Below are 55,930 nucleotides of genomic sequence, written 5' to 3'. Positions count from 1 at the left end.
GGTTGTTCGGCTTGACCGACAGCGGCAGATCGGTGACCTTGCCCTGCTTGAGGAACTTCGGCGACCAGCCCGCGAACGGACCGAACAACAGATAGGACCGGCCGTTGATCACCCGGGTGTCCAGGTGCGGCACCGACATGGGCGGGGCGCCGAGCGGGGGCGCGCCGTACACCTTGGCCTGGTGCGCCGCCGCGAGTTCGGGATTGTCGGTGCGCAGCCACTGGCCACCGACGGGGAACCCGCCGAAGCCCTTGGCCTCCGGGATACCGGCCTTCTGCAGCAGGGGCAGCGCGCCACCGCCGGCGCCGACGAAGACGAACTTGGCGTTGATCTTGTACTTCTCGCGGGTACGCCGGTTGATGTAGCTGATGGTCCAGGTGCCGTCGGACTCCTTGCGCAGGTTGCGCACCTGGTGGCCGAACAGGGTCGTCATGCCCTGGGCGGCGCCGTACCCGATGAGCTGGCGCGACAGCGAGCCGAAATCCACGTCGGTGCCGGACTGGGTCCAGTTCAGCGCGACCGGTTCGGAGAAGTCCCGCTTGGCCGCCATCAACGGCAACCGGCGGGCGAACTCGTCGGCGTCGTCGATGAACTCCATGGAGGCGAACAGCGGGTTGCCGACCAGGGCCTCCCGGCGGGCCTTGAGGTAGCCGACGTTGGCCGCGCCGTGCACGAAGCTGACATGCGGGATCGGATTGAGGAAGTTGCGCACGTCGGGCAGTACGCCGTTCTCCACGGCGTAGGCCCAGAACTGGCGGGAGACCTGGAATTGCTCGTTGACGGTGACGGCCTTGGCGATATCGACGGTGCCGTCGGCCTTCTGCGGCGTGTAGTTCAGCTCGCAGAGCGCCGAGTGCCCGGTGCCCGCGTTGTTCCACGGGTCACTGCTCTCGGCAGCGGCGCCGTCGAGGCGTTCGATCAGCGTGATCGACCAACTCGGCTCGACCAGTCGCAGCAGCGCGCCGAGGGTGGCGCTCATGATTCCCGCACCGACGAGCACGACGTCGGTCTTGGCTACCTTGGGGTCAGACACCGTTGGCTGGTCCTTCGTGTCGCATGGCCCGCCGCAGGTGGTACGCGACGGTTCTTCTGGTTCTCAGGTTATCGCGACGGGTCTGCCGGGTAACGGGCCGTGCCGGGTGCTTTCGGTCACCTGTGCGGATAGGCGTGCGGATAGGCGTGCGAATAGGGTGAAGCCGTGACGGCATCGCAGAGCCATTCGCATGCGCAGTGGCAGCCCGACGTCCTACCCGGCTACCGGGCACTGACTCTGGCGCTGGGGGCCGACCCGGATGGCGAAGGCGACCTGGTGGCCACCCTGGTGCACCGGGAGCGGGACAACCCACGTGCCCGGGCCGTGCTGGTGGTGCACGGCTTCACCGACTACTTCTTCCACACCGAACTCGCCGACCGCTTCGCCGCCCGCGGGTTCGACGTCTACGCATTGGACCTGCCCAAATGCGGTCGGTCCCGGCTGGACGGGCAGACCCCGCACTTCACCACCGACCTGGCCCGCTACGACACCGCGCTGCAGGCCGCGCTGGGGCATGTCGATGCCGCCGAGGTGCTGGTCTACGGCCATTCGGCCGGTGGACTCATCGTGACGCTGTGGCTGGACCGGCTGCGCCGTCGCGGGGCCGACGGGCGCATCACGGGTCTGGTGCTCAACAGCCCGTGGTTCGATCTGCACGGACCGGCGATCCTGCGCAGCGCGCCGACCTCGGCAGCCCTGATCGCCCTGGCCCGGCTGCGCAAGATGCAGGTGATCCGCAGGCCCGTCGCCGAAGGCGGCTACGGCAGCACCCTGCATCGCGACTACGCGGGGGAATTCGACTACGACCTGGAGTGGAAACCGCTGGGCGGGTTCCCGGTGACGTTCGGCTGGATCAACGCCATCCGGCGGGCGCAGGCGCGTTTGCACCGCGGGCTGGACGTCGGGGTGCCCTCGCTGATCCTGCGGTCGGGGCACAGCGTCGCCGAGTCCTCCGACCCGGACGTCATCCAGCGGGGGGACGCGGTGCTCGATGTCGCCCAGATCGCCCGCTGGGCCGGCTGTGTCGGCAGCCGCGTCACCGTGGTACCGATCACCGATGCCAAGCACGACGTGTTCCTGTCCCTGGCCGAGCCGCGGGCCGCCGCCTACCGGGAGCTCGACGCCTGGTTGGATTGGTACTTGAGTAACCAGAATCGGTCGTTCACAACACAATCCGGATAGGGCGCCATCGCGTGCAGCATTACGACCTGACCATCATCGGTACCGGCTCGGGCAACAGCATCCCCGACCCCGGCTATGACGCCCGCTACGGCGATATGCGCATCGCGCTCTGCGAGCAGGGCACCTTCGGCGGCACGTGCCTCAACGTCGGCTGCATACCGACGAAGATGTTCGTCTACGCGGCCGAGGTCGCCCACACGGTACGGACGTCGGCACGCTACGGGATCGATGCGCATATCGACGAGGTCCGCTGGCCCGATATCGTCGACCGGGTCTTCGGCCGTATCGACCCGATCGCAGCCGGCGGCGAGGCCTACAAACGGGGGCTGTCCAATATCGACGTCTACGACAGCCACACCCGGTTCACCGGCGTGCAGCACGGCCGCTATCTGTTGCGTACCGAGGCCGGTGACGAGTTCAGCTCGGATCAGGTGGTCATCGCGGCGGGATCGCGTGCCTCGGTGCCGCCGGCGATCCACGACTGCGGCGTGGCCTACCACACCAGCGACACCATCATGCGGATCGAGGAACTCCCCGAGCATCTGGTGATCGTCGGCGGCGGTTTCGTGGCCGCCGAGTTCGCGCACGTGTTCTCCGCACTCGGGGTGCGGGTGACCGTCGTGGTGCGCGGGCCGGGAATGCTCACGCACTGCGATGAGACGATCTGCCATCGCTTCACCGATCTGGCGAAACAGAAGTGGGATCTGCGCACTCACGTCAACGTGACCGGAGCGCGCACCGAGGCGGGGCGCACGGTGCTCGAACTCGACGACGGGTCCGAGATCGACACCGATGTGTTGCTGGTCGCCACCGGCCGGATCCCGAACGGGGATCTGCTGGACGCGCAGACGGCCGGGGTGGCCGTCGAGGACGGCAGCGTGGTGGTCGACGAGTACCAGCGCACCACCGCGCGCGGCGTTTTCGCCCTCGGCGACGTGTCATCGGCGTTTCAGCTCAAACACGTGGCCAATCACGAAATGCGCGTGACCCGGCACAACCTGCTCCAGGACTGGGACGACACCGCGGCGATGGTGGCCAGCGATCACCGGTTCGTGCCCTCGGCGGTGTTCACCGATCCGCAGATTGCCGTGGTCGGCCTCACCGAAGCCGAGGCGCGAGACGCCGGTCTGGACATCGTGGTCAAGGTGCAGGGCTACGGGGACACCGCGTACGGCTGGGCCATGGAGGACACCGTCGGTGTCGCCAAACTGATCGGCGAGCGTGGCACCGGCCGAATCCTGGGTGCGCACATCCTGGGGTATCAGGCCTCCTCGATCATCCAGCCCTTGATCCAGGCGATGAGCCTCGGCCAGACCGCCGAAGAGGTTGCCACCAAGCAGTATTGGATCCATCCGGCCCTGCCGGAGGTGATCGAGAACGCGCTGCTGGGCCTGCTCTGACCCCGACCGAGGTGGTCAGGCTCCCGGCACGGCCTCCCAGCGTTCCTCGATCCGGCCGAAACGCCAGATCCCGAGGGAGACCAGCCAGGTCACCACGAACAGCCCGACGATGACGAAGCCGACGAATTCCAGGTCGGCCGAACCGACGGCGGCCAGCGGGCCCGACGTGATCCCCAGCCGGTCGACGAGCAGACCGGTCAGCACGATCACGCCGATGACCAGTGCGACGAAGACCGAGAGCACGGTGACGGTGAGGTTGTAGTACACCTTGCGGATCGGCTTGAGCAGCGCCCAGCCGTAGGCGCGGGCCATGAAGATCCCGTCCAGGCTGTCGAACAGGCTCATCCCCGCGGCGAACAGCACCGGCAGCACCAGGACGGCATACCAGGGCAGAGTGAACGCCGCCGCCCCGGCCGCCAGCACCAGCAGCGCCACCTGGGTGGCGGTGTCGAATCCCAGACCCATCAACAACCCGACCGGGTACAGGTGCCACGGCTTGCTGACCCGGTCCATCACCCTGCCGAGCAACCGCGCCAGGAAGCCGCGGCGGTGCAACTGCCGCTCGAGTTCGGTCTCGTCGAGCGCACCGCTGCGCATGGCCCGGAAGACCTTGGCGATACCGACCACCGCCGCCAGATTGGTCAGCCCGATCAGGATCAGGAAGGTGCCCGCGACCACCGAGCCGATCAGGCCCAAGGTCTGCAGCATCGCCGAGCTCTCGTCCTGGACCGGGCCGACGACGGCGCGCACGCCGAGCGCCAGCAGGAACGCCAGGCCGAACACCACACTGGAATGCCCGAGCGAGAACCAGAACCCGGACGACAAGGTCCGGGTTCCCTCACCCACCAGCTTGCGCGTGGTGTTGTCGATCACCGCGATGTGGTCGGCGTCGAAGGCGTGCCGCACCCCGAGCAGGTACGCCGTCAGCCCGAGCCCGACCCCGAACACACCGGCCGAGCCCAACGTGATGTGCTGGGGTGCCACCCCGAAAATGAGCACGCCCCAGCCGAATACGTGGAGCGCGAGGACCACACCGCCGAGAGTGGCGATCGAGATCACGTCGGGGCGATCGAAGCGCGAGGCCATCAACGGAGCGTAGGACGCCCGGGCACACCTGTCCAGATGAACAGATGATCAGGAATGCCGGGCGCCGATCCAGTGCAGCAGATCGTGCACCACATCGTCGTCGAGCCGGTAGGTCACCATCCGGCCGACCCGGGTGCTGGTGACCCAGCCCTGATCGCGCAACACTCGAAGGGCTTGCGACACCGCATTCTCCGAACGGCCCAGTGCCGCGGCGAGATCGCTGACGCAGATGCCGGGAGCCCGGTGCAGCGACAGCAGGATCTCGAGGCGATGCTGATCGGAGAGCAGATCGAAGCGCCGGGCCCAGCCACCGGTGTCGACATCGGACAGCGCGGCGGATGCGCGCTGCACGACGGCGGGGTCCCCGGTATCGGTCACCCGATGAATCGTAGTGAACGTCAGTCCAGGAAACCGTGCAGCAGCGCGGTCGAGCCGGCGATATGGGCCGCCATCGCCGCCCCGGCGCCCTCGGCGTCCCCGGCCAGGATCGCCATCACGATGGACTCGTGCTGTTCGTCGGAGTGCGCGATATTGCGCGACAACAGCGGGATCTGGTCCAGCAGGGCATTGATCCGCATCCGGTTCTGGGCCACCAGCGGTACCAGCGACGGTGATCCCGCGGCCTCGGCGATCGCCAGATGCAGTCGGGAATCGAGCCTGCGGTAGTCGTCGGGGTCGGCGCCGCGCACGTCGCGCAGGCGGGACCAGAGTCTCTCCCTGTCGACGGCGGTCAGGCTGCGCCCCGCCGCCATCCGCGCCGCGCCGACCTCCAGGATCTCCCGCAGCCGCACCGCGTCGTCGATCTCCTCCCGGGTGATCCCCGGCCGCTCGGCGCCGGTGGGCAGGACGGGCATCTCGGTGGCCAGGAAGGTGCCGCCGTAACGCCCGCGCTTGGAGACCAGATAGCCGGCGTCGGCCAGGGACTTGATGGCCTCGCGGACGGTGTCCCTGCTGACCCCGAGCCGCGCTGCCAGTTCCCGCTCCGGCGGCAGGGATTCCCCCGGCGCCAGCACACCGAGCCGGATGGTCTCCAGCAGCCGCCCGACGGTGTCCTCGAAGGCGTTGCCCAGCCGGACCGGGCGCAGCAGTGAGGATGCCGCCGCCTCCGCGGCGGGGCGCTCACGTGCGGGCAGTGGATCCGGCATCGGATCGGACATCGGATCGGACACGGACATCTGTCGAAACTTACTGTGCCGGCTCAGAGCGGAGTGACGTAGTGGCCACTGATGCCACCGTCGACCAGGAAGGTCGATCCGGTGATGAACGAGGCGTCGTCGCTGGCGAGGAACGCGACCGCGGCCGCCAGCTCCTCGGGCTCGGCGAACCTGCCCACCGGCACGTGCACCAGCCGGCGCGCGGCGCGCTCGGGGTCCTTGGCGAACAGCTCCTGCAGCAGCGGCGTGTTCACCGGTCCCGGGCACAGGGCGTTGACCCGGATGCCCTGGCGGGCGAACTGCACCCCGAGTTCGCGTGACATGGCCAGCACCCCACCCTTGGACGCGGTGTAGGAGATCTGTGAGGTGGCCGAACCCATCACCGCGACGAACGACGCGGTGTTGATGATCGAGCCCTTCTGGGCGGGCACCATATGGCGCAGGGCCGCCCGGCAGCACAGATACACGCTCTTGAGGTTGATGTCCTGCACCCGCTGCCAGGCCGGCAGCTCGGTGTTCTCGATCAGATCATCGTCGGGTGGGCTGATCCCGGCGTTGTTGAAGGCGATGTCGACTCCCCCGTGCACCTCGAAGGCGGTGTCGAACAGCCGATCCACCGCGGCTTCGTCCGAGACGTCGACCTGCACGAACGTGACGTTCAGCTCATCGGCGACGGCCTGCCCGGTGACCGGGTCGATATCACCGATGACGACGACGGCGCCTTCGGCCTGCATCCGCTTGGCCGTCGCCAATCCGATACCGCTCGCACCCCCGGTGATGACGGCGACCTTGTCCTTCAGTCGCTGGGTCAGATCCATCTGGCACTCCTCTGCTGGCTCAACTGTCCGCTTCACTCACGGCGAAGAAGACATTCTTGGTCTCGGTGAAGGACAGCGGCGCGTCGGGGCCCAGCTCGCGACCCAGGCCGGACTGTTTGAAGCCGCCGAACGGGGTGGTGTAGCGCACCGACGAGTGCGAGTTGACGCTGAGGTTGCCCGCCTCCACCGCGCGCGACACCCGCAGGGCCCGCGACACGTTGTCGGTCCAGATCGACCCGGACAGCCCGTAGGAGGTGGCGTTGGCGAGGGCGATCGCATCGGCCTCGTCCTCGAACGGCAGCACCGTCACCACCGGCCCGAAGATTTCCTCGGTCACCGTGCGGTGGGTGCGCTCCGGGGTGAGCACGGTGGGCGCGAACCAGTACCCGGCGCCCGCAGGGGCCGATCCGCGGAAGGCCACCGGCGCGTCATCGGGAACATAGGCGGACACCGACTCCCAGTGCGGTCTGGACACCAACGGTCCCATCTCGGTGGTGCGGACGGTCGGGTCGCCGACCACCACACCCTTGACGGCGGGTTCGAGGAGTTCCATGAACCGGTCGTAGACGTTGCGCTGCACCAGGATCCGGCTGCGAGCGCAGCAGTCCTGACCGGCGTTGTCGAACACACCGTAGGGTGCCGTGGCGGCGGCGCGCTCCAGATCACAGTCGTCGAAGATGATGTTGGCGCTCTTGCCGCCCAGCTCCAGCGTGACCCGTTTGATCTGTGCGGCCGCCCCCGCCATCACCCGGGTGCCGACCCGGGTGGAACCGGTGAACACCACCTTGCGCACCTCGGGGTGGGTGACGAATCGCTCCCCCACCACCGTTCCCGCGCCGGGCAGCACCTGGAAAAGCCCGGATGGCAACCCTGACTCAAGGGCCAGCTGACCGAGCCGGATCGAGGTGAGCGGCGTCCATTCGGCCGGTTTGAGCACGACCGCGTTCCCGGCGGCCAGCGCCGGGGCGAACCCCCAGGCCGCGATGGTCATCGGGAAGTTCCACGGGGTGATCACCCCGACCACACCGAGGGGCTCGTGGAAGGTCACGTCCAGGCCTCCGGCGACCGGAATCTGCTTGCCGGACAGGCGTTCCGGACTGGCCGCGTAGTAGGTCAGCACATCGCGCACATGGCCGGCCTCCCACTCGGCCTGGCCGATCGGATGCCCGGAGTTGGCGACCTCCAGCGCCGCGAGTTCGTCGATATGGGCGTCCACGGTCGCGGCGAAGGCGCGCAATCCCGCGGCCCGTTCCGCGGGCGCCAGCCGGGCCCAGCGACGCTGCGCCGACACCGCGCGTGCCACCGCGTCATCGACCGCGCCGACGTCGAGCAGATCGACGGTACGCAGCACCTCCTCGGTGGCCGGGTTGACGACCTCGGTGACGCTCATGAAACCCTTTCCGACGCATAACTGGTGGCGGCCTGCACCAGGCCGGCGAACAGGCGCAGGTCGTCGAGCCGTTCCTCGGGATGCCACTGCACCGCGACGACGAACTGCTCACCGGGCAGCTCGACCGCTTCGATCACCCCGTCGGCGGTCTCCTGAGCGCTGATGATCAACCCGTCACCGAGCCGGTCGATGGCCTGGTGGTGATAGCACTGGGCGTGCGAGGACTCGCCGATGAGGGCGGCCAGCCGGGTTCCGGGAACCGTGTGCACGGCGGAGGTGGAGAACACCGCGTTGCCCTGCTGGTGGCGGGTGTGGCCGAGCACATCGGGCAGGTGCTGGTGCAGGGTGCCGCCGAGGGCCACGTTGAGCACCTGGGCGCCGCGGCAGATGCCGAGCACCGGCATACCGCGGCGCAGGGCGACCGCCAGCAGCGCGAACTCCCACTCGTCGCGCGGACCGGCCGGCTCGTCGGTGGCCGGATGCCGTTGCTGGCCATAGCTTTGCGGGTCGACGTCGCGACCACCGGTGATGATCAGTCCGTCGACACCGTCGAGCACCCGCTCGGCCACCGCGGCGCCGGCCGGCTGCGGCGGCAGCAGCATCGCCGTCCCGCCGCCGAGGTTGACGCCCTCGATGTAGATCGCCGGCAGGAAACTGGCCTGCACATCCCACACCCCCGTCTGCGCCTGCTGCAGATAGGTGGTCAGCCCGATGACGGGTCTCATTCCGGCGTCAGAGCCGCTCAAAGCCGCGTCTCCTTTCCCAATCCGTGACGGCGCCGTTGAAGGCCGTCAGTTCGACACGCGCATTGTTGAGGTAGTGGTCGACGACGTCGTCGCCGAAGGCCGCCCGGGCCACCGCCGATCCCGCGAACAGATCGGCCGCCTCGGCCAAGGTGGTGGGCAGGCGTGGGGCCCCACCGCTGTAGGCATTACCGGTACATGCCGGTTCCAGTTCCAGGCCCTGCTCGATACCGTGCAACCCGCCGGCGATCAGGGCGGCGACGGCCAGGTACTGATTCACGTCGCCGCCGGGCGCGCGGCATTCCATCCGCATCCCGTGACCGTGCCCGACCACCCGCAGCGCGCAGGTGCGGTTGTCCATACCCCAGGCCACCGCGGTGGGCGCGAAGCTGCCGTCGACGAAACGCTTGTAGGAGTTGATGTTCGGCGCGTAGAACAACGTCAGCTCACGCAGGGTCGCCAGCTGGCCGGCCACGAAGCTGCGGAACATCGCCGACATGCCGTCGGGGTCGGCGTCGTCGGCGAATACCGCGGTGCCGTCGGCCCCCCGGAACGACAGGTGGATGTGGCAGCTGTTGCCTTCGCGCTCATCGTATTTCGCCATGAACGTCAGCGACTTGCCGTGCTGGTCGGCGATCTCCTTGGCGCCGTTCTTGTAGATCGTGTGGTTGTCGCAGGTGACCAGCGCGTCGGCGTAGCGGAACGCGATCTCCTGCTGGCCGAGATTGCATTCCCCTTTCACCCCCTCGCAGTACATCCCGGCGCCTTCCATCCCGCGCCGGATATCGCGCAGCAGCGGCTCCATCCGGGTCGAGGCCAGCATCGCGTAGTCGACGTTGTAGTCGGTCGCCGGCGTCAGCCCGCGATAATCGGCCGCCCAGGCGGCCCGGTAGCTGTCGTCGAACACCATGAATTCCAGTTCGGTGCCGACGAAGGCCGCCAGCCCCCGGTCGGCGAGCCGGTCGAGCTGCCCGCGCAGGATGGTGCGCGGCGCCTGGACCACGGGACGACCGTCGGGCCCACCAGAACCCCACGACAGATCGGCCATCACCAAGGCGGTGCCGGGCAGCCAGGGCAGCAGTCGCAGGGTGCTGAAATCGGCCGTCATGACCATATCGCCGTAGCCGGTCTCCCAGCTGGAGATGGCGTACCCGTCGACGGTGTTCATGTCCACGTCGACGGCAAGCAGGTAGTTGCAACATTCGGCGCCGTGGGCGGCGACGTCCTCGACGAACAACCGGGCCGACACCCGTTTGCCGGTGAGGCGGCCCTGCATGTCGGTGAACGCGACGATGACGGTGTCGATCTCACCGTCGGCGACGAGACGTTCGAGTTCGATCTGCGTCAGCATGACGTCCTCTCTACGACGAGAAGTCAACCATTACCGCCATGTGAGTAGCGCAGGGCAGCATCATTCACCTACAGATTTACACATCTGTCACGCCAAAGGTAGGACAGCAGACCAATAGCGGCCTATTCTCCCCCTAGATCAAGGGGCCTGCCCCGAAAGACGACGTTGAGGAGAACACCGTGCCCGAAGGCCACGAACTGCTCGATGAGGACGAGAGGCATCTCGCCAGCCTGGGTTACGCCCAGGAACTGCACCGGTCGTGGTCGGGATTCTCCAACTTCGCCATCTCGTTCTCGATCATCTCCATCCTGGCCGGCTGCTTCACCTCGTTCGGGCTCGGCTGGAACAACGGTGGACCGGCGGCCATCGCCTGGGGCTGGCCGATCATCTCGGTCTTCATCCTGATGATCGGGCTGTGTATGTCCGAGTTGGTCTCGGCATTCCCGACATCCGGTGGAATCTATTGGTGGGCAGCCAAACTCGGTGGCCCCAAGGCCGGTTACTACACCGGCTGGCTCAATCTCGTCGGCCTGATCGCCATCCTGGCGTCGGTGGCGTACGGCAGCGCCACCTTCCTCGACCTGACCTTGAGCACCTTCAGCGAGACATGGGCCTCCGGATACAGCCTGACCAGGGTCTTCGTCATGTTCCTGGTGATTCTGGTGATCGTCGCGACCATCAACATCTTCTCCTCGCACCTGCTGGCCGTGATCAACAACATCTCGGTGTGGTGGCATGTCGCGGGCGCGGTGATCGTCATCGCGATCCTGTGGCTGATCCCCACCCGGCACGCCAGCCTCTCCACCGTGTTCGCCACCACGGTCAACAACACCGGCTTCTTCGGCGGGTCGACCTCGGGGCTGGGGTTCCTGTTCTTCGTGCTGCCGATGTCGGCGATCCTCACGCAGTACACGATCACCGGATACGACGCGTCGGCCCACCTGTCCGAGGAGACCAAGAGCGCGGCCGACGGTGCCGCCAAAGGCATCTGGCGCTCGATCTTCTACTCCGCCATCGGCGGCTGGATCCTGTTGCTCACCTTCCTTTTCGCGGTCCAGGACGTCGACGGGGTGACGGCGGGCGGCGGCGCGGTCGCCACCATCTTCACCCAGGCCATGGATTCGAAGTGGGTCGGCATCGTGCTGCTGATCTCCACGGCGGGCCAGCTGTTCTGCACCACCGCCTGCCAGACCAGCGCATCGCGGATGCTGTTCGCGTTCAGCCGCGACCGTGCGGTGCCCGGCCACCAGCTGTGGTCCAAGGTCAACGCCAAGCGGGTACCGGCCAACGCGGTCATCGTCACCGCTGTGATCGCCGCGATCATCACGCTGCCCGCGCTGGTCAAGGTCGACATCAACGGCGCACCGGTCCCGGTTGCGTTCTTCGCCGTGGTGTCCATCGGTGTGGTCGGGCTCTACCTGTGCTTCGCGGTGCCGATCTACTACCGCTGGAAGGCCGGCGACGACTTCCCGCTGGGCAAATGGAACCTGCGCGGTCACCACAAGTGGATGGCGCCGCTGGCGCTGGCCGAGATCGTCGTCACCTCGATCATCGCGATGTTCCCGACCTCGATCGGCGGCGCACCCTGGGATCCCAGTTTCGAGTTGAAGTTCGTCAACTACACCCCGATCCTGGTGGGCGTCGTCCTGCTGCTGCTCGCGATCTATTGGCAACTGTCGGTGCGGCATTGGTTCACCGGACCGGTCAAGCAGGTCGACCTCAGCGGCGAGGCCCTGGTCGACGACGGGGTCTGACCGGCCCGCCTACGGATCATTCCCCTACCACGTGCTGGTGCGCATCACGATCTCGGCGGCGACCTGGGCGGTGGACTCGCCCGCGTTCCGCCGGCTGACCAGCTCCACCTGCCGGTACTCACCGTAGACGTAGCGCTGGCTGGCCTGTGCCACCGCACGCGCGGCCGGATTGCTCACCAGCACAGTGGTGTTCAGTTCCACCGGCGGACAGTGTTCGTTACGGACGACGCCGGACTGATCGGCGACCCGTGGATGTCCCCGGTCGATCACCACCAGCCCGATGAACCGATCCAGCCGCGTCGCCGCCAGTTCCCAGGCCAGTTCGCCGCCGAACCGATCGCCCACCAGCAGACCCCAGCGCACCCCGAGGGCATCGAGCACCCCCACCACCGCTTTGGCCGTCAACTGAGGGTCGGGATAGATGACGATCGTCCGGAGCGAGGCGGTATGCAGGCGCTGGCACACGGCGTCGTAGGCGCGGGCACCGGGCGCAGCGGCGCCGAGCAGCACCACCACCCCGCCCTTGTCGGGGCCCGCCACCTCGACAGCGACAGGCACCCCGTCGACGGTCACCATGGTCGAGGGCATTGCGTCACGCTAGGACATGTACGGGTCCGGCGCGGCCGTTTTAGCCGGTCTGGCACCGGCCGTCAGCGCTGCCCGATGCGGGCGGCCTGTTTGCCGGTCACGTGCAGGAAGGTCTGCGGCAAGGTGCCCTTGGCCGTGATGGCTGGGTCGGGCGTCGGAAAGCCGACCGCGAAAACCGCCATCCCGTCCACGTTTTCGAACGAGGAGTACACGCTGGTGCGCTCGCCGCTGAGCTGCATGGTCTGCTCGAAGACGAGCGCGCCCGGCCGCTCGGTGGTCAGACCGGTGGTGGTCATCGGTATTCCCGGCGACGACCGGTCGAAGAAGGTTTCGTAGTGCGCGCATCGCTGCGCCGTCGCCGCGATCGCATCCAGATCGAGTGGCCGGCTCAGCACGGTGACGAGCATGCGGACACCGTCGTAGCTGACGGTGTACTTGGCCGCACTACCCGGGCCGCGTTCGGCCGTCGCGGCGATCACCCGGGTGAAACCGTCACTGCACCCTTGCGGGGTGGACAGCATCGCCGGCGGTCCGCCAGTGCCGTCAGGTTCGCCGGGTCGTTCGACTATCCGGTCATAGCGCACTCCGGGTGCGAAGTCCGCCGACGTGAGCAGTACCGCCTCCAGCCGTGCGCCCGGCCAGGTGGCGGTCCCCGTCACGACGTGGGCGCATCCACTGTGGATGAGCGCGATCAGCATCGCCGGGACCAGCAGGCGTGCGATCATCGGCTCAGATTAACCACTGGTGAGCGCGCTGGCGATGACCGCGCGCCGCGGCGGACCGCCGAGCAGACCCAGAACTGCCTCGAGGTCGATATGCGCGGCCAGCGCATCTGCCATCACGTCCAGCTGGGCGTCGCGCCGGGCCTGCACGTCGGTGTCCGCGGCCACGACGAATCCGGTGCGACCCGCCGCGGCGGCGGCTTCGGTGAGCCAGGCCCGGCGCTCATCGTCGTTGTCCAGCAGGCCATGCCAGTGGGTCCCGAACACCGCGCCGCGGCGGATCCCCACCCCGAGCCAGTCCTGCTCACCGGACCGGCGCACCTGCCCGTGGTGAATCTCGTACCCGTGCAGCGGAGTCTCCCAGTGCCGCAACGTCTTCGCAGGATCGAACACGATATCGGCGTCCAGCAGTCCGAGGCCTTCGACCGTCCCGGACCGCGACTCGACGGGGTCGTCGATCCGGCGGCACAGCATCTGGAATCCGCCGCACACGCCCAGCACCGGCCGGCCGGCCGCGGCATGCCCCACCACCGCGGCGGCCAGTCCACGCTCCCGCAGCCACGCCAGGTCCGATACCGTGGCCTTACTGCCCGGCAGGACCACCACGTCGGCGTCGCCGATATCGCCGGGGTCGGCGACCCAGCGCACCAGCACACCGGGTTCACACGCCAGCGCTTCGACATCGGTGGAGTTGGAGATGCGCGGTAACCGGACCGCGGCCACCCGCAGCCATTCGGACCCGCGCGGTGGCACCGGCTCACCGAGGGTCGCGCCGGCGGTCACCGACAGCGAATCCTCGGTGTCCATCCACAGCGAGTCGAGGTGCGGGATCACGCCGTAGGTGGGCCGTCCGGTCAGCGCCTCGAGCTGGTCCAGTCCAGGGGCCAGCAACGCGGGGTCGCCGCGGAACTTGTTGACCAGGAACCCACTGATCAATTTCTGGTCCTCGGGTTCGAGCACCGCCACCGTACCGAACAGGTGCGCCAGCAGGCCCCCGCGATCGATATCGCCGACCAGCAGCACCGCGAGCCCGGCCGCACGCGCCAGGCCCATATTCGCCAGATCACTGGCGCGCAGGTTGATCTCGGCAGGCGAACCCGCACCCTCGCAGATGACGGCGTCGAATTCGGCTCGCAGTGAGGCCAATTCGTCGGCGACCACACCGGCGAGCTCGCTGCGGCGGGTGAAGTAATCGCCGGCAGCCATGGTGCCGGCGACCTGGCCGCGCACCACCAGTTGGGAGGTCCGGTCGCTGCCGGGCTTGAGCAGGATCGGGTTGAACCGGATGCTGGGCGCCAGGCCTGCGGCACGGGCCTGCATCGCCTGAGCCCGGCCGATCTCGCCGCCCTCGACCGTGACGGCGGAGTTGTTGCTCATGTTCTGCGCCTTGAACGGGGCCACCCGTATCCCGTGGCGGGTCAGCAGTCGGCACAGGCCGGCGACGACCATCGATTTACCGGCGTCGGAGGTGGTCCCGGCGACCAGCAGTGCACTCACACCAGGGTGAGAATGTCGGCGCCGTCCGCGGTGACCACCAGAGTGTGCTCGAACTGCGCGGTCCACTTGCGGTCCCTGGTGGCCACCGTCCAGCCGTCATCCCAGATCTCGTAGTCCAGCGCACCGAGGTTGATCATCGGCTCGATGGTGAACGTCATACCGGGCTCGATCACCGTCTCGACGGCCGGCTGGTCATAGTGCAGCACCACCAGACCGTTGTGGAACGTGGTGCCGATCCCATGTCCGGTGAAATCGCGAACGACGTTGTAGCCGAAGCGGTTCGCGTAGGCCTCGATGACGCGGCCGACCACCGAGAGCTGGCGGCCGGGTTTGACCGCCTTGATGGCCCGCATGGTCGCCTCGTGCGTGCGCTCCACCAGCAGCCGGTGTTCCTCGGACACGTCACCCGCCAGGAAGGTGGCGTTGGTGTCCCCGTGCACCCCGTCGATATAGGCGGTGACGTCGATATTGACGATGTCACCGTCCTCGATGACGGTGGAATCCGGGATGCCATGGCAGATCACCTCGTTCAGGGAGGTGCAGCAGGACTTCGGGAATCCCTTGTAGCCCAGCGTGGACGGATAGGCGCCGTGGTCGATCATGTACTCGTGGGCCACCCGGTCCAGGTGATCGGTGGTGACGCCGGGGGCGACCGCCTTCCCGGCCTCGGCGAGCGCACCCGCGGCGATTCGGCCGGCCACCCGCATCTTCTCGATCACCTCGGGCGTCTGCACCCAGGGTTCGTGGCCCTCGACGGCGGTCGGCTTCCACGCGTACTCCGGGCGCGGGATCGACTTGGGCACCGGAAGGGTCGGGGACAACTCGCCGGACCGAAGGGGCGCGCGAACAGGCATGGCGGTCAGCCTACCGAGATCGCGACCGACACCGGGGTCAGGCCGGACACCCCGGGTAGAAGCGGACTCTCCGCTCGCGGTAATGGTGTTACCGTACGGCGGTGAACGACGAGCACATCCTGCACCGGCTCGACTACGTCGAGGTCGAGTCGACCGGGGACCGGCTCGTGATGGAGATGGACAACCGTCCCGATCTGGCGAATGTGCGCGGCGCGCTGCAGGGCGGCCTGGTGGCCACCCTCATCGACATCGCCGCGGGCATCCTCGCCGGGCGGCATACCGGCGTCGGTCACGACGTCACCACCGCCGATCTGAACATCCATTTCCTGGCGCCGGTCATGGGCAGGGCACGTGCCGAGGCGACGATCGTGCGGGCGGGCCGACGGCTCATCGTCACCGCCGTGGATGTCACCGATCTCGACCGCAACCGGCTGGCGGCCAGGGCCACCCTGACGTTCGCGGTGCTCGAGCCGCGCTAGGTGCGGCGCCGCAACCGCGGCGGCGACCACGAGCGCCGCGGTCCGCGGATATCCACCGAACCGCAGACCACCTTGCCGGTGAAGACGATATGCGGCGTACCTTCGGCCGGCGCATCCCGGCGGTGATCGTTGGCACTGCCCACCACCACCTCCACATCGTCGATCGAGGCGCTGGCACCGTCGGGCAGCCGGATGTCGAGTCCGCCGAACTTGAGGTCGAGCTCGACCACGATCATCGGACCGGCGAAGCGCGCCCGGGTCAGGTCCAGATCCACCGAACCCATCCGCCGGTGCAGGGCCAGCCGGGTGGGCACCACCCACTCCCCCTGCCGCTTGAGCGAACCCATCACACCGCGCAGTTCCACCCGGTCGGCGGCCGAGGTGACGATGGCGCCGGGCCCGGGCAGGTCACCGACGAGGGCGTCCAGATCCGTGTGCAGCCGGGCCTGGGAGACCAGCGCCGAGCGCTCCTCGAACTCGCCGATATCGATCAGCCCGAGCGCCACCGCATTGTGCAGCCGCCGCAGCGTGCCGTTGCGGTCCGCATCGGACACCCGCATGGTCGCGTAATCGTCAATACCTGTCATCGCCCCTGCATCCTCCAGCAGTCAGGCTACTGCGCGGGCGGCGCGAGATCAGGCCAGGTAGTCCGGCGGCAGGCCTTTGAGCATGTCCCGGCACATCCGGACCGCGTATTCCGAGCTGCCACCACCGACGATCAGCGCGGCGAAGGCCATATCCCCGCGGTAGCCGGCGAACCAGGCATGCGACCCGCCGTTGAACTCGGCCTCACCGGTCTTGCCGCGGACATCGCCCAGCCCGTTGAGCTCCTTGGCGGTGCCGTTGGTCACCACCAGCCGCATCATCGGCCGCAGCGCGTCGAGCATCTTCGGCGAGATCGGCGCCGCCGTCCCGTTGACCTGCGTCGGGCGCCCCAGGATCAGTTGTGGCACAGGTGTTTTCCCGGCCGCGACGGTGGCCGCGACCAAGGCCATCCCGAACGGGCTGGCCAGCACCTTGCCCTGACCGAAGCCGTCCTCGGTGCGTTCGGTGAGATCCACCGTCGGGGGCACCGAACCGGTCACCGTGGGGATGCCGTCCACCACATAGTCCGGACCGAGGCCGTACTGGGCGGCGGCCTGGTTCAGGCCGCGGGGCGGGAGAGTACTGGCCAGCTCGGCGAACGTGGTGTTGCACGAGTTGGCGAACGCCCGCGACATGGGCACCGTGCCCAGGTCGAAGGTGTTGTAGTTGTTGATGGTCCGGTGTCCGATATCCAGTGACCCCGGGCAGCCGAGCAAGGTGTTCGGCGTGGCCATGTCCCGGTCGACGACGGCGCCGGCGGTGATGATCTTGAAGGTCGATCCCGGCGGGTACAGGCCCATGGTGGCGGTGGGCCCGTCGGCGTCGGCGGCGGCGTTCTGGGCGACGGCCAGGATCTCGCCCGTCGACGGCTTGATCGCCACGATCATCGCCTTCTTGCCGACCATGTTCACCGCATCCTGCGCCGCGTTCTGCACCGCGCGGTCCAGGCTGATCGTCACCGAAGGCGCCGGCGTGCCCGGCACCTCGTTGAGGACGTCGACATCGACGCCGTTCTGATTGACGCTGACCACCCGCCACCCGGCCTGGCCCACCAGATCGGTGGACACCGCCTTCTTGACCTCCGAGACGATGGCCGGTGCGAACTTCGCGTCCGTGGGCATCATCGCGGGCTGCGGGGTGATGACCACCCCTGGGCGCCGGCCGATCGCCGCCGACACCCGGTCGTTGTCATCGGTGCGCAGCGTGATGAGGTCCAGCGGGGTGGTCGACGAGCTGGCCTCTTCGGCCAGCCGCTGCGGATCCAAGGTGTTGTCGAACGGTCGCAGCGCATCGACCACGGCGCGGGCCGTCGGCATCAGAGCCGCACCGGCCACCCGGGCATCGAGCGCGTAGTGGTACAGGTAGCCGGGAACCAGGACGTCGGTGCCCCCGCGCTCGTTGACCGAGGCCCGCCGGGGCGGGTCGGCCCGTAGCGCCAGGGTCTGATTCTCGCCCAGTTGGGGATGCAGCCCGGTGGCGCTCCAGCGCACCTGCCAGTGCCCCTCTTCGCGGATCATGTTCAGTTCGCCGTCGTAGGTCCACACCCGGTCCTTGGGCAGGTGCCAGCTGTAGCGATATTTGATGGTGCCGGTGTCCTCGGCGTACTTGGATCCCAGGATCTGGGTGTCCAGCCGGGTGGCCTGCAGCCCCGACCACGCCTCGTTCAGCGCGGCCTGGGCTTGCGCCGGGTGATCGGCCAGATCTGCCGCGGCCGTGGTGTTCCCGGTGGCGAGTGCGGCGAAGAACGCTTCGGCGGTGGGCTCGGGACCATTGGGCTTCGGGGTGCAGGCACTCAGCGTCGTCGCCGTCGCGACGACGGCCATGACGGCCGCCGCAATGCGCGAGACCGGTGTGGTGATAGTTGCCATTGAGGCAAATGTTAAAACTGTGGCGACCGGCTGGGCCGGAGGCGCACCGAGACCGGACCGTGATGGGTTCGAGACGGAGACGCGAGCTGCGGTTCTGTCAGTCCAGGAGCACGGTCGCGAAGGTGCCCACCTGCGTGAAGCCGATCTTGGCGTACGCGCCGCGCGCGACATGGTTGTAACCGTTGACGTAGAGGCTGGCGATGCGCCCGCTGCGCAACACCGCATCGGCCAGGGTGGCGGTACCCGCGGCGCCCAGTCCCCGCCCACGCCACTGCGGATGCACCCAGACACCCTGGATCTGGCCCACCGTCGGCGACTGCGAACCGATCTCGGCCTTGAAGACCACCTGACCGTCCTCGAAGCGGGCCCAGGCCCGGCCCGCCGCGATCAGACCGGCCACGCGCCGCCGGTAGCCGCGTCCGCCGTCGCCCATCCGCGGGTCGATCCCCACTTCACCGATGAACATCTCGATGGCGGCCACCAGGTAGGCGTCCAGCTCTTCCATCCGGACGGGCCGCACCGCAGGGTCGACGGCGCACAGCGGCGCAGTCGACAGCGCCATCAGCGGTTGCTCGTCGCGCACGTCGCGGGCCGAACCCCAGCCGGCTTCGAGCCGCCGCCACAGCGGCAACACCATCTCGGCCCGTCCGACCAGTGACGAACATCGCCGCGGCGCGCTGAGGGCTTTGTCGGCGAACGCGGCGATATCGTCCGGACCGCCGCGCAGCGGAATGAGATTGGCCCCCGCGTAACACAGGGATTCGGTGACCCGGCGCCGCGTCCACAACTCACCACCGATGGCGTTCGGGTCGACACCGTAGTCGAGTACCCGGCACGCGACCATACAGGCGCCGACCGGGTCGTCGTCCAGAACCACACGTACGGAATCCAGGTCACGCACCACCGAGACACGGCGCTCATCGGTGAGGCGGTAGAGGGGCGGAGCCGACATGTTGGTTCTTTCTGAGCTACCGGAGCCGGAGGGTGACCCCGCTCACAGGGGCCTGATTCAGCTTACGGTGACAACCGGCGAACCGGTGGCACTTGCCCCGGGGTCCAATTCAGCCGCGATGCGCATGGCCTCCTCGATCAGGGTCTCCACGATCATCGCCTCGGGCACCGTCTTGACCACTTCACCCTTGACGAAGATCTGCCCCTTGCCGTTACCCGACGCCACACCCAGATCCGCTTCGCGGGCTTCGCCGGGGCCGTTCACCACGCAACCCATCACGGCCACCCGCAACGGCACATCGAGCCCGTCCAGTCCCGCCGACACCGCGTTGGCCAACGTGTACACATCGACCTGGGCGCGCCCGCAGGACGGACAGGACACGATCTCCAGGCCGCGCGGACGCAGGTTCAGCGATTCCAGGATCTGGTTGCCGACCTTGATCTCCTCGGCCGGCGGCGCCGACAGCGACACCCGGATCGTGTCGCCGATCCCGCGCGACAACAGCGCACCGAAGGCGACCGCGGACTTGATGGTGCCCTGGAAGGCGGGGCCGGCCTCGGTGACACCCAGGTGCAGCGGATAGTCGCACCGGGCGGCCAACTGCTCGTAGGCGGCCACCATGATCACCGGGTCGTTGTGCTTGACGCTGATCTTGATATCGCCGAAGCCGTGCTCCTCGAACAGCGAGGCCTCCCACAGCGCGGATTCGACGAGCGCCTCCGGGGTGGCCTTCCCGTACTTCTCCAGCATCCGCTTGTCCAACGACCCGGCATTGACCCCGATCCGGATCGGGATGCCCGCCGCGCCCGCGGCCTTGGCCACCTCTTTGACCCGGCCGTCGAACTCTTTGATGTTGCCGGGGTTCACCCGCACCGCCGCGCAGCCGGCGTCGATGGCGGCGAAGATGTACTTCGGCTGGAAATGGATATCGGCGATGACGGGGATGTTCGCCTTCTTCGCGATGATCGGCAGCGCGTCGGCGTCCTCCTGCCGGGGACAGGCGACCCGGACGATATCGCAGCCCGACGCGGTCAGCTCGGCGATCTGCTGCAGCGTCGCGTTGATGTCATGGGTCTTGGTGGTGCACATCGACTGCACCGAGATCGGCGAGTCGCTGCCCACCCCCACATCGCCCACCTTGAGCTGGCGGGTCTTGCGACGCGGCGCCAGAACGGGCGGCGGTGGGGCTGGGATACCCAGGCCGATGGATGTCACTTCATCTCCAAACTTGAGGGTCCGACTACTGGAACAGTCTGATGGGATTGACCAGGTCGGCGGTGACGGTCAACAACATGTATCCGACAACGAAGACCAGCACCACATAGGTGGCGGGCATGAGTTTGAGGTAGTTGACCGGCGCGGCGGCCACCTTGCCGCGCGCCGTGCGGATCATGTTGCGGACCTTCTCGAACACCGCGATCGCGATATGCCCGCCGTCGAAGGGCAGCAGCGGGAACAGGTTGATCGCGCCGAGCACGAAGTTCATCTGGGCCAGGAAGAACCAGAACGCCACCCACAGGCCGTGGTCGACGGTGTCGCCGCCGATGATGCTGGCGCCCACCACACTGATCGGGGTCTCGGGGTCGCGCTCGCCGCCACCGATGGCGTGCACCAGCGCGCCGACCTTGGTAGGGATCTTGGCCAGCGACTTGCCGAGTTCGACGACGAGGTCACCGGTGAACGAGAAGGTGGCCGGGACGGCGGTCAGCGGGTTGTACCGGGTGGGGCCCGGCGGCAGCGCCGCACTCACCCCAATGGCGCCGACGGCGATCGTCTTGTCGGCGTCCTTGTCGGCGAAGCGCTGGGTCTGGGTGACGTCGACGACGGTGGCGATCCGCTCACCGTCGCGTTCGTAGACGATCGGCACCGGGCCGGAGAGCTTACGGACGGCGGCGGCCATATCCGCGAAGGTCGCCACATCGGTGCCGTTCACCTTGACGATTGTGTCGCCTGCCTTGATGCCCGCCAGCGCGGCCGGGCCGGGGCCCGGTTCCGGGCACGGGCCGAACGGGTTGTCCCCGCCTTTGCTGATCTGCGGTGCCACACAAGCGGTTTGACCGACGACCGCGGTGGTCGGCGGGTGCAGGTTGGGCAGGCCCCAGATGACGGCGATGGCGTAGATGAGCGCCAGGCCGATGGCGAAGTTCATCCCGGGGCCCGCGAACAGCACGGCGACGCGCTTCCACACCTTCTGCTTGTACATCGCGTGAGGCTGCTCGTCGGGGGCGAGCTCTTCGACCGAGGTCATGCCGGCGATATCGCAGAATCCGCCCAACGGGACGGCCTTGACGCCGTACTCGGTGTAGCCGAGCTTGTTCGGCCGCATGGTCGACCACAGGGTGGGACCGAAGCCGACGAAATAGCGGCGCACCTTCATGCCGGTGGCGCGGGCCACCCACATGTGCCCGCATTCATGCAGGGCCACCGAGACCAGGATGGCCAGCGCGAACAGCGCGATGCCGATAGCGAACATCATCGGGCTGCGGTGACCTCCTGCGTCGATTCGGTGCGGATCAGGCGCCTGGCTTCGGCCTTGGCCCAGTCCTGCGCGTCGAGTACTTCTTCCACGGTAGCGGGTGCGGCGGCCCACTGGTCTGCGGCGTGCAGCACGTCGGCAACAGTTCGCACAATCGAGGGGAAAGCGATACGCCCGGCGAGGAAGGCCTCGGCGGCCTCCTCGTTGGCCGCGTTGTAGACCGCGGTGAGGCAACCGCCCCGCCTCCCGGCTTCCCTGGCCAGCTCCACCGCGGGGAACACCTGCGCGTCCAGCGGTTCGAACGTCCACGTCGACGCGGTGCTCCAGTCGCAGGCCTGCGCGGCCCCGGCCACCCGGTCCGGCCAGCCCAGGGCCAGCGCGATGGGCAGTTTCATATCGGGCGGGCTGGCCTGCGCCAGCGTCGAGCCGTCGGTGAACGTCACCATCGAGTGCACGATCGACTGGGGATGCACCACGACCTCGATGCGGTCGTAATCGATGCCGAACAGCAGATGCGTCTCGATCAGCTCCAGCCCCTTGTTGACCAATGACGCCGAGTTCAGGGTGTTCATCGGTCCCATCGACCAGGTCGGGTGCGCACCGGCCTGTTCGGGGGTGACGCTGGTCAGCGCCTCCGCCGACCAACCGCGGAACGGGCCGCCCGACGCGGTCAGCACCAGGGCGGCGACCTCGTCGGCGCTACCGCCGCGCAGGCACTGCGCCAGCGCCGAATGCTCGGAGTCCACCGGCACGATCTGCCCGGGCGCGGCGGCCGCCAGCACCAGGGGGCCGCCGGCCACCAGTGACTCCTTGTTCGCCAGTGCCAGCCGGGCCCCACTGTGCAGGGCGGCCAGGGTCGGCTTCAGTCCGAGCGCACCGACCAGGGCGTTGAGCACCACGTCGGCCTCGGTGTCCTCGACGATGCGGGTGGCCGCGTCGGGCCCGCGGTAGGTGGCCTCGATGGTGGCGTCGGGGTCGGCGACGGCCACATTGCGCACCCCCGTCACGGCGGCCTGACGGGCCAGCAGCTCGGCGTTGCCGCCGCCGGCGGCCAGACCCACCACCTCGAAGCGATCCGGGTTGGCCGCGATGACCTCGAGCGCCTGGGTGCCGATGGAACCGGTGCTGCCCAGCAGCAGCACCCGTACGCGTTCCTGCCCTCCGACGTTCGTCACCGTCCCATTGTGCCGCGTGGGATCACCCCCGGCGGAATCGACGCCGGATGCGTCGTGTCACGCCGGCTCGGCAGGTCACCCATCCGGGCCGCACATCGCACCGAATACATCGGTGAGGGCGGCCCAAAAGACCGCTCCGGAACAGATTCGAGTGACAACAGTGATGAACAGAACTCAATCGAAAACACTCGCGGTGATCGGTCTTTCGGCGGTCACCCTCTTCGGCGGTATTGCGTGTGCGAAGGATTCGTCCACGAACGCCAGTGCCGCACCGGAAACCAGCACCTCGGCGAGCATGACTCCGATGACCTCGCCCGCGGCGACTTCGGCGATGGCCGATCCCGCCGCCGGTCTGGTCGGCAACGGGTGCGCCGCCTACGCGCAGCAGGTGCCCAGCGGGCCCGGTTCGGTCACCGGGATGGCACAGGACCCGGTTGCCGTGGCCGCCTCGAACAACCCCATGCTCACGACGCTGACCTCGGCGTTGTCGGGCAAGCTCAATCCGAACGTCAACCTGGTCGACACGCTGAACAGTAACCCCGGTCTCACCGTGTTCGCGCCGACCGATGACGCCTTCGCCAAGATCGACGCGGCCACCCTGGACAAGCTCAAAACCGATTCGGATCTGCTGACCAAGATCCTCACCTATCACGTGGTCGAGGGGCAGGCCAGCCCCATGCAGGTCACCGGACAGCACAAGACGCTCCAGGGCGGCACCGTCACCGTGACCGGATCGGGTCCGGGGCTCAAGGTCAACGACGCGGGCCTGGTGTGCGGCGGCGTCAAGACCGCCAATGCCACCGTCTACATGATCGACACCGTGCTCATGCCACCGGCCTGAGTCCCGCTGCAGCACCACAGAACCCACGTGCGGCGTCCCGATTCGCACCCCCCCGTGGCACTCGGGGCGCCGCACGTGCCTGGATCGATCGGGAAGTCGCGCGCATGCTCACCGTCATCGCCATCGGTCTTCTCGGCGGTCTGATCACCGGCATCTCGCCGTGCATCCTGCCGGTACTACCGGTGATCTTCTTCTCCGGCACCCAGAGTGGACCCACCTCCGCACGCCGGCCCTATCTGGTGATCGCCGGCCTGGTGCTGAGCTTCACCGCCGTGACCCTGGCCGGTTCGGCGGTGTTGTCGCTGCTGAATCTCCCGCAGGACGCGCTGCGATGGGTGGCGCTGGCCGCCCTGACAGCCATCGGTATCGGGTTGATCTTCCCCCGGTTCGAGGCGATTCTGGAGAAACCGTTCGCCCGGCTGCCGCAACGGCAATTCGGTTCCGGAACTTCGGGTTTCGGGCTCGGTCTGGCCTTGGGCGTGTTGTACGTGCCCTGCGCGGGGCCGGTGCTGGCCGCGATCATCCTGGCCGGCGCCACCGGCAATATCGGGTTGCCCACGGTGGCGCTCACCGCTTCGTTCGCGATCGGCGCGGCACTGCCGCTGCTCTTCTTCGCGCTGGCCGGGCGGCGGGTGAGCGCACGCGTCGGTGCCTTCCGCCGCCGCCAGCGTGGCATCCGCGTCTCGGCCGGCCTCGTCACCCTCGCGCTGGCGGTGGCCCTGGTGTTCGACCTTCCGGCCCACCTGCAGCGTGTCGTACCCGACTACGCGGCAGCGCTGTCCGATGCCGTCGGCGGCGACCGGCAGATCCGCGACACACTCAACCTGGGCGGGATCGTCAACGACCAGAATGCCGCGCTGTCCAATTGCTCCGACGGCGCACCCGAACTCGAAAGTTGCGGCCCGGCACCGGATATCAAGGGCATCACGGCGTGGCTGAACACACCGGGGAACTCCGCTGTCGACCTCGCGGCCCTACGCGGCAAGGTGGTGCTCATCGACTTCTGGGCCTATTCGTGCATCAATTGCCAGCGCAGCATCCCGCACGTCACCGACTGGTACCGCGCCTACCGGGACGCCGGGTTCGACGTCATCGGTGTCCACACCCCGGAGTACGCCTTCGAACGGGTTCCGGCCAACGTCGCGGGCGGGGCCCGCGATCTGGGCATCACCTACCCCGTCGCGCTGGACAACGGTTACGCCACCTGGACCAACTACCGCAACCGCTATTGGCCCGCCCACTACCTGATCGACGCCGACGGCACCGTCCGGCACGTGAAGTTCGGAGAGGGCGACTATGACGTCACCGAGAAACTCATCAGAGAGCTGCTCTCCCAGGCCCATCCGGACCGTACCCTGCCCCCGCCGACCGGCGCACCCGACACCACCCCCCGCTCGCAGCTCACCCCGGAGACCTACCTCAGCGTGGGGAAAGTGGTGAACTACGGCGGCACCGGCACCTACGACCAAGGCACCGCGACCTTCGATCTCCCGGCCCGTCTGGCCGACGACACCTTCGCCCTGCGCGGCCCGTGGCGACTCGACTACCAGGGCGCCACCGCCGCGGCCTACGGCGCCCAGATCGCGCTGAACTACCACGCCCGCAACGTTTATCTCGTCGTCGGCGGCACCGGCACCGTCGAGGTGACCACCACCGGCGGCACCCGGCGCATCCCCGTGCGCGGACCACCCAACATGCGGCAGATCGTCGCGGGCGACTCCACCGGGCCCGGCCATCTCGACGTGACGTTATCCCAGGGCCTGCAGGCGTATTCGTTCACCTACGGTTGACGGGCGGCCGGGTCGGCGGTGGCTTCGATCTTCATGACCCGCTCGCCGCGCAACGTCAGCACCACCACCGCGAACAACCGGCCGCGGTCGAAGGCCAGCAGCACCGGTTCGGCCGCGCACACCACGGTGGCGCCCGGCCCCAGGTAGCGCAGCAGGTTCACCGCGACATCGTGCCGCCCGTGATTCACCTGTGCGGGCACGGGCGGATCGGCCAGCACCGTGCCCACCCCCCAGACCTCGGGGTCCAGCACCGCGGTCAGCGCGGTCAGGTCGCCGTTGGCGCAGGCCGTGATGAACGCCTCGGTGACGTGGCGGTGCTCGGCCCGGGTCACCTCCACCAGGCCGGGTCCTGCCCCGGTGACCTTGGCCCGGGCCCGGCGGGCCAGCTGCCGGCAGGTGCCCACCGGCCGGCCCACGGTGGTGGCGATCTCCTCGAACGGTGCCCCGAAGACGTCGTGCAGCACGAACGCGACCCGCTCCCCCGGGCTGAGCATGCGCAGTACCGCCAGCAGCGCCGCGCTGACCTCGTCGTCCAGCGTGACCCGGTCGGCGGGGCCCGGCGCGGGGTCGGGGACCGTCGCCGTGGCGCTGTCCCCGCCGAGGTGGACGCGGCGCACCCGCGCCGAGCGAAGCAGATCCAGACACAACCGGCCCGTCACCACCGTCAGCCAGGCCCGCACGTCCTCGACGGGCTCGCCCGCCCGGGCCAGCCGCAGAAACGCCTCCTGCGCAACATCTTCGGCGTCGCCGATATCGCCGAGCAGCTGGTAGCCGAGGTTCACCAGGTAGGCGTGCTGCTCGCGCCAGGCGGTGTCGATCGAGTCGGTCATGGTGTTATGACGATCTCGCACCGGAAAAAGTTACGGGTAACTTTCCGCCCCGGGGTTCCGTCCTTGAGGGCATGAGAACAATTCTGGTCACCGGGGCGACCGGTAATGTCGGCCGCCCACTCGTCGCACATCTACTCGACGCCGGGGTGACGGTCCGCGCCGTCACCCGCTCGGCCTCGCCCTTCCCGCCGTCGGTCACCGCGGTGCCGACCGCCGCGGCCGGGATGCCGGGCGCCGACGCCGTCCTCCTCAACTCGCGCGCACTCATCGGCGAACTGGAGGCCACCGTGGAACTGGCGCGGTCGCACGGGGTGCGCAAGCTGGTGGCGCTGTCGGCGATCAACGCCGAGGACGAGGATGCGCGCCAGCCCTCGCGGGTGCGCGGTGATCGCAACCGCGAGTGTGAACAGCTCGCGGTCGGCTCCGGCCTGGACTGGGTGAGCCTGCGGCCCACGGTGTTCGCCTCGAACTTCGCGGGGATGTGGGCAGGGCAGATCAGAGCCGGCGACGTGGTCAGCGGGCCGTACGCGCAGGCGTGCACCGCGGTGATCGCCGAAGCCGATATCGCCGCGGTGGCGGCCGTCGCACTGCTGACCGACACCCTCGACCGAACGCGGATCCCACTGACCGGGCCGCAGTCGCTGACCAATACCGAACTGGTGCAGGTGATCGGCGCCGCACTGGGCCGCGACCTGCGCTATGTCGAGCTGCCGCTCGACGCGGTGCGCGAGCGGTTCGCCGCCATCGGGTTTCCCCCCGCGTTCGCCGACGCCTATATCGGCCTGCTCGAGGCCGGGGTCGGCCGGCCGGCACCGGTCACCGACGAGGTGCAGCGCATCCTCGGCCGGCCCGCCACCACCTTTGCCCGGTGGGTCGGCACCAACCTCGCCCTGTTCACCGAATATCAAGGAGCAGAACATGTCTGATGACCCCACACCGCCGAGCTGGCTGAAGACGATGAACAAGCTGGTGGTCGCCCTGGGCCGGCTCGGGGTGCCGACCGGACCGTCGCAGGTCCTCACGGTGCCGGGACGCAAAACCGGGCAACCGCGCAGCACACCCATGACGCCGTTCGAGTACGGCGGTGCGTGGTACACGGTGGCCGGCTACCCCGGTGCGGACTGGGCGGCCAATGCCCGCGCCGCCGGCGCAGGCGTGCTGACCAGGGGCCGGCGCGCCCGCCGGGTACACATCGTCGAGCTGACCGCCGAGCAGTCCCGACCCGTGTTGCGCGCGTTCGCGCAGAAGGTGCCGGTCGGGGTGGGGTTCGCCAAACGGTCCGGGCTCGTGGTGCACGGCACACCGGAGGAGTTCGAGGCACTGGCCGGGCGGCTGGCCGTGTTCCGTCTCGACGACCGATGAGCTCACACCGTGCGGACGGTCCCGCCGTCGACGACGATATCGGCACCGACGACCGATCCGGCGGCATCCGACACCAGGAAGCCGATGACCTCGGCCACTTCGGCGGGCTGGGCCGGCCGGCCCAGCGGTATGCCGCCGAGTGCGACCATCAGGGATTGCAGCGCCGCGTCCCGGTCGGTACCCTCCCCTTCCGCGATCCTGGCCACCAGGGCGTCTGCGGCCTCGGTCCGGATGAATCCGGGTGAGACGGTGTTGACCCTGATTCCCTTGGGCGCCAGCTCGTTTGCCAATCCCTTGCTGTAGGCGCGCAGCGCCGCCTTGGCCGCCGCGTAGCCGAGGGTGCCGTCGTACAGGGGCATGCGGCTCTGGATGGATCCCACGTGCACCACCGCCCCGCCGCCGGCGGCGATCATCGCCGGCAGCAAGGCCCGGTCCAACCGGACGGCGGCCATCAGATTGAGTTGCAATTCAAGGGCCCAGTCCTCGTCACCGAGATGGGCGAACCCACCGGCGGGAGCACTGGAACCGCCCGCGACGTGCACCAGGATGTCGGTGCCGCCGCGGCGGCCGACCTCGTCGGCGACGACGGCCGCCCCCTCGGGTGTGGTCAGGTCGGCGGCGACGAAATGGTCGGCGGTGACGGTCTCGGGGCGGTGTCGCGCCACGGCGGTCACCGAGACACCGCGCTGCTGTAGCCAGTGCACCACCGCCGCCCCGGTGCCCTTGGTGGCACCCGTGACGACTGCCCGGCGCTGACCCGCAGTCATCGCCGGCCGCCGCGGTCGGACCGGAAGATCGGCCAGCACAGGTCGGTTCGCCACTGCGCCGGATCCGGGGTGTCCCAGGCGAACCGCTCGTAATACTCGCGCAGGGGTCCGTCGACGCTGATCTCGTGCCGGGTCGCGTAACTGCCCAGTTCGGTGTAGGCGAGGTCCACGTCGTCATGGGGTCCGTCATGACGCACCACCAGCAGCTCGGCGGCCGGCACGGTGTATTCGGCCACCCGCCCGACCGGACGGACCGGTCCGGTCGCCGGGATGAACACGGTGGCCGGTCCGTGGTCACGATCGAAGATCCCGAAACCGAAAAGGGCTCCGGGTGGGCCGGTCTGGGTCAGGTGCTGGGTGCGCACGGTCGCCTGGAGCTCAGCGACGGCGCCCTCCCACCAGGTCGGCAGGTCGTCGCGGTCCACGTTGTCGTGCACCGCGACCGCGGCGGTCGTGGGCACGCTGCGATGCTCCAGCTTCCACGCACCCCGCGGAGGGTCGAGGATGTCGCGTAGCGCGTCGACCGCGGCCCGGGTATCGGCCAGCTGCGCCTCCAGCCGCTGCAGGTGGGTGCCGATCAGCGCGTTGCGACCGGCGGGGTCGGCCGCCAGCACCGCCTTGACGTCGGCGATCGACATGTCGAGTGCGCGCAACCGGCGCACCACCGCCGCGGTGGGCAGCTGGTCGTACGAGTAGTACCGGTATCCGGTGTCTGGGTCGACATGGCTGGGCGCCATCAGCCCGATGTCGTGATAGTGCCGCAGCGTCTTCACGCTCAACTGCGTCATCCGGGAGAAGTCACCGATGGATACCGTGTCGGAGGAGTCGGGCATGTGGCCAGTCTGCGGTCTCCCCCTGCGGGAGGGTCAACACCGCGCCGGTCAATCACTGAGCCGGGAAGCGCTCGATCCAGTGCCGGGCGATGTCCACCCGGCGGGCGATCCACACCGAGTCATGGGACTGGACATGGTCGAGGAACCGTTCCAGTGCGGCGATGCGGGCGGGCCGGCCCACCAACCGGCAGTGCAGGCCCACCGACAGCATTTTCGGCGCACCGGCTTCGCCTTCGGCGTAGAGCACATCGAAGGCATCCCGCAGGTAGGTGAAAAACTCTGTCCCACTGGGAAACCCACTGGTGGAGACGTACTTCATATCGTTGGTGTCCAAGGTGTAGGGCACCACCAGGTGATCGCGTCCGCCGACCCGAGTCCAGTACGGCAGGTCGTCGGCGTAGGAATCCGAGTCGTACAGGAAGCCGCCGTGCTCCACGAGCAGCTGCCGGGTCTGCGGGGAGTCCCGGCCGGTGTACCAGCCCAGCGGCGCCGAGCCGGTCAGCTCGGTCATCAGTGCGACGGCCTGTTCCAGGTGGTCGCGTTCGACGTCGACATCGGTCAGTTGGTAGCTCAGCCAGCGCAGGCCGTGACAGGCGATCTCGTCACCGCGGGCGGTGAACGCCGCCACGGCCTCGGGATTGCGGGCCAGCGCCATGGCCACCCCGAAGATCGTCAACGGCAGCCCACGCCGATCGAAGGTCCGCAGCACCCGCCACAACCCCGCCCGCGAGCCGTATTCGTACAACGACTCCACGCTCAGGTGCCGGTTCGGAAACGACTGTGCGCCCACGACATCGGACAGGAAAGTCTCCGAGCCCGCGTCACCGTGCAGCACGGAGTTCTCCGCACCCTCCTCGTAGTTGAGCACGAACTGGACGGCGATGTTGGCCCCGCCGGGCCATTGCGGGTCGGGTGGGTGCGGCCCGTAGCCGACCATGTCGCGGGGGTACGTCACGGAAGTAATGTCGCACGCCGGGCGGCGTCAGCGCATCTTGGTGATGACCTCGTCGGCGAAGCGGGCGATCGCCCCTGATATGTCATCCGAGCCGAACCAGGGTGCACACATCACCGCGGTGATGCCGGCCTCCTCGGCCCGCTGGAACACGTCCAGCGTGGGCACCTCGAGCAGGGCCAGCATGATCTCGAACGGCTCGTTCTCCCGGCCGTACTCGCGCCGCAGCGCGGTGAGCCGGTCCACGTAACGCACCGCTTCGTCGAGCCGGTAGGCGGTACCGACCCAGCCGTCGCACAGCCGGGCCGCGCGGCGCAGCGCCACCTCGGTCTCACCGCCGCACAGGATCGGCACCGGTGCGGGCGGATGCGGCTCGAGCATCAACTCGGGCACCTGGTAGTGCTCGCCGTGCCAGGACACCCACCCACCGCGCCACAGTTCGCGCAGCGCCGGGATCATCTCGTCCAGGCGAGCACCGCGGGTGCCGAAATCCTGGCCCAGCAGCTCGAATTCCTCGCGCATCCACCCCGCCCCGACGGCCAGCGACACCCGGCCCGCCGAGATGACCGAGGCGGTGGCCACCAGTTTGGCCACCGCCACCAGCGGTCGTGACGGGGCGACGTAGACGGCGTTGGAGAATCGCAGCCGCTTGGTCAGCGCCGCCATCGCCCCGATGAGCACCCACGAGTCGGGCCACGCCGTCTCCGGCTGCCACGGCGGAACCCCATCTGGGGAAGGGTATTTCGATTTCAGGTCGCGCGGATAGACCAGATGGTCGGCGCTGATCAAGCCGGCGAACCCGGCGTCGTCGAGCAACGGCGCCAGCCGCAACGCGGCGGCGGTGTCCATGAACGCGGTGCCGCTCCAGAACTGCATCAGCGCAGCGCCGCCTCGCGTTGCGCCAGCACCGAATGGTGCCGTCCGTAGGCCAGATAGACCACCACACCGACGGCCATCCAGATCCCGAACCGCAGCCAGGTCAGGCCGGTGAGGTTGAGCATCAGCCAGGCGCACGCGGCGATCGAGGCCAGCGGCAGCAGCGGCACCCACGGCACGCGGAATCCGCGCGGCAGGTCGGGCCTGCTCCGGCGCAACACCAGCACGCCGGCCGAGACGAGGATGAAGGCGAACAGGGTGCCGACGTTGACCATCTCCTCCAGCTTGCCGATCGGGAACACCGCCGCCGCCACCGCGGTCAGCACGGCCACCAGGATGGTGATGCGCACCGGGGTGCCGCGGGTGCCGGTGTGGGCCAGCCGGCGCGGCAGCAAGCCGTCCCGCGACATCGCGAACAGCACCCTGGACAGTCCGAGCAGCAGCACCATCACCACGGTGGTCAGCCCGGCGAGGGCGCCGATCGAGATGACCTTCGCCGCCCAGTGCACGCCGTTGAGCTCGAATGCCGTGGCCAGGTTGGGATGGCCGTTCCCGGCCTGCTTGAGGTCGGTGTAGGACGCCATCCCGGACAGCACCACCGATACCGCGACGTAGAGCAGGGTGACCACGGCGAGCGAGGCGAGGATGCCCTTGGCCACGTCGCGCTGCGGATCGCGGGTCTCCTCGGCGGTGGTGGCGACGACATCGAAGCCGATGAACGCGAAGAACACGATGGAAGCCCCCGCCAGCACGCCGTAGAGGCCGTAGTGACTGCCCGCGGCGCCGGTGAGCAGGGAGAACACCGACTGATCCAGGCCGGTGCCGGTCGCGTCCGCCGATTCCTGGGCAGGGATGAACGGCGTGTAGTTGGCCGCCTTGATGAAGAACGCACCGACGATCACCACCAGCAGCACCACCGCCACCTTGACCGCGGTGACGACGGCACTGAAATGCGAGGACAATTTTGTGCCGAAGGCCAGCAGGGTGGCCACCACCGCGACGATCAGCAGCGCACCCCAGTCCAGGGTGAGCGCGCCGATCTCGGTGGTACCGCCGGCGAACCCGAACACGGTGCCCAGGTAGCTGGACCAGCCCTTGGCCACCACCGCCGCACCGATCGCGAACTCCAGGATCAGATCCCAGCCGATGATCCAGGCCACGAACTCGCCGAAGGTGGCATACGAGAAGGTGTAGGCGCTGCCGGCCACCGGCACCGTCGAGGCGAACTCGGCGTAGCACAGCGCGGCCAGGCCACAGGTGACGGCGGCGATGACGAAGGACACCGAGATGGCCGGGCCGGTGATGTTGGCCGCGGTCGAGGCCGTGACCGTGAAGATGCCGGCGCCGACGACGACGGACACCCCGAACACGGTGAGGTCCCACCAGGTGAGGTCCTTGCGCAGCCGGGTTCCCGGCTGGTCGGTATCGGCGATGGACTGCTCGACGGATTTGACTCGACTGCCTGCCATCTTGGGAAAGTACCCACAATCGACGGCCGGTCGGGCCGGATCGCCCGGGTGTGCCAGAATGTCGAATCAGACAAGTCTGGACCAGATGTAGACCGACGAGGAGCAACCGTGGCCAACACCGAGGTCGAGCGACACACCGGTGTCGACGTGGAAGAAGTTCCGTCCGCCGCGTGGGGTTGGTCGAAGGAGAACCACACCTGGATCCACATCGGCGGCATCCTGTCGGCCATCTTCCTGCTGTGCATGCTGCGCGGTAACCACGTCGGCCATGTCGAGGATGTGTTCCTGATCCTCTTCGCGATCGGCATCCTGGGCGTGGTGGCCCGCGACTGGTGGGCCCGCCGCGCCGGCTGGTACCGCTGACCGCGTCAGCGGGATCAACGAAAAAGCACCGCCGGGTTGAGATAACCGGTCGGATCGAAAGCCGTCTTCACCGCCCGCATCGCCGCGATATCGGCGTCGGTGCGCGACATGGACAGGTAGTCACGTTTGCGGCTGCCGACGCCGTGCTCTGAGGACACATTGCCGCCGTGCGCCGCGATCAGGGTCATCATCGCCGCGTAGAGGGTGCGCTCCCGTTCCCCGGTGAGGGTGCAGCGGACCAGGTTCAGATGCAGATTGCCCTCCCCGATATGGCCGAACAGCACCGGGATGGCATCGCGAGCGTGCTCGGCCACCAGCGCGGTGGCATCCTCGGCGAAGCTCGCGATGGCGTGCAACGGTAGCGACACGTCGAATTTCAGCGGCGGACCGGACACACCGAGGATGTCCGCCACCGCCTCGCGCACCTGCCAGAGTCGTTGCTGGGCAAGGGTGTCCACACCGACGGCCGGTTCCCCGCGCACGCCGGGCACGTCGAGCAGCTCGGCCAATCGCTCGGTCGGATCCAGGTCGGCGGCCAGTTCGATCAGCAGTAGCCACGCACCTCCGACGGGCGCCGCGACACCCAGATGCTCGGCGGTCAGTGCGGCGGCACGGGCGTCGAGCAGTTCCAGCGCCGCGATGCCGTCGGTGTCCCGGAAGGTACGGCCGGCCTCGACGAGCGCGTCCAGGTCGTCGAAACCCGCGATGGCCGTGACCCGGTGCGCAGGTACGGGATGCAGTCGCAGATCCAGTTCGGTCAGCACACCGAGGGTGCCCTCCGCGCCGACCAGGAGGGCGGTCAGGTCGTAGCCGGTGTTGTCCCTGCGCACCTGACTGTGCCGGGCCAGCACGCTGCCGTCGGGCAGGGCCACCTGCAGGCCCAGGATCTGCTCGCCCATATTGCCGTAGCGCACGGTGCGCAGCCCGCCGGCATTCGTCGACGCCATCCCCCCGACCGTCGCCGAATCGCGGGCGGCCAGATCGACCCCGAAGAGCAGCCCGGCTGCGTTGGCCGCACGCTGCACCGCGGCCAGCGTGACGCCTGCGCCCACCGTCACCCGGCGTTCGGCCACGTCCACCTCACCGAGTGTGGTCAGCCGCTCGGTGGACAGCAGCACATCGTCGTGTTCGGGCACCGTGCCGGCCACCAGGGACGTCCGGCCGCCCTGCACCGTCACACAGGCGCCGGAGTCCCGGCACACGGTGAGCACGGCCGCGACCTCCGCGGCGGTGCCGGGGCGCACCAGGGCCTGCGCCTGACCGCGGTAGCGCCCGGTGTGGTCTATCGCGCGCCCCGCCAGCACCTCGGGATCGGCGCTGACGTACCCGGCGCCGACGGTCGAGGCCAGCCGGTCGAGCAGTGGGGTCATCCCCGAATACTAAAGCTAGCTAACCGATATGAGATCAGGACCGTCCGATGGGTACCACAACGCACAGCTGTGGAATTCCTCCGTGGCCGCGACGGTGGCCGGGTCGCCCCCTGCGGCGACCATCGCGTGCGCCTTGAATGCCCGCGCCGCAGGACTGAGTCGGTGCTGCACCGGCTCCACCCTGCCCGCCATCTCCGACGGCTGCGATCCCCACACCGATACCTCGATGGCCCGTCGTTCCACCGCCCGCACCACGTCGCGGCGCATCCGGGCATCCATCCCCCAGGCTTGCGCCGACACCGCGAGCGCCGCGGGATCAGCGGTCACGAGGTCGAAGTTCGTCTCCAGCGCGCACGCCCGGACACCGAGGATATCCAGTGGCCGTGAGTCATACCGCTGCGGTACAAGCACTTTGACCTTCCAGCCGGCGCGCACGCGGTCGAACATCCAACCACCGGCCGCGCGCACCGCGTCCAGCGGATCGACCGCGACCACCGAGAGTTCATAGGACAGCCGCGCGTGCAGCAGGTCGGCATCGTCGAGGCGAAATGAGCGGGCTTTCATGCGGTCTCACTCCTTAGGGACGGGACTCGGACGGCGGGAGGGCAGGCCGGGAGGGCATCGCCATACCCACAGCGTGACATTTTGTACTGTTTCTGTAAAGCTCTGTGGGTCAGCTGTTCGCCCCGTCACCTCGTTCGTGGAGTGCCGTCATGAGTCTTTACGCCGGTCGCGGCCCGCTGGGCCCCGACCCCGCGGGATGGTGCTTTCCGTCGCTGCCTGACGATGTCGTGTTCATCGAGCCACATCCTCGCCGCGTTCAGGCAGTGGTCAACGGCCGCATCGTCATTGATACCGAAGCCGCGTTGATGGTCCATCGTCGCGGCCGCCCACTCGCCTACGCGTTCCCCCTCGGCGAGACCGCCGATCTGCCCACCACGCCGCTGCCCGAGAAGCCCGACCATGTGCACGTCCCATGGGACGCCGTGGACACCTGGCGCGAAGAGGGCCGCACCCTGGTGCACTATCCCCCGAACCCCTACCACCGGGTCGACTGCCGGCCCGGCCACCGCGGGCTGCGGGTGACGCTCAACGGCGCCACCCTGGTGGACACCGCCGAATCGACGGTGCTGTTCGAGACGGCCTTGGCACCGCGGTTGTACGTCCACCCCGCTCAGGTACGCACCGACCTGCTGCGCCGCTCGGCCACCACCGCCTACTGCAACTACAAGGGGCACGCGACGTACTGGTCGGCGGTGATCGGTGACACGGTCATCGAGGACATCGCCTGGAGTTACGAGACGCCGCTGCCCGAATCGGCCCCGATCGCGGGCTTCCTGAGCTTCGACGAGACCCGCACCGAGGTGCTCGCCGAATTACCCGGTGGCAGCCACGGCGACTGCGGTTGCTCCACCTGACACCGACCCGAGAGGAACCTCCGTGGGCATCGTGACCACCAGCTCGTCGACCACGTTCACGCACTCCGCCGAGACGATCTACGACTTCGTCACCAACCCGGCCAATTGGACCAAGACCTACCCGAACGCCCCCCGCATCAGCGATCTCGACGGCACCCTCCCGCTGCGCGTCGGTGACACCTGGCAGGAGTCGCATCCGACGGCCGACCGCACCTTCACCTGGCAGCTCGCGATCGCCACCAGGCCCAGGTTGTGGGTGTTCAGTTCGGTGGGCCGGCTCTCCACCGACAGCACCGGTGAGGTCGGCTTCGACGGCCGGATGACCATCGAGTACCACTTCAGCACGCCGGGACCGGACCTCACCCTGTTCACCAGGACGATGACCATCGAGGCCTACCGGGATGCGCCGATGTCGGACGGGTTCTTCCGTATCGTCAACCCGTCCCATATCGACGCCTATCACGCCGCGGTCGCACGCGAACTAGCCGTGTAGTGCGCGGCGCAGGGCAGCTCCCTGCAGGGCGAAGAGCTGCCCACTGGTCTGCCACTGCGGCAGCAGCGATTCGAAGCCATGGCAGGTACCGGGGAAGACATGCAGTTCGCACGCGACGCCGGCCCACATCAGGCGCAGCGCGTAGTCGACCGCCTCGTCGCGCAACGGGTCGAGCTCGGCACAGCTGATGAACGCGGGTGCCAGGCCGGCGAGCTCATCGCGCCGGCCCACCACCGCGCCGGCCGGCGCCGCCCCGGCGCCGCCGAGGTAGTGCCGCCACATCAATCGTGTTGCCGGGCCGTCGAATCCGGGGGTGCTGTCGAATTCGTCCTTCGAGGGTGTCAGCCGGTCATCGAGTACCGGCTGGTGCAACAGCTGGAAGGCGACCGGCGGAGCCGCACCCGCCGCCGCCCGGTGCGCCAGCCCGGCGGCGAGCGAGCCGCCGGCGCTGCTGCCCGCGACCGCGACCCGGTCCGGGTCGATACCGAGCACAGCGGCGTTCTCGACCACCCAGTCCAGCACCTGGCCGGCATCGTCGAGGGCGGCCGGGTACGGGTGCTCCGGGGCCAGCCGGTAGTCGACGGAGATCACGGTCACCCGCGCCCGCCGGGCCAGCTCGACACACAGGTGCTGATCGGTGTCCAGATTTCCCAGCACGAAGGCGCCGCTGTGGCAGAAGACGACGGCGGGCTCGCCGCCGCCCCGATAGATCCGCACGCCGGTCCCCCACGCCACCTCATCGGTGATCTGTACGCCGGTACAGTCCAGCAGACGGGCCGTCTCCCGGCGGCGGGCGTCGAGGGAAGCCCGTACCGCGGTGAGCTTTTCGGCCGACAGGTCGGTGCGCGCCCCGGCCAGATGCCGCAGCGCCGGGGCCAGCCGCTCGTCGATACCCACCGGGATCAGCCGATCTTCAGGATCTGACCGCCGTCGACGACGAGTTCGGCACCGGTGACGAACGACGCCTGGGCCGAGACCAGGAACGCCACCGCATCCGCGATCTCGGCGGGCGTCCCCAGCCGACCGTGCGCGGCGAGCCGGTCCTGGGTGCGGTCATCGAGCATCGGGGTGGCCACCGGACCGGGAAACACGGCGTTGACGCGGATGCCGGACGGGGCCAGTTCGACCGCGGTGGCCTGGGTGAGACCGCGCAGCGCCCATTTCGACGATCCGTACGCGGCGTGGTGCGGGAACGGCCGGACGGCGCTGGTGCTGCAGGTGTTGACGATCGACGCACCGTCGGCCGCGGTGAGGGCCGCCAGCGCGGCGCGGATACCCAGGAACGGGCCCAGGCAGTTCACCCGCCAGCTGCCCTCGAAGCCGGCTGCCGTCTCGTCGGCCAGCGCGGCCCGGTGCAGCACGCCCGCGTTGTTGACCAGCGTGGTCAGCGTCCCGAATCGGTCGACCGCGGCGGCCACCGCGGCCGCCCATTGTTCTTCCGAGGTGACGTCCAGCGCCATCGCGATAACGCCGTCACCGTAATCCGCTGTGCTGGTGCGGAGTTCGTCGACGCGCACATCGCCTGCCACCACCTGGAATCCGTCGGCGTGCAGGCGTGCGACGATGGCGGCGCCCTGCCCGCGGGCCGCGCCGGTGACGAGGGCGACCGGTGCCGTGCTCATATGTACCCCCGGGATGCGTCGGTGATCGCCGGCCCGTCTTGTGCCTCGGCCAGGTGGGCGGCCGCACCCCGGCGCAGGGCCTGGGATTCCGAGGCCAGGGTGACCATCCGGAAACCCAGTCCCGCCGCGGCCTTTCCGAGCGTGCCGGTGCCCGCGTGCACCCCGGTGATCAACCCGGCCGCGGCTCCGGCGCGCCGGATGCGCGTCATCGCGTCCGTCAGCTGCGGGTGGGTCCAGGCGTCCGCCGGGCTCAACCCCATCGAGATGGCCAGATCCGCGGGACCGACATAGAGGCCGGTCACTCCGGGTACGGCGCAGATATCGTCGAGCGCGGCCAGCCCGCGTGCCGTCTCGATCATCACGTACACACCGGCCCTGGACTGTAGTTCGGCGATGTCGTGGCCGAGGCTGGCGCGCAACGGCCCGAAGCTGCGCACTCCGGCGGGGGCATAGCGGGTCGCGGCGACCGCCGCGGCAGCCTGTTCGGCCGACTCGACCATCGCGATGATCACCGCGTCGGCACCGGCGTCGAGCACCCGGCCGATCGGCGCGGGGTCGGCCGAGGGCAGGCGTACCGCTGTCGCGATCGGGACGTGCTCGAGACGGCGCAGCAGCAGCGCGATATCGGCATCGTCGAGATAGCCGTGCTGGGCGTCGAATCCGACATAGTCGTAACCGGCGTGGGCGAACTCCTCGGGGCCCAGCATGGTGGGGCCGACCACCCAGCCGCCCCAGATCTGCCGCTGTGCCGCCAGCGCATCCTGCAGTCGCGAACTCATGCCTGGGCTCCCACAGATGCCACCAACGCGATCTTGACCCGCGCAGGATCCGGGCGGCAGGCCAGCTCGAAGGCCTGCTGCACCTGCGCGACGGGGAACGTGTGGGTCAGGTAGGCCGGCAAGAGCGCGGGATGCTCCCGGGCGAAGGCATCGGCACGCTGCAACACCCGCCGCCGGTCCAGGGTCACCCCGGATTTCAGGGTGAGGTTGTTGCGCAACATGATCCGCATGCTGATCGGATAGCTGTCGTCATCGGGTACCCCGAAATAGAACACCGTACCCCCGAAGGCCGCGGCTTCTACGGCGTGGCCGAGCGTCGCCACCTGGTGTCCCACGGCTTCGATGACGATATCGGGCCGGGCGGCGGGATCGAGGTGGCGCACCCAACGGTCACTGGTGGACCGCACGGCGGTGTCGACACCGAAGGTCCCGGCCAGCGCCGACCGGTCGACGGGGTCCACACCCGTGACGTGCGCGGCGCCGAACGCCTTGGCGACATAGGAGAACAGCAGCCCGATCGAGCCCTGCCCGATCACGGCGACGCGTTTGCCGGTCAGGTCGCCGAGTTGTTCGACGGCGTAGAGCACACACGCCAGCGGCTGCAGGCCGATCGCGTGTTGCGGCGTCAAACTCGGCGCGTAACAGGTCAATCCGTCGCCATCGGCGATCACCTGGGCCATCAGTCCGTCGAATCCGGACGCCCAGCCCACGACGCGATCCCCGAGCGCGTGATCCGGGTGCGCGCTGGCCAGGACCTCGCCGGCGATCTCGTGGATCGGAAAGCCGTCCATCTCCGCCGCACCACAGCCCGTGTCGCCGGGCAGTCTGCCCTGTGTCCCCCGGAAGCCGGGCAGATCGCTCCCGCAGATGCCGGCCGCCAGGAACCGAAGCAGCACCTGGCCGTCCGCAAGACCGGCGGGCTCGGCGAGATCGATGCGTGCGAACGTGTACGGCGCGACGAGGCGGTAACCCCACATCACGCCGCCACGCCGACGTCGACGGGAACGGTGTTCCACCCCCACTGGAAGCTGGACGGTGGCCGGGACGCCGCCTCTTCCCGCACCGAGAACTCGGGTACCCGCTTGAGCCATTCGGTCACCAGGATGGTGATCTCGAGGCGCGCCAGGTGAACCCCGAGGCAGAAATGTGTCCCGCGGCCGAAGGACAGGATCCTGGCACTGCGCCGATCCCAGTGGAAATCACCGGGATTCACGTACTCCCGGTCGTCTCGCGCCGCCGATCCGAGCAGGGTGATGATCCGCTGTCCGGGATTGATGGTGGTGCCGTGCAGCGTGAACGGCTTGCGCAGGGTACGCGCGAACCACTGGGCCGGCGCGCAGTAGCGGATCATCTCCTCGCGGGCGACCGGGACATTGGCATCCAGGTCCGCGCGCACCGCGGCCAGCTGCCCGGGATGCCTTAGCAGTTCCCACAGACCGTGCGCGACGATCTTGGGCACCGTCTCGGTGCCCCCGATGAACACGCCGAGCATCTGCACCGCCGCCTCCGTATCGGTGAGCCCCGACCCATCGGGCAGCCGGTAGTCGATCAAGTTGTCCGCGATCGCGAGCGGCGGCCCGGCCCCGGCCCGCCTGCGTTCGATGATCGGGGTGAGGTATTCGAGGTAACCAGGCCGGGCGTTGGCCACCTCCACGCCACTGCCGGGCTCGGCCAGACTGCCCGCGTTGACCGTGGCCAGTACATCCGGGGCCAGCTCGACCGGTAGACCGACGAGTTCGCACACCATCGAGGCGGCCACGATCCCACCGTAGTCCTGGGTGAGATCGAATGAGCCGAGCGGCAGCAACGCGTCGAGCCGGTCGTTGGCCAGCCGGCGGATCCGGTCGGCGAAGGTGGCGGCGGTGCGTGCCCGGAACTGCCCGGACGTGCACCGGCGGACATCCTCATACAGCGGTGAGTCGAAGTTGGCGTGAAACGGCATCGGGTGCAGCGGCGGGTCGGGCACCGGACCGTCGTGATGCCGAGCGAGAACCGTTGCGGCGGGCAGCGTTCCTTCCGAGGGCACGAACGTGCCGTCGTTGATCGCCAGCACATCCCAGATGTCGGCGAACCGCGACAGCGCGTAGGTGTCCCACTTCGGCAGGTAGTAGACGGGGTGCTGGTCGCGCAGCACCCGGTAGTACGGCAGTGGGTTCGCCATGACCGCGGGATCGAACGGATCGTAGGCGAAGTCTGATGAGGCAGAGCCGGCGGACTGTCGCACCTCCCGAGCGTGACATTTCAGTCGTATTTTGTAAAGGCGCCGCGCACTCGTCGGCTATCGTGACCACATGACGGTGCAGTCGCTGGCCAACGGATTCTGCTTCGGCGAAGGCGCACGGTGGTTCGAGGGCCTGGTGTGGTTCTCCGACATGCTGGGCGAAGCGGTGCACACCGTGACGCTGTCGGGTGAGATGTCCACCCTGCCGCTACCGGGACATGCCCCGTCCGGGTTGGGATTCCGGCCCGACGGGACGCTGCTGATCGCCTCGACCCAGGCGCGCCAGGTGCTGCGGTACGACGGTGAAAACGTCTCCGTCCTGGCCGATCTCAGTGAGCTGGTGCCGGCCGATCTCGGCGATATGGTGGTGGACGCCCATGGTCGGGTTTATCTCGGTTCGCAGGCCCGCACCGGCGGTGTCCTCGTGCGCATCGACACCGACGACAGCGTGCACGTGTCCGCGGGCGATCTCGACTTCCCGAACGGCATGGTCATCACACCGGACGGCGGCACCCTCATCGTGGCCGAGTCGACGGCCCGTCGCCTCACCGCGTTCACCCTCGACGACGCGGGCGACGTGCACGACCGCCGGGTGTTCGCCGACGGACTGGACGGCCCACCCGACGGCATGGCCGTCGACGCCGCGGGCGGCGTCTGGGTGGCCATGACGCTGGCGCACCGGTTCGAACGCATCCTCGGCGACGGAACCGGCGCCCACACCGTCACCGACCGCATCGAACTGGACGGGCGCACCGCGATCTCCTGCGCGCTCGGCGGCCCGGAAGATCGCACCCTGTTTCTGCTGTCCTCGACCGAGGCCTATCCACAGCGCCTGATCGGCACCAACCTGTCCCGGCTCGACGCGGTGATGGTCGACATCCCCGCCCCCTGACCTGTACCTGAAGCTGAAAGCGAGCCATGTCGGACTGCTACTACGAACTGATCGACGTCGACGCCACCGGCGAGCGCTTCCGGGCCACCGACCTGGTGCGCAGCACCTGGTCGGCGGACATCCAGCACGGCGCCCCGCCGTCGGCCCTGCTGGTCCGTGCGCTCGAGCGGTGCGAGCAGCGCGAGGACACCCGGCTCAGCCGGGTACTGGTGGACCTGCTCGGACCGGTTCCGGCCACCGGTGACTTCTGGGTCCGCGCGGCCCGTGAGCGAACCGGCAAGCAGATCGAGCTCGTCACCGCCGAGATGCTGGCACCGGGTCCGGACGGCACGGTGCGCCCGGTGGCGCGGGCCAGCGGGTGGCGATTTCAGCGACAGGACACCACCGATGTGGTGCACGCCGCCGAGGCCCCCCTGCGCCCGCTGTCGCAGGCCCGCAGCCGCGATATGGCCGAGCACTGGGATCCGAACTACCTGCACAGCATCGACTGGCGCTGGCTGACAATGCCTTTCGGCGACGGACCGGGCGAGTCCTGGCTGTCCCCGACGGTGGACCTGGTCAAGGGTGAAACCCTGACACCGTTGCAGCGGTTGTTCACGGTGGCCGACGATGCCAACGGGATCGGCACCAAGATCGATATCCGCGCGTTCACCTTCCTCAACACCGATCTAGCCGTGCACCTCCACCGGATACCCGACGGTGACTGGATCGGGATCCGCGCCGAGACCGATTACGGACCGGATGGGATCGGGACCACCCGGGGCACCTTGTTCGACGAGCACGGCGCCGTCGGCGCGATTCAGCAGTCGGTCCTGGTGCGGCGCAGGCAGAATCGCTGACCCCGCGCGGGTCAGCGCAGCACGTGGTCTGCCGGTGACACCCATCGCGTGCGTTTCCAGTAGTCCACGCAGCCGAACGGGTTCAGCACGTACACACCCCCGTCGGGCGACTTGTACCAGGAGTGCTCGATCGACGGGTGCCCCCACATCAACGTGGCAACCTCGGCCTGCAGCTCACCGTGGTAGCGCGCATACGCCGCCTCGGTGGGTTCGATCGTCTGCTTGCCCGCCTCGATCGTCATCCGCAGTGCCGCCCCGATATAGCGCATCTGACATTCGAGCATGAAGATCACGCTGCCCGCATGAGCCAGTCCGGTACCCGGCCCGGCCATCATGAAGAAGTTCGGGAAGCCGTGCACCGAGATCCCGTTGAAAGCACCGGGTTTGCCGTTCCAGACCGACGAGAGGGGCACCCCACCGCGTCCGATGACCTCCATCGGACACAACACCTCGGAGGCCCGGAAGCCCGTCGCCAGCACGATGACATCCACGTCGTGCCGGCTTGTCGCGGTGTGTATCGACGTCCGGTCGATGCCGGTGATCTGGTCGTTCACCAGATCGACGTGTTCTCGCCGTAGGCAGCGCAGCCAACTGCCGTTGTCCTGCAGCATCCGCTTGGCCATCGGCGGGTAGTCCGGGGTGACCTTGCGCGCCAGCTCCGGGAGGTCGCCGACCTGATCGTCGATCCAGGTGGCGAAGATCTCGCGCCGCGCCGCACTGGCCGCATTGGCGGTACGCGGAAAATCCGGCCAATCCGGGTCGGCGCGCACCAATTCCAGCAATCTGTCGCTGGACTGCCACATCAGCATGAACCGATACCAGCGCGAGTAGCCCGGCAGATGGCGCATCGCCCACCGTTCGCCGGCACCGACTTCGGCGTGATATCGCGGGTTGGGCGCCATCCACTGGGGTGTGCGCTGGAAGACCGCCAGGTGGTCGACATCGTCGACGATGGCCGGCCCGATCTGGAACCCGCTGGCCCCGGCGCCGATGAGGGCCACCCGCTTACCGCTCAGGTCCACCGCGTGATCCCATTGGGCCGAATGGAAGACCGGCCCGCCGAAGGTCTTCAGTCCGGGGAGATCGGGGATCATCGGCCGGTTCAGGAATCCGACACCGGAGATGACCGCAGACGCGGTGCGCACCTCGGTCCGTCCGTCGCGGCGGCGCAGTGTCACCGACCACCGGGCGGTGTCGTCGTCCCACTGGGCGCGCTCGGCCTCCAGCCCCCAGTGCACATACGACTCGATCTCGTGGTCCGCCATGACTTTCCGGAAGTACGCATGCAGTTCCGGCTGGCGCGTGTAGTAGGCCGTGAAGTCCCCGACGTGTTCGAAGGAGTAGGAGTAGTAGTGACTGGCCACGTCGACCCGGCAACCGGGGTAGGTGTTCTCGAACCATGTACCGCCGACGTCGCGGTTCTTGTCGACGATCTCGAACGGGATACCGGCCTCTTTCAGCCGGATGGCGGCGAGCAGCCCGGAGGCTCCGAAACCGATGACGAGCACCGAGAAGCCGGGTGGCGGCGCCAGACCAGCCGGCCCGGCGATGGCACGTGGATTGTGGCCGCGAAGGTCCATTTCCTCCATGTAGAGCGCGGCGTTGTCCTCGGGGACCGGTTCGCAGGCGATCCAGTCCATCACCTCACGGATCAGGCCGTCGTCCATCGGCGGCGCCGACGGGCAGCCCGCATCACGCCACCCGCAGATCGCCGTGAGCGCCTGGCGCCGCAGCTGTTGCCTGTCGCCCTCCGGGAGCATCCCCTGAAACTCGTTCTGGACGAACTGCACCGGGCGGATCGGTCCGCGGACGAAATCCGGATCGCCGGTGATCTGCACGACCGAGGCCATCAGGGCGGGCACCGAGAGGTGTTCGAGCGCCGCGGCGATCGTCGCGTCATCGATACCGACGATCGACTCGGTGACCAGATGCCTACCGCCCATGAAGTCTCCCTGTTTCGACACCCAGAAGTGTTATCCATGGCACTCATGAGTGTCAACAGCGCGATTTCGGCGCTAGACTCTCCCCCGTGCCGAAACCCGCTCCTGTCACGGTGGCCGAGGCGAAACGCCAAGCCACCGTCGACCACATCCTGGCGCTGGCACGTCGACTGGTCCTGCACACCGGTCTCGACGTCACGATGGATCAGCTGGCCGCGGCCACCGGAGTGAGCCGGCGGACGCTCTTCCGGCTGTTCGACACCCGCGAGAAGCTGGTCGGCGCCGCGTTCGAAGCCGGTATGAGCGGCTACGTTCGCCAACTGCCCGAATATGGGCGTCCTTTCGGCGATCCGGGCAGCTGGCTGCGGGCCACCTGCGAGACGGCGCACCACATGAACGCGACCATCGGTCCGGGCTTCTTCGAGCTGGCCTCACGCCGCGACCTCCCGCCCGACCTGGCCGCCGCGGAACGCCTGCGGCGCAGAGAGTTCCGCGGAGCCATGACAGCCATCACGCGCACGCTCTGGCAGGCCACCGGCAGCGCGGGCGACCCGCCACCGGCGCTGAACACCACGGTGACCGCACATCTGAGCCCGCACTTCACCGCCGCCCTCATGGTCGACGCCGACCGGGACTGGCAGACCGCGGCCGAGCTGGCCTACGGAGCGATCGCGACGGTACTCGCCACCGAATCGGGTTACATCCTGCCGGATTTCGATCCGCGAGGCTGACCAGCCGCCGAAGAATGAGACAGGAGCCACGACACCATGAGCATGAAGAAGTACTACGGCCACACCCTGCTGTATCTACACGAGACGATTTCCCTGGGCCGCAGTGACCGGTTCTGCGAGGTCTTCGCCGAGGTCTATCAACCGATGATGGAACAACTCGGGGCACGGCTGTTCGCCCTATGGGAGAGCACCCCCTACAACGGGCACTGGCCCCAGGTCACCGCGATCTGGGAGATCGACGCCTTCGCCGATTACGCCAGGATCGGGCGCGCGCAGGCGCGCGGCGGCAGCCACGCCAAGGCCGCCGGCCAGTGGTCGGAGTACCTGGCCGAGGCCGGAGCCCACGGCGAGGGCAGGATCATGTACGCCGGCAAGTACAACAAGACGCTGAGCCAGCTCAAAGCGGCGAATTTCGGTGCGGGCCTGGTGATCCAGGAGATCATGCAGACCAAACCCGGCCGTCAGGATGACTATATCCGCGAACTGGAACGGCTGTACGTGCCGTGGTCGGAGTCCACCGGCAAGCGGTGGCTGGGCTCGTTCATCACGACATTCCGCTTCAACGAGGTCATCCACTATTGGGCGCTCGACGGGGATTGGGCCTGTTTCGAGAACCACTACCCGTCCTGGAAGGACGCCCCGCCCGCGGAGATCGTCACCTGGATGAGCGTGGCGCCCGCGCTCCGCGACGGCTGGGAGGATTCGATCTTGTCGGCCCTGCCCGCGCATCCGTTGCCCTAGCGCGTCCCCGTCACCGGATGTGCGCCGGCACGCGCTTGATGCCGTGCACGAACGAGCTGTACAGCAGATCCGGCTCGCCGAACTCGATGGTCGTGAGCCGGGTGAGCAACTCGCGGAACAGATTCCGCAATTCGGTCTTCGCCAGTTGATTACCCAGACAGAAATGGGGGCCGCCGGCGCCGAAGCCGACGTGCGGGTTGGGTGAACGGCTCAGGTCGAACCGGCCCGGCGCGTCGAACACCGATTCGTCGCGGTTGGCCGAGCAGTAGAACAAGCCCACCTTGTCCCCGGCGCTGATCGTCTGCCCGGCCACCTCGACATCCTCGGTGGCGAAGCGGGCGAACTGCAGCACCGGTGTCGACCAGCGCACGAATTCCTCCACGGCAGTGCCGATCCGGGCGTCGAAGTCGGCCATCAGCCAGTCCCGCTGCTCCGGGTTGGCCGCCAGCGCCATCATGGCGTGCGTGGTGGTCTGTTTGGTGGTGTCGTTACCGGCTGACGCGAGCAGGATCAGGAAGGCACCGATCTCCTCATCGGTCAGCCGATGACCGTCCACCTCGGCATTGACGATGCTGGTCATCAGGTCATCGCCGGGGTTCGCGCGGCGGAACTTGGCCAACTCGACGCCCGTGTTGGAGATCAACATGATCTCGTTGATGGTCGCCATGGCGCGTTCTTCGAGCGTGGAGAACTCGTCGTCACTGATGCTGAACAACTTCTCGGCAGCCTTGGCCAGGGCGGGCTGGTCGGCCTTGGGCACCCCCAGCATCGATGAGATGGTCACCATCGGCAGCCGCGCCGAACAGGCCTCGACGAAGTCGACATCGCCCGCACCGATCAGGTCATCGACCACCGCGACCGCGTCACGGTGTATCTGTTCGTCGATCTCGCGGACGTGGCGCGGGGTGAACGCCGCGCTGATCAGCTTGCGATACACCGTGTGCGTGGGCGGATCCATCGTCAGGAAGAAGGTGGCGAACTTCTGCACCTCGGCAGGCATCGGATCCAGCGCCACCCCGCGCTCCGAGGTGAACAACTCGGGGTGCTGGCTGGCGAACTGGATGTCGGCGCGGCGGGTCAGCGCCCAGAAACCGGGCTCCTCGACATCGAACAGGGTGGGCATCGGCTGGTGCCAGGAGACTCCGTCCGCCGCCCGCAGCCTGGCGAAGGTGTCCTCCCGCACGGCGAACGGCTGACTCCAGAAATCATGCGACGTGATGTCGAGCGGGCTGTATTCGCGTGCCTGCGGCGTGCTGGCGACTGTCACGGGGCGTTCCCTCCTACAGGGCTTGCGACGGCGATGTCGCGACAGATTGAGCGTGACAGTTGAGCGATAGTTTGTAAAGCTGTGGGGATGGCCGAACCAGTGCTCGCCGCGGACGCGAACGGCACGCGCGAACGCATCCTGGCCGCGACCGCCGAAGTACTGGGCAACTACGGCATGACCAAGCTCAGCCTGTCCGAGGTCGCAGCCCAGGCCGGCGTGTCGCGGCCGACGCTGTATCGCTGGTTCGCGTCCAAACAGCAACTGCTGGACGCGTTCGTGGTGTGGGAGCGCAGACACTATGAGCGAGCCGTCGCGGCCGTCGTGGCGCGGCTGCCCGCCGCCGAACGACTCGACGCCGCACTTGCGGTCATCGTCGAATACCAGCAGTCCTACCCCGGCCTGCGGATGGTGGATATCGAACCGGAACAGGTCATTGCCCGGCTGGCGCAATTCATCCCGTTGATGCGCGAACGCCTGGAACGGCTCACCGACGGCCCCGAGGCGGCGGTCGCGGCCGCCACCGCGGTCCGGGTCGCCGTGTCGCACTACCTGGTGCGCAGCGATGACGGCGACGACTTCCTGGCCCAGCTGCAACACGCCACGAGGGCCAGGACGCACAGTTCGCGTCGGTAGCCTGACGCCATGGCCGATCTCGGTGGACTCGATGTGTCACAGGCAGCCGCGCTCGGCAGCGGCGCCACGTTCTGGGCCACCAAGGCGGTCGGACCGGTCCCCGCCATGGTGCTCACCGACGGTCCGCACGGCGTGCGCAGGCAGTCCGGCGGCGGCTCCGATCATCTGGGCCTCGGCGAGAGTGCGCCTGCGACGTGTTTCCCACCCGCGGTGGGCCTGAGCCAGGCCTGGGATCCGGAATTGGTCGAGCGGATCGGGGTGGCCCTGGGCGACGAGTGCAGGGTGCTGGGAGTGCATGTGCTGTTGGGCCCCGGCATCAATATCAAGCGAGATCCGCGGTGCGGGCGCAACTTCGAGTACTTCTCCGAGGATCCCCTGCTGTCCGGGGTGCTCGGCGCGGCCTGGGTACGCGGTGTGCAAAGCCGCGGCGTGGCCGCGTCGGTGAAGCATTTCGCGGCCAACAATGCCGAATTCGACCGGATGCGAGCGAGTTCCGACATCGACGAGCGCAGCCTCCGGGAGATCTATCTGCGCGCCTTCGAGTTCGTGGTGCGCCAGGCCCGACCGTGGTCGCTGATGTGTTCCTACAACCGCATCAACGGTGTGTACGCGGCCGAGAACACGTGGCTGCTCACCGACGTGCTGCGGGGCGAGTGGGGTTTCGACGGGGTGGTGGTCAGCGATTGGGGCGCGGTGGCCGACCGGGTCGCGGCGGTCGCCGCCGGGCTGGATCTGGAGATGCCGGCGACCGGTGGCGCGTCGGACCGCGATGTCGTCGAGGCGGTCGAGCAGGGCAGGCTCGCGGCCGGTGTGGTCACCCGGGCCGCCGAGCGGGTCGCCCGCCTGGCCGGGAGGACACATGAACAGACCTCCATCCCAACGTCATTCGATATCGAGGTGCATCACGCCCTGGCCCGCGAGGCCGCGGGCCGCTCCATCGTGCTGCTCAAGAACGACGCCGACCTGCTCCCGCTGGCGCCGTCGCGGATCGCGGTGATCGGCCGTCTTGCCGAGCAACCCCGCTTTCAGGGTGGCGGTAGCTCGCAGGTGAATCCGACGCGCCTGGACCGGGCACTCGACGAGATCCGCAGGCTTGCAGGGGATCACGAGGTGACGTACTCGGATGACGCGACTCACGCCGCGGCCGCCGATGCGGCCGTGGTGTTCCTGGGTCTGAGCGCCGAGGACGAATCCGAGGGCTTCGACCGCCCGCATATCGATCTGCCGGCGGAGCAGATCGCCCTGCTCCGTGCGGTGCTGCGGGTACAGCCGCGGACGGTGGTGGTGTTGTCCCACGGCGGGGTGGTGCGCCTCGATGAGGTGAGTGCGCTGGCTCCGGCCGTCCTCGACGGTGCCCTGCTCGGGCAGGCCGGTGGCGGCGCCATCGCCGATGTGCTATTCGGCGTGGTGAATCCGTCCGGGCGGCTCGCCGAGACGGTGCCCGTGCGACTGCAGGACACGCCGGCATTTCTGAACTTTCCGTCCGAACGGGGTCACACCTACTACGGCGAACGGATCTTCGTCGGCTATCGCTGGTATGACGCGCGCGAGCTGCCCGTCACGTATCCGTTCGGACACGGCCTGTCCTACACCACATTCGGCTACCGCGGTATGGAGATCACCGAACACGGCGACGGACTGGCCGTGGCCGTCACCGTCGCCAACACGGGCGCCCGGCGCGGCCGCGAGGTGGTGCAGGTCTATGCGAGCAAGAGTGCATCCCGGGTGAGCCGTGCCCCGCGCTGGCTGGTGGGCTTCGGGTCGGTGACGTTGGATCCCGGCGAAGACCGTGTGGTCGAGATGGCGATATCCCGGCACGACCTCGCGTACTGGGCCGATCGCTGGACCGTCGAGGCGGGCGACTACACACTTTCGGCCGGGGCGTCCAGCCGCGATCTACGCTTGCACGCCACGGTGACATTGACCGGTGACGAGGAACCCGTGCCGTTCACCGCCGGGTCGACCCTCGGTGAGCTGTGGGCAGACCCCTCGGCCGCCGCATTGATCGCGGCGACGATGGCCGAGTTGCCGGGCGCAGCCGCCGGCCTCGCGATGAGCCCCGAACTTCTCGCGATCATCGCGTCCATCCCGCTGGACCGGCTCGTCGGATTCAGCGGGGGCCGGCTGACCCGGGACCGGCTCGCGGCGTTACTGGTCCAGATCAACGGTCAGCGCGCGCCCTGAGCTCAGCCAGGATCTCGTCGGTGTGCTCCCCCAGCTTGGGGGCCACCCTCCGGGGCGCCCACGGCGTGGCGGAGAAGTCGGCGGGGGTGGCGACCATCGGGATGGACGAATCCCCTTCGGGCACATAGACGATTCCCCCGGCAGCGTGGAACTGCTCGTCGGCGACGACATCGTCGAGCGAGTTGATCGGCGACCAGAAGAAGTCCGGTTCCCCGTCGAATACCGTCGCCCAGTCGGCCAGCGGCCGGGTCGCGAAGATCTCGTCCAGGCGGGCGATCAGTTCCCGCGCATGCACGAACCTGTCTCGGGGCTTGGCGAACTTCGGGTCGGTCAGCCAGTCGGTGCGGTCGACCGCGCGGCACAGCGCCGGCCAGTGCCGCTCCCCCTGCAGACCGACGATCCAGAACCGCCTGCCGTCCCCGGCGGCGTAGTTGTTCATACACGGATTGGCCATCGACTCACGCTCGCCGATCGCCACCTGCTGTCCGGTCAGCAGCAGCGTGTTGAGATCGAACGACACGGTGTAGGCACCCTGACGGTACAACGAGGTGGTCACCAGTTGCCCGGTACCGGTGCGCGTCCGGGCCAGCAGCGCCGCGCACACCGCGGCCGCCAGCGTCATCCCTGCCGAATGATCCCCCATTCCGCCCCGCTGAAACGGCGGTGTCGCACCGGGCCGGGTGAGCAGATCGGCGATGCCGGCGCGGGCCCAGAATGCCGCCACGTCATAGGCGGCGCGATCGGCATCCGGGCCTTCGGTGCCGTATCCGGTGATCAGTCCGTACACCAGCCGCGGGTTGATCGCGGCTACCGACTCGTGGTCGAGGCCGAGCCGATGCAGGGCCGCGGGACGCAGATTGGTCACGAAAACATCTGCGGTGCTGAGTAACTCGACGGCAGTATCACGCCCCGCGGGCGTGCCGAGGTCCAACACGATGCTGCGCTTGGAGCGGTTGTCCATCTCGAAGGGCGGGTTCACCTCACCGTCGAGACCCATCATCGCGGCGAAGGTGCGTGCCGGGTCGCCGGCCGGGGATTCGATCTTGATGACGTCGGCGCCCCAGTCCGCCAGGATGGCACCGGTCGCGGGTGCGGCCACCCAGACGCCGAGTTCGACCACGGTGAATCCGTCCATCGGACCGGCCATGACACCCCTTTACAATCAAACGATCATTTGTAAACATCGACGGATGCCCCCGCTGCGCCGGCGCGTCGCACCCGTCCTCGGCCTGACCGCTCATCTCGGCCGCGGTGTGCAACGTATCGCAACCGACGCCGCCGTCGGGCGGATGCGGACAGTCCCACGCCGGATCGATGACCTGGACGCCGCGTTCCTGTCCGGTCTGCTGGGCCGCGAGGTCGAGTCGGTGACGGTGATCGGCGGTGACGCCGGCACCTCATCGCGTGCGCGGCTGGCGCTCACCGGCGCCGGCGTGCCCGCCTCGGTGTTCGTGAAGATGCCGGCCGCGACCGCCGCGACCCGGCTGATGGGCGAGCTCGGCAGGCTGGCCGACACCGAGGTGCGCTTCTATCGCGACCTCGCACCACGACTGCCCGAGGTGCCCGTGAGTCACGGCGGCATCTTCGATGCCCTCACCGGACGCTTCGTGCTGGTGCTCGAGGATCTGACGGTCGACCGGTGTGAGTTCCCCGACACCCTGCATCCGTTGACCGTCGACCAGGCGGCACTCATCGTCGAACTGCTGGCCCGCGTCCACGCCACCTTCTGGGAGCGGGTGCCCTCGTGGGCGTACTCGGCCTCCGGTGACGCCACCTCCCTGCTGACCGGGTCCTTGGCCCGCACCTCGGCGCGCCGGCTGGCCGGCCGGACCACCATCGCCGTGGACAACGGCCGCTTCATCAATGATCACTACCGCGCCGTCGCGGCGCTCATCGACGCGGCCCCGCACACCGTCATGCACGGGGACGCGCATCCCGGAAACGTGTACTTCCGCAACGGAAAAGCCGGTCTGCTCGACTGGCAGGCGGTGCGCCGCGGACATCCCTCGCGGGAGCTGTCCTACACGTTGATCACCAGCATGACGACCGCCGACCGGGTGGACCATCAACGCGAGTTGCTCGATGTGTACCGGTGCGCCCTGGCCGCGGGCGGCGGCCCCGAACTCGACGGCGACGAGCTGTGGGACCGGTACCGCCAGGCCGCGCTGTACGCCTATGTCGCCACCCTCATCACGGCCGGTATGGGTGGCATGCAGGACGAGACGATCGCGTTCGAAGGCCTGGGCCGTGCGGTCGCGGCACTCGACGATCTCGACACGGTCAAGACACTGCAGGCGAATGTGTAATGCACCAGCAACTACCATCAGGGATGTGAACAAGCCATTGACCACCGATGCGAGTGAGGACACCTCGACGCGACGGCGGATTCTGGTGGCCACGGCAGAGGTACTCGGGCGCAGCGGACAGACCAAGCTCAGTTTGTCCGAGGTGGCGCTTCAGGCCGGTGTCTCCCGGCCCACGCTGTACCGGTGGTTCGCCTCCAAGGAAGAGTTGCTCGCCGCGTTCGGCCAGTACGAGCGCGAGATGTTCGACACCGGCATGAGCCGGGTCACCTCAGGTCTGCGCGGCAATGAAAAGCTCGATGCCGCACTACGATTCATCGTGGAGTACCAGCAGTCCTATTCGGGGGTGCGGGTGGTGGACATCGAACCCGAGGTGGTGATCGGGCAGCTGTCCCACATCATCCCGCTGATGCGCGCCCGGCTGCTCAAGCTGATCCCCGGGCCGAACGGGCCGGTACGCGCCGCCACCGCCATCCGGGTGGCGATCTCGCACTACATCGTGCGCAGCGATGACGACGACCAGTTCCTGGCCCAGCTGCGGCACGCGGTCGGCATCCGCCAGACCGACTAGGACCAGCGCGCGCTACACGCTCTCCAACCGCACCGCGACCCCGTTGAGCACGGCCATCCCGGCCAGCGCCTCCAGATCTTCGGGCCGGTTGGAGGTCAGTTCGTTGACATTGGCGCCCGGCACCGCGTTGGCCAGGTGCCAGCCCCCACCCCGATGCCCCCAGCCCTGCGGGATCGCGACGGTGCCGGCCACCATCTCGTCGGTGATCAGCACGCCCGTCTCGATCTTCCCGTGCTCGGAGACGATCCGTACCCGGCCCCCGTCGACCAGGCCGGCGGCCGCGGCATCGGCGGGATGGATCCGGGTGTTGTGCCGACGGTCCCCCTTCATCAGGGTCGGGCTGTTGTGCATCCACGAGTTCTGTGAACGCATCTCACGAATACCGATGGCCAGCAACGGAAACCGCGGATCGGCGGGATGTTTGCGACCCAGCCGGGCGATCTCCGCGGCGATCTGCGGTGGGTCCAGGTGAACCTTGCCGTCGGCATGGCGCACCACATCGGCCAGGATTCCGGTCGGGGCGTGCTGCGCCAGCACGATACCGTGCGGGTGTTCGCCGAGTCGGGTGAGATTCAGTCCACGGCGCCGCAATCCGAACAGATCGCCGTGCGGGCCGGTGCGCAGCAGCAGCCCCATCAGCCGGCGTGGTGTCATCCGCCCGATACCGCGCCGGTCCAGCCAGGCGAGCACCCGGTTGAACCGCACCAGGGGGCCGGTGGCGAACAGCGCCATACCCATCCGGCGGGCGATCTCGGAGTACACCTCCCATTCCGGCCTGGCCTCCCCGTAGGGTTCCAGCACGGGTTCGCACGACTGGACGAACAGTGTCGGCGAGCAGGCGGCGAACGCGATCGGCAGGTCGTCGCGCTCCAGCATGGTGGTGGCAGGTAACACGTAGTCCGCCAGCCGGTTCGTCTCGTTGATGTAGAGGTCGAACGAGACGAACAGGTCGAGACGCCGCAGCGCCGATTCCAGGGCCGCGCTGTTGGGCACCGACAGCACCGGATTGCCGGCGACGACGAAGAGCGCCCGCAGCTGCCCTTCGCCCTCGGTGGTGATCTCGTCGGCCATGAGTGCGGCCGGGAAGGTGCCGAGGACGTCGGGGAAGTCACCGATCCGCGAACGGGTCTTGCCGTAGCTGAAGCTGTCGACCCGCTCCCCCATCTCTTCCAGCGGGATCACCGAGTGCGACATCAACGTGCCGCCGGGCCGGTCCAGGTTGCCCGTCACCGCGGTGAGGGCATCCAGCAGGAAGCTGACCAGGGTGCCGTGCCTGCCGAGGCAGGCTCCGGTGCGGCCGTAGGCGGTGGCGCTCGGCGCGGCGGCGAAATCACGGGCGAGGGTGCGCACCACGGCCGCGTCCACGCCGGTACGTGCCGCCGTCTGCTCGGGCGGGAAGGGCGCGCACAGCGACCGCAGCGTCTCCAGGCCGCGCGCCTGGTGGTCGATATCGACGTGCAGGCCCTCGTCGAACAGGACGTGCAGCATCGACAGCAACAGCCACGCGTCCGAATCCGGTCGCACCGCGATGTGCTCGTAATGCCGGGCGGTCTCGGTACGGCGCGGGTCGAGCACCACCACCCGTCCACCACGGCCGACGATCGCGGCCAAGTCGTCCTTGATGCGCGGCGCACGTACCGCACTGCCATGCGAGACAAGCGGATTCGCGCCCAGCATCAGCAGGAAGTCGGTGCGCAGCAGATCCGGGAACGGCAGTTGGCTGGCCGCACCGTAGAGCAGCTTGCTGGCCACGAAGCGGCTGTTGATGTCCTGCGACCCCGCCGAGTACAGGTGCCGAGATCCGATGCGGGCCATGAAGATCCCCGACCACACGCTGGACGCGTAGCCGAACGCGGCGGGGTTGCCGAAGTACTGCCCGACCGAAGCCCCGCCGTGTTCGGCGACCACGGCACTCAACCGTGCGGCGATATCGTCGATCGCGGTATCCCAGGCGACCTGTTCGAAGGTGCCGTCCTCGCGGCGGCGCATCGGATGCAGGACCCGGTCCGGGTCGTTCTGGACATCGGTGAAGGCGATCCCCTTGGGGCATGCCCGCCCCTTGGACAGTGGATGATCCCGATCCGGGCGCAGTGATACCAGCCGGCCGGCCGAGACAGTGGCGATCAGGCCGCACATCGGCTCGCAGATCCGGCAGTAGGTGACCTTCTGCTCTTCGGTCACGGGGCTGGGCGACATCGCCAAATCGTGACACTTCGACGTGACCATGTAAAGCCGCCGACCGATACCGGCTTGTCGAGAACCGGGCTGATCAGCCCTCGGCCGCCAGCTGGCCGCACGCGGCCGCGATCTCGCGCCCGCGGGTGTCGCGGACGGTGCACGAGACCCCCTTGGCCAGAACCCGTTTGACGAACTCGCGCTCGACCGGCTTGGGACTGGCATCCCACTCGCTGCCCGGGGTCGGGTTCAGTGGGATCAGGTTCACGTGCACCAACGGACCCAGCTTGCTGTGCAACTTCTTGCCGAGAAGGTCTGCGCGCCAAGGCTGGTCGTTGACATCGCGGATCAAGGCGTACTCGATGGACACCCGCCGGCCGGTGACATCGGCGTAATAACGCGCGGCATCGAGGACCTCGTCGACGCTCCAGCGGTTGTTCACCGGGACCAGGGTGTCGCGCAGTTCGTCATCGGGCGTGTGCAGGGACACCGCCAGGGTGACCCCGAGTTTCTCGTCGGCGAGCTTGCGGATGGCCGGCGCCAGCCCGACGGTGGACACCG

The 55,930-nt window shown here is 68.4% G+C and carries 55 protein-coding genes (2 of these 55 running past the window's edge); 19 read left to right on the top strand and 36 right to left on the bottom strand.

Annotated elements, in window-relative coordinates:
• Positions 1-979, bottom strand: partial view of a malate dehydrogenase (quinone) gene (gene mqo / locus FHU31_RS12135; protein WP_208410906.1) — the 5' portion only. The gene continues 461 nt to the left of window position 1, outside the view; the window shows 979 of its 1,440 coding nt (coding positions 1-979); it begins with the start codon at positions 977-979; its stop codon lies beyond the left edge, outside the window.
• Between the two features lie 219 nt (positions 980-1,198).
• Between mqo and FHU31_RS12130 the strand changes: the two genes are divergently transcribed.
• The gene (locus tag FHU31_RS12130; protein WP_167158569.1) at positions 1,199-2,215 is read left to right on the top strand and encodes an alpha/beta hydrolase; all 1,017 of its coding nucleotides are present in this window, start codon (positions 1,199-1,201) and stop codon (positions 2,213-2,215) included.
• A gap of 11 nt (positions 2,216-2,226) precedes the next feature.
• Positions 2,227-3,615 carry a mycothione reductase gene (gene mtr / locus FHU31_RS12125; protein ID WP_167158567.1) on the top strand — a complete coding sequence of 463 codons (1,389 nt, stop codon included), beginning with the start codon at positions 2,227-2,229 and terminating at the stop codon, positions 3,613-3,615.
• A gap of 15 nt (positions 3,616-3,630) precedes the next feature.
• Here the strand turns inward: mtr and nicT are convergent, their stop codons facing one another.
• Genes nicT through FHU31_RS12090 form a run of 7 tightly spaced genes read right to left on the bottom strand, consistent with a single transcriptional unit; the run spans position 3,631 to position 10,157 of the window.
• Positions 3,631-4,701: a Nickel transporter NicT gene (gene nicT / locus FHU31_RS12120; RefSeq protein ID WP_167158565.1), complete on the bottom strand. Its 1,071-nt coding sequence runs from the start codon at positions 4,699-4,701 to the stop codon at positions 3,631-3,633.
• A gap of 48 nt (positions 4,702-4,749) precedes the next feature.
• Positions 4,750-5,079 carry an ArsR/SmtB family transcription factor gene (locus tag FHU31_RS12115; protein ID WP_090356706.1) on the bottom strand — a complete coding sequence of 110 codons (330 nt, stop codon included), beginning with the start codon at positions 5,077-5,079 and terminating at the stop codon, positions 4,750-4,752.
• Between the two features lie 20 nt (positions 5,080-5,099).
• Positions 5,100-5,846 (bottom strand): FadR/GntR family transcriptional regulator, encoded by a 747-nt coding sequence (locus FHU31_RS12110; protein WP_167160947.1) that lies wholly within the window; start codon positions 5,844-5,846, stop codon positions 5,100-5,102.
• 53 nt (positions 5,847-5,899) lie between these two features.
• A complete protein-coding gene (locus FHU31_RS12105; RefSeq protein WP_090356707.1) occupies positions 5,900-6,673 on the bottom strand; it encodes a 3-oxoacyl-ACP reductase in 774 nt (257 codons plus the stop codon).
• Positions 6,674-6,692: 19 nt separating this feature from the next.
• A complete protein-coding gene (locus FHU31_RS12100; protein WP_167158563.1) occupies positions 6,693-8,063 on the bottom strand; it encodes an aldehyde dehydrogenase family protein in 1,371 nt (456 codons plus the stop codon).
• Positions 8,060-8,788: a gamma-glutamyl-gamma-aminobutyrate hydrolase family protein gene (locus tag FHU31_RS12095; protein WP_167160945.1), complete on the bottom strand. Its 729-nt coding sequence runs from the start codon at positions 8,786-8,788 to the stop codon at positions 8,060-8,062. Before FHU31_RS12095 ends, FHU31_RS12100 begins: the two co-directional genes overlap by 4 nt.
• Positions 8,789-8,795: 7 nt before the next feature.
• Positions 8,796-10,157, bottom strand: a complete 1,362-nt coding sequence (locus FHU31_RS12090) for a glutamine synthetase family protein (protein WP_167158561.1) — start codon at positions 10,155-10,157, stop codon at positions 8,796-8,798.
• Between the two features lie 179 nt (positions 10,158-10,336).
• Between FHU31_RS12090 and FHU31_RS12085 the strand changes: the two genes are divergently transcribed.
• Positions 10,337-11,911 (top strand): amino acid permease, encoded by a 1,575-nt coding sequence (locus tag FHU31_RS12085; RefSeq protein ID WP_167158559.1) that lies wholly within the window; start codon positions 10,337-10,339, stop codon positions 11,909-11,911.
• A gap of 24 nt (positions 11,912-11,935) precedes the next feature.
• On the opposite strand, the gene FHU31_RS12080 is transcribed toward FHU31_RS12085, so the two are convergent.
• The 4 genes from FHU31_RS12080 to map all read right to left on the bottom strand — a co-directional run bounded on the left by FHU31_RS12080 (position 11,936) and on the right by map (position 15,572).
• Positions 11,936-12,499 (bottom strand): alpha/beta fold hydrolase, encoded by a 564-nt coding sequence (locus FHU31_RS12080; RefSeq protein ID WP_167158557.1) that lies wholly within the window; start codon positions 12,497-12,499, stop codon positions 11,936-11,938.
• Between the two features lie 62 nt (positions 12,500-12,561).
• The gene (locus FHU31_RS12075) at positions 12,562-13,224 is read right to left on the bottom strand and encodes a hypothetical protein (RefSeq protein ID WP_167158555.1); all 663 of its coding nucleotides are present in this window, start codon (positions 13,222-13,224) and stop codon (positions 12,562-12,564) included.
• A 9-nt stretch (positions 13,225-13,233) separates the two neighbouring features.
• The gene (locus FHU31_RS12070; RefSeq protein ID WP_263988027.1) at positions 13,234-14,718 is read right to left on the bottom strand and encodes a cobyric acid synthase; all 1,485 of its coding nucleotides are present in this window, start codon (positions 14,716-14,718) and stop codon (positions 13,234-13,236) included.
• Positions 14,715-15,572, bottom strand: coding sequence for a type I methionyl aminopeptidase (gene map / locus FHU31_RS12065; protein ID WP_090356723.1), 858 nt, complete (start codon positions 15,570-15,572; stop codon positions 14,715-14,717). The genes FHU31_RS12070 and map overlap by 4 nt, the downstream gene beginning before the upstream one ends.
• Before the next feature lie 101 nt (positions 15,573-15,673).
• On the opposite strand from map, the gene FHU31_RS12060 reads away from it, so the two are divergent.
• Positions 15,674-16,051 (top strand): PaaI family thioesterase, encoded by a 378-nt coding sequence (locus FHU31_RS12060; protein ID WP_090356725.1) that lies wholly within the window; start codon positions 15,674-15,676, stop codon positions 16,049-16,051.
• Here the strand turns inward: FHU31_RS12060 and FHU31_RS12055 are convergent.
• The 6 genes from FHU31_RS12055 to dxr all read right to left on the bottom strand — a co-directional run bounded on the left by FHU31_RS12055 (position 16,048) and on the right by dxr (position 23,107).
• Positions 16,048-16,638 (bottom strand): DUF1707 SHOCT-like domain-containing protein, encoded by a 591-nt coding sequence (locus FHU31_RS12055; protein ID WP_090356727.1) that lies wholly within the window; start codon positions 16,636-16,638, stop codon positions 16,048-16,050. The two genes, FHU31_RS12060 and FHU31_RS12055, sit on opposite strands and share 4 nt — an antisense overlap.
• Before the next feature lie 48 nt (positions 16,639-16,686).
• Positions 16,687-18,504 carry a penicillin-binding transpeptidase domain-containing protein gene (locus FHU31_RS12050; RefSeq protein WP_167158551.1) on the bottom strand — a complete coding sequence of 606 codons (1,818 nt, stop codon included), beginning with the start codon at positions 18,502-18,504 and terminating at the stop codon, positions 16,687-16,689.
• A gap of 97 nt (positions 18,505-18,601) precedes the next feature.
• Positions 18,602-19,456 (bottom strand): GNAT family N-acetyltransferase, encoded by an 855-nt coding sequence (locus FHU31_RS12045; protein ID WP_167158549.1) that lies wholly within the window; start codon positions 19,454-19,456, stop codon positions 18,602-18,604.
• 57 nt (positions 19,457-19,513) lie between these two features.
• Positions 19,514-20,671, bottom strand: coding sequence for a flavodoxin-dependent (E)-4-hydroxy-3-methylbut-2-enyl-diphosphate synthase (gene ispG / locus FHU31_RS12040; RefSeq protein WP_167158547.1), 1,158 nt, complete (start codon positions 20,669-20,671; stop codon positions 19,514-19,516).
• A 25-nt stretch (positions 20,672-20,696) separates the two neighbouring features.
• Positions 20,697-21,932: a M50 family metallopeptidase gene (locus tag FHU31_RS12035; RefSeq protein WP_167158545.1), complete on the bottom strand. Its 1,236-nt coding sequence runs from the start codon at positions 21,930-21,932 to the stop codon at positions 20,697-20,699.
• On the bottom strand, positions 21,929-23,107 hold the full coding sequence (dxr, locus tag FHU31_RS12030; RefSeq protein ID WP_167158543.1) for a 1-deoxy-D-xylulose-5-phosphate reductoisomerase: 1,179 nt from the start codon (positions 23,105-23,107) through the stop codon (positions 21,929-21,931). The genes FHU31_RS12035 and dxr overlap by 4 nt, the downstream gene beginning before the upstream one ends.
• 163 nt (positions 23,108-23,270) lie before the next feature.
• On the opposite strand from dxr, the gene FHU31_RS12025 reads away from it, so the two are divergent.
• Positions 23,271-23,948 carry a fasciclin domain-containing protein gene (locus FHU31_RS12025; RefSeq protein ID WP_167158541.1) on the top strand — a complete coding sequence of 226 codons (678 nt, stop codon included), beginning with the start codon at positions 23,271-23,273 and terminating at the stop codon, positions 23,946-23,948.
• A 104-nt stretch (positions 23,949-24,052) separates the two neighbouring features.
• Positions 24,053-25,738 carry a cytochrome c biogenesis protein DipZ gene (locus FHU31_RS12020; protein WP_167158540.1) on the top strand — a complete coding sequence of 562 codons (1,686 nt, stop codon included), beginning with the start codon at positions 24,053-24,055 and terminating at the stop codon, positions 25,736-25,738.
• On the opposite strand, the gene sigI is transcribed toward FHU31_RS12020, so the two are convergent.
• Positions 25,729-26,568: an RNA polymerase sigma factor SigI gene (sigI, locus tag FHU31_RS12015; protein ID WP_167158538.1), complete on the bottom strand. Its 840-nt coding sequence runs from the start codon at positions 26,566-26,568 to the stop codon at positions 25,729-25,731. The genes FHU31_RS12020 and sigI overlap by 10 nt on opposite strands.
• Before the next feature lie 71 nt (positions 26,569-26,639).
• Between sigI and FHU31_RS12010 the strand changes: the two genes are divergently transcribed.
• The gene (locus tag FHU31_RS12010; RefSeq protein ID WP_167158536.1) at positions 26,640-27,494 is read left to right on the top strand and encodes an NAD(P)H-binding protein; all 855 of its coding nucleotides are present in this window, start codon (positions 26,640-26,642) and stop codon (positions 27,492-27,494) included.
• Positions 27,487-27,930, top strand: a complete 444-nt coding sequence (locus FHU31_RS12005) for a nitroreductase/quinone reductase family protein (RefSeq protein WP_167158534.1) — start codon at positions 27,487-27,489, stop codon at positions 27,928-27,930. The genes FHU31_RS12010 and FHU31_RS12005 overlap by 8 nt, the downstream gene beginning before the upstream one ends.
• Before the next feature lie 2 nt (positions 27,931-27,932).
• On the opposite strand, the gene FHU31_RS12000 is transcribed toward FHU31_RS12005, so the two are convergent.
• Genes FHU31_RS12000 through FHU31_RS11980 form a run of 5 tightly spaced genes read right to left on the bottom strand, consistent with a single transcriptional unit; the run spans position 27,933 to position 32,827 of the window.
• Positions 27,933-28,697 carry an SDR family oxidoreductase gene (locus FHU31_RS12000; protein ID WP_167158532.1) on the bottom strand — a complete coding sequence of 255 codons (765 nt, stop codon included), beginning with the start codon at positions 28,695-28,697 and terminating at the stop codon, positions 27,933-27,935.
• On the bottom strand, positions 28,694-29,530 hold the full coding sequence (locus tag FHU31_RS11995) for a MerR family transcriptional regulator (RefSeq protein WP_167158530.1): 837 nt from the start codon (positions 29,528-29,530) through the stop codon (positions 28,694-28,696). Before FHU31_RS11995 ends, FHU31_RS12000 begins: the two co-directional genes overlap by 4 nt.
• Positions 29,531-29,582: 52 nt before the next feature.
• Positions 29,583-30,467, bottom strand: coding sequence for an allantoinase PuuE (gene puuE / locus FHU31_RS11990; RefSeq protein ID WP_167160943.1), 885 nt, complete (start codon positions 30,465-30,467; stop codon positions 29,583-29,585).
• Positions 30,468-30,512: 45 nt separating this feature from the next.
• Positions 30,513-31,358 carry a TIGR03619 family F420-dependent LLM class oxidoreductase gene (locus FHU31_RS11985; RefSeq protein WP_167158528.1) on the bottom strand — a complete coding sequence of 282 codons (846 nt, stop codon included), beginning with the start codon at positions 31,356-31,358 and terminating at the stop codon, positions 30,513-30,515.
• Positions 31,358-32,827 carry an amino acid permease gene (locus FHU31_RS11980; protein WP_167158526.1) on the bottom strand — a complete coding sequence of 490 codons (1,470 nt, stop codon included), beginning with the start codon at positions 32,825-32,827 and terminating at the stop codon, positions 31,358-31,360. The genes FHU31_RS11985 and FHU31_RS11980 overlap by 1 nt, the downstream gene beginning before the upstream one ends.
• 108 nt (positions 32,828-32,935) lie before the next feature.
• On the opposite strand from FHU31_RS11980, the gene FHU31_RS31510 reads away from it, so the two are divergent.
• Positions 32,936-33,190, top strand: a complete 255-nt coding sequence (locus FHU31_RS31510; RefSeq protein ID WP_090356757.1) for a DUF2631 domain-containing protein — start codon at positions 32,936-32,938, stop codon at positions 33,188-33,190.
• A 14-nt stretch (positions 33,191-33,204) separates the two neighbouring features.
• Here FHU31_RS31510 and FHU31_RS11970 read toward each other — a convergent pair whose 3' ends face one another.
• Positions 33,205-34,560: an FAD-binding oxidoreductase gene (locus FHU31_RS11970; RefSeq protein WP_167158524.1), complete on the bottom strand. Its 1,356-nt coding sequence runs from the start codon at positions 34,558-34,560 to the stop codon at positions 33,205-33,207.
• 15 nt (positions 34,561-34,575) lie between these two features.
• Positions 34,576-35,124 carry a hypothetical protein gene (locus FHU31_RS11965; protein WP_167158522.1) on the bottom strand — a complete coding sequence of 183 codons (549 nt, stop codon included), beginning with the start codon at positions 35,122-35,124 and terminating at the stop codon, positions 34,576-34,578.
• A 149-nt stretch (positions 35,125-35,273) separates the two neighbouring features.
• Here FHU31_RS11965 and FHU31_RS11960 point away from each other — a divergent pair, with 149 nt between their 5' ends.
• Together FHU31_RS11960 and FHU31_RS11955 are read left to right on the top strand one after the other, a co-directional pair.
• A complete protein-coding gene (locus FHU31_RS11960) occupies positions 35,274-35,978 on the top strand; it encodes a DUF427 domain-containing protein (protein ID WP_167158520.1) in 705 nt (234 codons plus the stop codon).
• Between the two features lie 22 nt (positions 35,979-36,000).
• Complete coding sequence (locus FHU31_RS11955; protein WP_167158518.1) at positions 36,001-36,471, top strand: SRPBCC family protein; 471 nt, start codon at positions 36,001-36,003, stop codon at positions 36,469-36,471.
• Here the strand turns inward: FHU31_RS11955 and FHU31_RS11950 are convergent.
• From FHU31_RS11950 to FHU31_RS11930, 5 genes are read right to left on the bottom strand one after another with little or no spacing between them, the layout of a single operon-like run.
• Positions 36,460-37,377: an alpha/beta hydrolase gene (locus FHU31_RS11950; protein ID WP_208410896.1), complete on the bottom strand. Its 918-nt coding sequence runs from the start codon at positions 37,375-37,377 to the stop codon at positions 36,460-36,462. The genes FHU31_RS11955 and FHU31_RS11950 overlap by 12 nt on opposite strands.
• Complete coding sequence (locus FHU31_RS11945; RefSeq protein WP_167158516.1) at positions 37,374-38,093, bottom strand: SDR family NAD(P)-dependent oxidoreductase; 720 nt, start codon at positions 38,091-38,093, stop codon at positions 37,374-37,376. The genes FHU31_RS11950 and FHU31_RS11945 overlap by 4 nt, the downstream gene beginning before the upstream one ends.
• Complete coding sequence (locus tag FHU31_RS11940) at positions 38,090-38,872, bottom strand: HpcH/HpaI aldolase family protein (RefSeq protein WP_167158514.1); 783 nt, start codon at positions 38,870-38,872, stop codon at positions 38,090-38,092. Before FHU31_RS11940 ends, FHU31_RS11945 begins: the two co-directional genes overlap by 4 nt.
• Positions 38,869-39,849, bottom strand: a complete 981-nt coding sequence (locus FHU31_RS11935; protein WP_167160938.1) for a zinc-binding dehydrogenase — start codon at positions 39,847-39,849, stop codon at positions 38,869-38,871. The genes FHU31_RS11940 and FHU31_RS11935 overlap by 4 nt, the downstream gene beginning before the upstream one ends.
• A complete protein-coding gene (locus tag FHU31_RS11930; protein ID WP_167158512.1) occupies positions 39,849-41,033 on the bottom strand; it encodes a cytochrome P450 in 1,185 nt (394 codons plus the stop codon). Before FHU31_RS11930 ends, FHU31_RS11935 begins: the two co-directional genes overlap by 1 nt.
• A gap of 130 nt (positions 41,034-41,163) precedes the next feature.
• Here FHU31_RS11930 and FHU31_RS11925 point away from each other — a divergent pair, with 130 nt between their 5' ends.
• On the top strand, positions 41,164-41,985 hold the full coding sequence (locus FHU31_RS11925; protein ID WP_167158510.1) for an SMP-30/gluconolactonase/LRE family protein: 822 nt from the start codon (positions 41,164-41,166) through the stop codon (positions 41,983-41,985).
• A gap of 26 nt (positions 41,986-42,011) precedes the next feature.
• On the top strand, positions 42,012-42,824 hold the full coding sequence (locus tag FHU31_RS11920; RefSeq protein WP_167158508.1) for a thioesterase family protein: 813 nt from the start codon (positions 42,012-42,014) through the stop codon (positions 42,822-42,824).
• An 11-nt stretch (positions 42,825-42,835) separates the two neighbouring features.
• Here the strand turns inward: FHU31_RS11920 and FHU31_RS11915 are convergent, their stop codons facing one another.
• Positions 42,836-44,767, bottom strand: coding sequence for a flavin-containing monooxygenase (locus FHU31_RS11915; RefSeq protein WP_167158506.1), 1,932 nt, complete (start codon positions 44,765-44,767; stop codon positions 42,836-42,838).
• A gap of 86 nt (positions 44,768-44,853) precedes the next feature.
• Between FHU31_RS11915 and FHU31_RS11910 the strand changes: the two genes are divergently transcribed.
• Both FHU31_RS11910 and FHU31_RS11905 read left to right on the top strand, forming a co-directional pair.
• Entirely contained in the window at positions 44,854-45,495 is a 642-nt protein-coding gene (locus FHU31_RS11910; RefSeq protein ID WP_167158504.1) for a TetR/AcrR family transcriptional regulator, read from the top strand.
• Positions 45,496-45,537: 42 nt separating this feature from the next.
• Complete coding sequence (locus tag FHU31_RS11905; protein WP_167160936.1) at positions 45,538-46,236, top strand: NIPSNAP family protein; 699 nt, start codon at positions 45,538-45,540, stop codon at positions 46,234-46,236.
• A 10-nt stretch (positions 46,237-46,246) separates the two neighbouring features.
• Here the strand turns inward: FHU31_RS11905 and FHU31_RS11900 are convergent, their stop codons facing one another.
• Positions 46,247-47,503, bottom strand: coding sequence for a cytochrome P450 (locus FHU31_RS11900; RefSeq protein WP_167158502.1), 1,257 nt, complete (start codon positions 47,501-47,503; stop codon positions 46,247-46,249).
• 87 nt (positions 47,504-47,590) lie between these two features.
• Here FHU31_RS11900 and FHU31_RS11895 point away from each other — a divergent pair, with 87 nt between their 5' ends.
• The gene (locus FHU31_RS11895) at positions 47,591-48,136 is read left to right on the top strand and encodes a TetR/AcrR family transcriptional regulator (RefSeq protein ID WP_167158500.1); all 546 of its coding nucleotides are present in this window, start codon (positions 47,591-47,593) and stop codon (positions 48,134-48,136) included.
• 9 nt (positions 48,137-48,145) lie between these two features.
• On the top strand, positions 48,146-50,320 hold the full coding sequence (locus tag FHU31_RS11890) for a glycoside hydrolase family 3 C-terminal domain-containing protein (protein ID WP_167158498.1): 2,175 nt from the start codon (positions 48,146-48,148) through the stop codon (positions 50,318-50,320).
• Here FHU31_RS11890 and FHU31_RS11885 read toward each other — a convergent pair.
• On the bottom strand, positions 50,298-51,467 hold the full coding sequence (locus FHU31_RS11885; RefSeq protein ID WP_167158496.1) for a CaiB/BaiF CoA transferase family protein: 1,170 nt from the start codon (positions 51,465-51,467) through the stop codon (positions 50,298-50,300). The two genes, FHU31_RS11890 and FHU31_RS11885, sit on opposite strands and share 23 nt — an antisense overlap.
• A 43-nt stretch (positions 51,468-51,510) precedes the next feature.
• On the opposite strand from FHU31_RS11885, the gene FHU31_RS11880 reads away from it, so the two are divergent.
• Together FHU31_RS11880 and FHU31_RS11875 are read left to right on the top strand one after the other, a co-directional pair.
• Positions 51,511-52,626 (top strand): phosphotransferase, encoded by a 1,116-nt coding sequence (locus FHU31_RS11880; protein WP_167158494.1) that lies wholly within the window; start codon positions 51,511-51,513, stop codon positions 52,624-52,626.
• A complete protein-coding gene (locus tag FHU31_RS11875; RefSeq protein ID WP_208410208.1) occupies positions 52,619-53,194 on the top strand; it encodes a TetR/AcrR family transcriptional regulator in 576 nt (191 codons plus the stop codon). The genes FHU31_RS11880 and FHU31_RS11875 overlap by 8 nt, the downstream gene beginning before the upstream one ends.
• A gap of 12 nt (positions 53,195-53,206) precedes the next feature.
• On the opposite strand, the gene FHU31_RS11870 is transcribed toward FHU31_RS11875, so the two are convergent.
• Both FHU31_RS11870 and rlmN read right to left on the bottom strand, forming a co-directional pair.
• The gene (locus tag FHU31_RS11870) at positions 53,207-55,390 is read right to left on the bottom strand and encodes a molybdopterin-dependent oxidoreductase (RefSeq protein WP_167158490.1); all 2,184 of its coding nucleotides are present in this window, start codon (positions 55,388-55,390) and stop codon (positions 53,207-53,209) included.
• A 73-nt stretch (positions 55,391-55,463) separates the two neighbouring features.
• Positions 55,464-55,930: the 3' end of a dual-specificity RNA methyltransferase RlmN gene (gene rlmN, locus FHU31_RS11865; protein WP_167158488.1), read on the bottom strand. 625 nt of this gene lie beyond the right edge of the window; only the last 467 of its 1,092 coding nucleotides appear in the window; the start codon falls outside the window, past its right edge; its stop codon occupies positions 55,464-55,466.

It is taken from the genome of Mycolicibacterium fluoranthenivorans (genome assembly GCF_011758805.1).
In the GTDB taxonomy this organism is placed as follows: Bacteria; Actinomycetota; Actinomycetes; order Mycobacteriales; family Mycobacteriaceae; genus Mycobacterium; species Mycobacterium fluoranthenivorans.
Note: the sequence above shows the minus strand (reverse complement) of the source record. Positions and strands in the feature narration are given on the sequence as shown.

Excerpts from the sequence above, each read along its gene's own strand:
- FHU31_RS11890 (WP_167158498.1), top strand. The coding sequence starts at position 48,146 with ATGGCCGATCTCGGTGGACTCGATGTGTCACAGGCAGCCGCGCTCGGC.
- FHU31_RS11875 (WP_208410208.1), top strand. The coding sequence starts at position 52,619 with ATGTGTAATGCACCAGCAACTACCATCAGGGATGTGAACAAGCCATTG.
- FHU31_RS11895 (WP_167158500.1), top strand. The coding sequence starts at position 47,591 with ATGGCCGAACCAGTGCTCGCCGCGGACGCGAACGGCACGCGCGAACGC.
- sigI (WP_167158538.1), bottom strand. The coding sequence starts at position 26,568 with ATGACCGACTCGATCGACACCGCCTGGCGCGAGCAGCACGCCTACCTG.
- FHU31_RS11870 (WP_167158490.1), bottom strand. The coding sequence starts at position 55,390 with ATGTCGCCCAGCCCCGTGACCGAAGAGCAGAAGGTCACCTACTGCCGG.
- nicT (WP_167158565.1), bottom strand. The coding sequence starts at position 4,701 with ATGGCCTCGCGCTTCGATCGCCCCGACGTGATCTCGATCGCCACTCTC.
- FHU31_RS12050 (WP_167158551.1), bottom strand. The coding sequence starts at position 18,504 with ATGGCAACTATCACCACACCGGTCTCGCGCATTGCGGCGGCCGTCATG.
- FHU31_RS12000 (WP_167158532.1), bottom strand. The coding sequence starts at position 28,697 with ATGACTGCGGGTCAGCGCCGGGCAGTCGTCACGGGTGCCACCAAGGGC.
- puuE (WP_167160943.1), bottom strand. The coding sequence starts at position 30,467 with ATGGTCGGCTACGGGCCGCACCCACCCGACCCGCAATGGCCCGGCGGG.
- FHU31_RS11995 (WP_167158530.1), bottom strand. The coding sequence starts at position 29,530 with ATGCCCGACTCCTCCGACACGGTATCCATCGGTGACTTCTCCCGGATG.
- FHU31_RS11940 (WP_167158514.1), bottom strand. The coding sequence starts at position 38,872 with ATGAGTTCGCGACTGCAGGATGCGCTGGCGGCACAGCGGCAGATCTGG.
- FHU31_RS11885 (WP_167158496.1), bottom strand. The coding sequence starts at position 51,467 with ATGGCCGGTCCGATGGACGGATTCACCGTGGTCGAACTCGGCGTCTGG.
- FHU31_RS12075 (WP_167158555.1), bottom strand. The coding sequence starts at position 13,224 with ATGATCGCACGCCTGCTGGTCCCGGCGATGCTGATCGCGCTCATCCAC.
- FHU31_RS11935 (WP_167160938.1), bottom strand. The coding sequence starts at position 39,849 with ATGTGGGGTTACCGCCTCGTCGCGCCGTACACGTTCGCACGCATCGAT.
- FHU31_RS11945 (WP_167158516.1), bottom strand. The coding sequence starts at position 38,093 with ATGAGCACGGCACCGGTCGCCCTCGTCACCGGCGCGGCCCGCGGGCAG.
- FHU31_RS11970 (WP_167158524.1), bottom strand. The coding sequence starts at position 34,560 with ATGACCCCACTGCTCGACCGGCTGGCCTCGACCGTCGGCGCCGGGTAC.
- FHU31_RS12095 (WP_167160945.1), bottom strand. The coding sequence starts at position 8,788 with ATGAGACCCGTCATCGGGCTGACCACCTATCTGCAGCAGGCGCAGACG.
- FHU31_RS11985 (WP_167158528.1), bottom strand. The coding sequence starts at position 31,358 with ATGCAGTTCTGGAGCGGCACCGCGTTCATGGACACCGCCGCCGCGTTG.
- FHU31_RS11980 (WP_167158526.1), bottom strand. The coding sequence starts at position 32,827 with ATGGCAGGCAGTCGAGTCAAATCCGTCGAGCAGTCCATCGCCGATACC.
- FHU31_RS11960 (WP_167158520.1), top strand. The coding sequence starts at position 35,274 with ATGAGTCTTTACGCCGGTCGCGGCCCGCTGGGCCCCGACCCCGCGGGA.
- FHU31_RS12045 (WP_167158549.1), bottom strand. The coding sequence starts at position 19,456 with ATGTCGGCTCCGCCCCTCTACCGCCTCACCGATGAGCGCCGTGTCTCG.
- FHU31_RS12110 (WP_167160947.1), bottom strand. The coding sequence starts at position 5,846 with ATGCCGGATCCACTGCCCGCACGTGAGCGCCCCGCCGCGGAGGCGGCG.
- FHU31_RS12005 (WP_167158534.1), top strand. The coding sequence starts at position 27,487 with ATGTCTGATGACCCCACACCGCCGAGCTGGCTGAAGACGATGAACAAG.
- FHU31_RS12010 (WP_167158536.1), top strand. The coding sequence starts at position 26,640 with ATGAGAACAATTCTGGTCACCGGGGCGACCGGTAATGTCGGCCGCCCA.
- FHU31_RS12055 (WP_090356727.1), bottom strand. The coding sequence starts at position 16,638 with ATGACAGGTATTGACGATTACGCGACCATGCGGGTGTCCGATGCGGAC.
- FHU31_RS11920 (WP_167158508.1), top strand. The coding sequence starts at position 42,012 with ATGTCGGACTGCTACTACGAACTGATCGACGTCGACGCCACCGGCGAG.
- FHU31_RS11925 (WP_167158510.1), top strand. The coding sequence starts at position 41,164 with ATGACGGTGCAGTCGCTGGCCAACGGATTCTGCTTCGGCGAAGGCGCA.
- FHU31_RS11965 (WP_167158522.1), bottom strand. The coding sequence starts at position 35,124 with ATGAAAGCCCGCTCATTTCGCCTCGACGATGCCGACCTGCTGCACGCG.
- FHU31_RS12100 (WP_167158563.1), bottom strand. The coding sequence starts at position 8,063 with ATGAGCGTCACCGAGGTCGTCAACCCGGCCACCGAGGAGGTGCTGCGT.
- FHU31_RS12080 (WP_167158557.1), bottom strand. The coding sequence starts at position 12,499 with ATGCCCTCGACCATGGTGACCGTCGACGGGGTGCCTGTCGCTGTCGAG.
- FHU31_RS12020 (WP_167158540.1), top strand. The coding sequence starts at position 24,053 with ATGCTCACCGTCATCGCCATCGGTCTTCTCGGCGGTCTGATCACCGGC.
- map (WP_090356723.1), bottom strand. The coding sequence starts at position 15,572 with ATGCCTGTTCGCGCGCCCCTTCGGTCCGGCGAGTTGTCCCCGACCCTT.
- FHU31_RS12025 (WP_167158541.1), top strand. The coding sequence starts at position 23,271 with ATGAACAGAACTCAATCGAAAACACTCGCGGTGATCGGTCTTTCGGCG.
- FHU31_RS12035 (WP_167158545.1), bottom strand. The coding sequence starts at position 21,932 with ATGATGTTCGCTATCGGCATCGCGCTGTTCGCGCTGGCCATCCTGGTC.
- FHU31_RS11930 (WP_167158512.1), bottom strand. The coding sequence starts at position 41,033 with ATGGCGAACCCACTGCCGTACTACCGGGTGCTGCGCGACCAGCACCCC.
- FHU31_RS11915 (WP_167158506.1), bottom strand. The coding sequence starts at position 44,767 with ATGGGCGGTAGGCATCTGGTCACCGAGTCGATCGTCGGTATCGATGAC.
- FHU31_RS12105 (WP_090356707.1), bottom strand. The coding sequence starts at position 6,673 with ATGGATCTGACCCAGCGACTGAAGGACAAGGTCGCCGTCATCACCGGG.
- FHU31_RS11880 (WP_167158494.1), top strand. The coding sequence starts at position 51,511 with ATGCCCCCGCTGCGCCGGCGCGTCGCACCCGTCCTCGGCCTGACCGCT.
- FHU31_RS11905 (WP_167160936.1), top strand. The coding sequence starts at position 45,538 with ATGAAGAAGTACTACGGCCACACCCTGCTGTATCTACACGAGACGATT.
- FHU31_RS12090 (WP_167158561.1), bottom strand. The coding sequence starts at position 10,157 with ATGCTGACGCAGATCGAACTCGAACGTCTCGTCGCCGACGGTGAGATC.